At 58.4% G+C, this 46960-nt stretch carries 37 protein-coding genes and 1 pseudogene (1 of these 38 running past the window's edge); 20 read left to right on the top strand and 18 right to left on the bottom strand.

The features are described 5' to 3' along the window. On the top strand, positions 1-247 hold a 247-nt coding region (locus GOW09_RS20695), incomplete at its 5' end, for a glycosyltransferase (protein ID WP_171120572.1). 7 nt (positions 248-254) lie between these two features. Here GOW09_RS20695 and GOW09_RS20690 read toward each other — a convergent pair. Then, complete coding sequence (locus tag GOW09_RS20690) at positions 255-1523, bottom strand: glycosyltransferase (protein WP_171120570.1); 1269 nt, start codon at positions 1521-1523, stop codon at positions 255-257. Beyond that, positions 1524-2960 carry a lipopolysaccharide biosynthesis protein gene (locus tag GOW09_RS20685; RefSeq protein ID WP_171120568.1) on the bottom strand — a complete coding sequence of 479 codons (1437 nt, stop codon included), beginning with the start codon at positions 2958-2960 and terminating at the stop codon, positions 1524-1526. A 307-nt stretch (positions 2961-3267) separates the two neighbouring features. Between GOW09_RS20685 and GOW09_RS20680 the strand changes: the two genes are divergently transcribed. Genes GOW09_RS20680 through GOW09_RS20665 form a run of 4 tightly spaced genes read left to right on the top strand, consistent with a single transcriptional unit; the run spans position 3268 to position 7359 of the window. Next, positions 3268-4194 (top strand): glycosyltransferase family 2 protein, encoded by a 927-nt coding sequence (locus GOW09_RS20680; protein ID WP_171120566.1) that lies wholly within the window; start codon positions 3268-3270, stop codon positions 4192-4194. Between the two features lie 13 nt (positions 4195-4207). Next, positions 4208-5170, top strand: a complete 963-nt coding sequence (locus GOW09_RS20675; protein ID WP_171120564.1) for a lysylphosphatidylglycerol synthase transmembrane domain-containing protein — start codon at positions 4208-4210, stop codon at positions 5168-5170. Further along, on the top strand, positions 5167-6606 hold the full coding sequence (locus GOW09_RS20670) for an FAD-dependent oxidoreductase (RefSeq protein WP_171120562.1): 1440 nt from the start codon (positions 5167-5169) through the stop codon (positions 6604-6606). Before GOW09_RS20675 ends, GOW09_RS20670 begins: the two co-directional genes overlap by 4 nt. A gap of 3 nt (positions 6607-6609) precedes the next feature. After that, the gene (locus GOW09_RS20665; protein ID WP_171120560.1) at positions 6610-7359 is read left to right on the top strand and encodes a polysaccharide deacetylase family protein; all 750 of its coding nucleotides are present in this window, start codon (positions 6610-6612) and stop codon (positions 7357-7359) included. Between the two features lie 3 nt (positions 7360-7362). Here GOW09_RS20665 and GOW09_RS22895 read toward each other — a convergent pair whose 3' ends face one another. Genes GOW09_RS22895 through GOW09_RS20650 form a run of 3 tightly spaced genes read right to left on the bottom strand, consistent with a single transcriptional unit; the run spans position 7363 to position 10665 of the window. Continuing rightward, positions 7363-8904, bottom strand: coding sequence for a GMC oxidoreductase (locus GOW09_RS22895; protein WP_171120558.1), 1542 nt, complete (start codon positions 8902-8904; stop codon positions 7363-7365). Next, a complete protein-coding gene (locus GOW09_RS20655) occupies positions 8901-9680 on the bottom strand; it encodes a methyltransferase domain-containing protein (protein ID WP_171120556.1) in 780 nt (259 codons plus the stop codon). The genes GOW09_RS22895 and GOW09_RS20655 overlap by 4 nt, the downstream gene beginning before the upstream one ends. 13 nt (positions 9681-9693) lie before the next feature. Beyond that, a complete protein-coding gene (locus GOW09_RS20650) occupies positions 9694-10665 on the bottom strand; it encodes an NAD(P)-dependent oxidoreductase (RefSeq protein ID WP_171120554.1) in 972 nt (323 codons plus the stop codon). A gap of 171 nt (positions 10666-10836) precedes the next feature. Here GOW09_RS20650 and GOW09_RS20645 point away from each other — a divergent pair, with 171 nt between their 5' ends. The 3 genes from GOW09_RS20645 to GOW09_RS20635 all read left to right on the top strand — a co-directional run bounded on the left by GOW09_RS20645 (position 10837) and on the right by GOW09_RS20635 (position 14044). Beyond that, on the top strand, positions 10837-11928 hold the full coding sequence (locus GOW09_RS20645; protein WP_171120552.1) for an NAD(P)-dependent oxidoreductase: 1092 nt from the start codon (positions 10837-10839) through the stop codon (positions 11926-11928). 163 nt (positions 11929-12091) lie between these two features. Further along, the gene (locus tag GOW09_RS20640) at positions 12092-13462 is read left to right on the top strand and encodes a nucleotide sugar dehydrogenase (protein WP_171120550.1); all 1371 of its coding nucleotides are present in this window, start codon (positions 12092-12094) and stop codon (positions 13460-13462) included. A gap of 369 nt (positions 13463-13831) precedes the next feature. Then, positions 13832-14044: a hypothetical protein gene (locus GOW09_RS20635; RefSeq protein WP_171172364.1), complete on the top strand. Its 213-nt coding sequence runs from the start codon at positions 13832-13834 to the stop codon at positions 14042-14044. Between the two features lie 4 nt (positions 14045-14048). Here the strand turns inward: GOW09_RS20635 and GOW09_RS20630 are convergent, their stop codons facing one another. Further along, complete coding sequence (locus tag GOW09_RS20630) at positions 14049-15056, bottom strand: replication initiator protein A (protein ID WP_171120535.1); 1008 nt, start codon at positions 15054-15056, stop codon at positions 14049-14051. A gap of 386 nt (positions 15057-15442) precedes the next feature. Between GOW09_RS20630 and GOW09_RS20625 the strand changes: the two genes are divergently transcribed. Both GOW09_RS20625 and GOW09_RS20620 read left to right on the top strand, forming a co-directional pair. Further along, a complete protein-coding gene (locus GOW09_RS20625; protein WP_171120533.1) occupies positions 15443-16870 on the top strand; it encodes an AAA family ATPase in 1428 nt (475 codons plus the stop codon). Positions 16871-16947: 77 nt separating this feature from the next. Then, positions 16948-17964, top strand: a complete 1017-nt coding sequence (locus GOW09_RS20620) for a ParB N-terminal domain-containing protein (protein ID WP_171120530.1) — start codon at positions 16948-16950, stop codon at positions 17962-17964. Positions 17965-18082: 118 nt separating this feature from the next. Here GOW09_RS20620 and GOW09_RS20615 read toward each other — a convergent pair whose 3' ends face one another. After that, positions 18083-20002, bottom strand: a complete 1920-nt coding sequence (locus tag GOW09_RS20615; RefSeq protein WP_171120527.1) for a hypothetical protein — start codon at positions 20000-20002, stop codon at positions 18083-18085. A gap of 126 nt (positions 20003-20128) precedes the next feature. After that, complete coding sequence (locus tag GOW09_RS20610; RefSeq protein ID WP_171120525.1) at positions 20129-21184, bottom strand: tyrosine-type recombinase/integrase; 1056 nt, start codon at positions 21182-21184, stop codon at positions 20129-20131. A gap of 421 nt (positions 21185-21605) precedes the next feature. On the opposite strand from GOW09_RS20610, the gene GOW09_RS20605 reads away from it, so the two are divergent. Beyond that, complete coding sequence (locus tag GOW09_RS20605) at positions 21606-22652, top strand: FkbM family methyltransferase (RefSeq protein ID WP_171120523.1); 1047 nt, start codon at positions 21606-21608, stop codon at positions 22650-22652. A 192-nt stretch (positions 22653-22844) separates the two neighbouring features. Here GOW09_RS20605 and GOW09_RS20600 read toward each other — a convergent pair whose 3' ends face one another. From GOW09_RS20600 to GOW09_RS20590, 3 genes and pseudogenes are all read right to left on the bottom strand, one after another. After that, a complete protein-coding gene (locus GOW09_RS20600) occupies positions 22845-23987 on the bottom strand; it encodes a cyclopropane-fatty-acyl-phospholipid synthase family protein (RefSeq protein ID WP_171120520.1) in 1143 nt (380 codons plus the stop codon). 21 nt (positions 23988-24008) lie between these two features. Beyond that, positions 24009-25541, bottom strand: a complete 1533-nt coding sequence (locus GOW09_RS20595; RefSeq protein ID WP_171120518.1) for a glycosyltransferase — start codon at positions 25539-25541, stop codon at positions 24009-24011. A 234-nt stretch (positions 25542-25775) separates the two neighbouring features. Next, positions 25776-25908 (bottom strand): annotated as a pseudogene (locus GOW09_RS20590) (IS5/IS1182 family transposase); the annotation flags it as partial. 1042 nt (positions 25909-26950) lie between these two features. Here GOW09_RS20590 and GOW09_RS20585 point away from each other — a divergent pair. Beyond that, positions 26951-27517 (top strand): VPLPA-CTERM sorting domain-containing protein, encoded by a 567-nt coding sequence (locus GOW09_RS20585; protein WP_171120516.1) that lies wholly within the window; start codon positions 26951-26953, stop codon positions 27515-27517. 59 nt (positions 27518-27576) lie between these two features. On the opposite strand, the gene GOW09_RS20580 is transcribed toward GOW09_RS20585, so the two are convergent. From GOW09_RS20580 to GOW09_RS20565, 4 genes are read right to left on the bottom strand one after another with little or no spacing between them, the layout of a single operon-like run. Beyond that, complete coding sequence (locus GOW09_RS20580; protein WP_171120513.1) at positions 27577-28461, bottom strand: glycosyltransferase family 2 protein; 885 nt, start codon at positions 28459-28461, stop codon at positions 27577-27579. After that, entirely contained in the window at positions 28442-29269 is an 828-nt protein-coding gene (locus tag GOW09_RS20575; RefSeq protein ID WP_171120511.1) for a CpsD/CapB family tyrosine-protein kinase, read from the bottom strand. Before GOW09_RS20575 ends, GOW09_RS20580 begins: the two co-directional genes overlap by 20 nt. A gap of 31 nt (positions 29270-29300) precedes the next feature. Further along, positions 29301-30842: a lipopolysaccharide biosynthesis gene (locus GOW09_RS20570; protein WP_171120508.1), complete on the bottom strand. Its 1542-nt coding sequence runs from the start codon at positions 30840-30842 to the stop codon at positions 29301-29303. A 1-nt stretch (position 30843) separates the two neighbouring features. Further along, the gene (locus GOW09_RS20565) at positions 30844-31701 is read right to left on the bottom strand and encodes an ExeA family protein (protein ID WP_171120590.1); all 858 of its coding nucleotides are present in this window, start codon (positions 31699-31701) and stop codon (positions 30844-30846) included. A 655-nt stretch (positions 31702-32356) separates the two neighbouring features. Here GOW09_RS20565 and GOW09_RS20560 point away from each other — a divergent pair. From GOW09_RS20560 to GOW09_RS20530, 7 genes are all read left to right on the top strand, one after another. Continuing rightward, complete coding sequence (locus GOW09_RS20560) at positions 32357-33046, top strand: sugar transferase (protein ID WP_371807922.1); 690 nt, start codon at positions 32357-32359, stop codon at positions 33044-33046. A gap of 70 nt (positions 33047-33116) precedes the next feature. Next, positions 33117-35570, top strand: coding sequence for a tetratricopeptide repeat protein (locus tag GOW09_RS20555; protein WP_171120506.1), 2454 nt, complete (start codon positions 33117-33119; stop codon positions 35568-35570). A gap of 122 nt (positions 35571-35692) precedes the next feature. After that, entirely contained in the window at positions 35693-36304 is a 612-nt protein-coding gene (locus GOW09_RS20550) for a polysaccharide biosynthesis/export family protein (RefSeq protein ID WP_170346999.1), read from the top strand. A 156-nt stretch (positions 36305-36460) separates the two neighbouring features. Continuing rightward, positions 36461-37894 (top strand): hypothetical protein, encoded by a 1434-nt coding sequence (locus GOW09_RS20545; protein ID WP_171120503.1) that lies wholly within the window; start codon positions 36461-36463, stop codon positions 37892-37894. A 201-nt stretch (positions 37895-38095) separates the two neighbouring features. Beyond that, the gene (xrtD, locus tag GOW09_RS20540; protein ID WP_253284308.1) at positions 38096-39646 is read left to right on the top strand and encodes a VPLPA-CTERM-specific exosortase XrtD; all 1551 of its coding nucleotides are present in this window, start codon (positions 38096-38098) and stop codon (positions 39644-39646) included. Between the two features lie 168 nt (positions 39647-39814). Next, positions 39815-41362, top strand: coding sequence for a hypothetical protein (locus GOW09_RS20535; protein WP_171120497.1), 1548 nt, complete (start codon positions 39815-39817; stop codon positions 41360-41362). A gap of 42 nt (positions 41363-41404) precedes the next feature. Then, positions 41405-42505: an acyltransferase gene (locus GOW09_RS20530; protein ID WP_171120495.1), complete on the top strand. Its 1101-nt coding sequence runs from the start codon at positions 41405-41407 to the stop codon at positions 42503-42505. A 6-nt stretch (positions 42506-42511) separates the two neighbouring features. On the opposite strand, the gene GOW09_RS20525 is transcribed toward GOW09_RS20530, so the two are convergent. Further along, the gene (locus tag GOW09_RS20525) at positions 42512-43768 is read right to left on the bottom strand and encodes a glycosyltransferase family 4 protein (protein WP_253284307.1); all 1257 of its coding nucleotides are present in this window, start codon (positions 43766-43768) and stop codon (positions 42512-42514) included. Further along, entirely contained in the window at positions 43755-45017 is a 1263-nt protein-coding gene (locus GOW09_RS20520; protein ID WP_171120493.1) for a nucleotide sugar dehydrogenase, read from the bottom strand. The genes GOW09_RS20525 and GOW09_RS20520 overlap by 14 nt, the downstream gene beginning before the upstream one ends. 375 nt (positions 45018-45392) lie before the next feature. Between GOW09_RS20520 and GOW09_RS20515 the strand changes: the two genes are divergently transcribed. After that, on the top strand, positions 45393-46940 hold the full coding sequence (locus GOW09_RS20515) for an oligosaccharide flippase family protein (protein ID WP_171120482.1): 1548 nt from the start codon (positions 45393-45395) through the stop codon (positions 46938-46940). Between the two features lie 7 nt (positions 46941-46947). Here the strand turns inward: GOW09_RS20515 and GOW09_RS20510 are convergent, their stop codons facing one another. After that, positions 46948-46960 carry the 3' end of a DegT/DnrJ/EryC1/StrS family aminotransferase gene (locus GOW09_RS20510; protein ID WP_171120480.1) on the bottom strand. Its footprint extends 1151 nt past the window's final position, so only the last 13 of its 1164 coding nucleotides appear in the window; the start codon falls outside the window, past its right edge; its stop codon occupies positions 46948-46950.

Below are 46960 nucleotides of genomic sequence, written 5' to 3'. Positions count from 1 at the left end.
GCTGCCGGTGATCGCCACCGATTGCGGCGGTGTGCGTGAATTGGTGGATGGCGATGTCGGGCGCCTGTGTGCGGTCGATGATCTTGATGCCCTGTCTCAGGCGCTGCGCGATCTTTGCACCGACCGCGCCGAATATGACCGGCTAAGCGCCAATGCCACGGCGCGCGGTGCAGAAGACAGGTTCTCGCCAGCCCATGTGCATAGCGGGTTTGAAAAGCTGTATCGGCAACTGGCCGGGCGGGGATAACCCCCGGTCAGTCCGCCGCGCCGTTCTCGAAAGCACCAGCTTCCAAGGCATGGGCCAGATCGGCCCGCCCTGCACGATGCGCGGCCTGCGCAAAAGCCGCGCCGAACCGGCCCAATACCTGATCTTCACGCCAGAGCGTCTCAAACCCGTGCCGCGCCGCTGCGGCCATCTGATCCCGCGCGGCACCTCCGTTCTGAAAACGGCGCATGGCTGCGATCAGATCATCTTCGGTTTCGAACAGTTCCCCGCCCCCTGCCCGCTCGACGATCTCGGGGAACGGACCCAGCCGCCGGGCGATCACCGGCGTGCCCAGCCGGAAGCTTTCGATCAGGATGATGCCGAAGGTTTCATAACAGACCGAGGGCACGATCAGCCCCAGTGCGCCACGATAGTAAGCGTTCAACTCGTCCGGCGTCTTGCGGCCCAGGAATTTGATCCGGTCATTGCCTGCGGCCTGTGCCTTCAGCTCATCCGCATAATCGCCATCACCCAGGATCAGCAGATCCGCGTCGGGATAGCGGTCAAAGGCCGGGAACACATCCTGCAACCCCTTGATCTTTTCCAACCGCCCGACAAACAGGAAATAGGGGCGGTCATGCGCCGCCGGTTCCGGCAAGGCGCTCTGATCCAGGTCGGGCAGGAAATAGGGCAGCACCTGCATGTCCTGCCGCAGGCCGAATTCACGATGTTTGGCGCAGCTGAATTCGCTTTTGGCAATGATCAGATCCATGTGATCCAGCGCCCGGTCCAGCGCACCGGTATACCGCCACAGCTGCGGTGGCCGCTTGTGGTGCAACACGCAGCGCAGGCACTGGCGCTCATCGCACAGCTCGCGCCCATGCCGCCACAGAACATGGGTGGGGCAGACCAGCCAGTGTTCATGCGCTTCATAGATTTTCAACCCCTCGCCCATCGGCAACAGGCCCGGCCCGCCGATCAGGGATGTGTTGTTGTGCCAGATGATATCCGGCTTCCGCTCGGCCAGTATCTCGCGAATGCGGGCGGTGTGCACAACCGGGCGGCCCAGTTGCTGGGTCAGCAGGTTCGACATCATGCCGTTGCGGCTGCGCAGGCCGATCCGCCGCACCCCGTCGGGGTCGCCCTCGGGCTGGGGCTTGCCGCCCAGGATCAGATAGCTGTCTTCGTCATGCACCACCGTCACGTCATGCCCGCGCGCCACAAGCGCCCGCGCCATGCGCTGAATGCCGATGGCGTCACCGCCAAAGGAATAGGGGGGATAAAATGTGGTGAACATCAAAATGCGTAACGATTTCATCTATCTCTCAATTCCTTGAGTGTCAGCCGCAGGCAGGTGTCCGCCTTGCGGCCCAAGCATCGAAACCAGCAGGCGCAGCCTGTCCCGCTGGAGCAGAAAAGCCAGCAAACCATAGGCCAGAACACCCGTCACCGTACCGGCAAGTAAAAGCAAAGCCGGGGACAGGCCGCCCAGTTGCCACATGACCCCCTGCACTGCCGCCACCATCCCCCCTGACAGCAGAAGCGGCGCAAGATGCTGCCGCATCAAAGCCGGGCCGGACAGCCCGGCAATATACCCCAGATTGGCAAATTTGAGCGGCCAGACCAGCAGAAAGACAGCCACAAAACCGGCTGTGACGACCGGCAACCCATACGGGGCCAGCACCACAATCACCCCCGCCGCCAGCGCCACCTCGACCCAGGACAGAACCGCCAGACGACCGGGCTGACCGGCCGCCAGACAAAAGGTCTGCTGCACCTTTTCGGCACACAGATACATGCCAAACACCGACATCAGGCTCAGGACCGGAGCCGCCGGAGCCCATTTCTGACCGAACAGCAGCACCAGCGCCGGTTCCGACAGAACCGCCAGCCCGGCAAAGGCCGGAAAGGCCAGAAACCCGGTCAGGCGCATGACGTCGATCAGCAAATCCGTCGCCGGACCACCATCGCGCGCCGCCGCACCAAAGGCAGGCTGCGCCACGGTGCGCAGCGGTGTGATAATCAGGAACGAGGCGGTCTCGATCACGCGCCAGGCGATTGCGTAATACCCCGCCGGAACCGGCCCCAGCATCGCGCCGATGATCACCGCAGGCGATTGCACCGCAGCCAGTTCGGCCGCGCGCAGGCCCAGAATCCGGTGACTGAAATGCAAGACCCTGCGCATGTGATCCCGTGACGCATGGAATGCCGGGCGCCAGGAGACCGCCCCCCAGGCCATCACGATATTGGTGGCCGTCATCGCCAGCCGCTGGCCGACCAGGCTCCAGACCCCGTATCCCGCCAGCGCCATGCCAATGCCCACGACCCCTCCGACCGCCGCACCAAGCGCTGCACGGATGGCCAGAACACGGAACCGCATTTCCCGGCGCAGGATCGCAACCGGCACCGCCGTCAGGGAAATCATCAGCACCGTTGGGGACAATCCGATCAACAATTCACGCGCAACCGGCTCATTGTAGAAATATGAGACCGGCCCCGCGCCCAGATACAGCGCAACCGTCAACATACCCCCCAGCAGCGCCAACAACCAGAAAACCGAGTTCAACCGCTCTGGTGACAGCGCCTCATGGGTCAGCAGAATGTCGGAAATCGTTTCGCGCACCAGGAATTCGGAAAACAGCACAAAGGCTGCAACCATCGCCAGAAGACCAAAGGCCTCGACCCCTAAAATACGGGCAAGAATGGCAAAAATGATGAAATTGAACGCCTGCTCGACCCAGATACCGGCCGACATCCAGGCAACTCCGCTGCTGAAACTCTGCCGCCCTGACACCCGTTTCCTTCCTGTTGCCCGAACCCCGCCAAGTGCCGATGGACACATGGCTCAAACACTCACACCTGTTGCGCACAGTATGCGCAATTGCAAACTTGACGCCTTAACGGTCGAATTTGGTCAAATTTATTGTCTATGTTCAGTCTGTACGTGTTCGAATACTATACGCAATACAGGGAATTATGCCCGTCATGTTCCAGGCGCCACGCAATTCTTGCAGCGGGGGCTGGGGCAGGGAATATTGAGTGAATAAAAGGTTTTCATTTTCATGAACAAAGTCGCAGAGCCGATGGAGACGAACAGCACCACACCCGAAGAGCTGATCGCATCGGAAACCGCCGGCATGAGCCTGAGCGTGGTCATCCCCGCCTATAACGAGGAAAACGCCGTCCGCCACACGGTCGAGGATGTACGCACCCATCTCGAACCGCTGGGCATTCCCTACGAAATCATCGTGGTGGACGATGCCAGCCAGGACAACACCCGCGCCGAGGCCGAGGCCAGCGGTGCCACCGTCACCTTCAACGATGTCAATTCCGGCTATGGCGCCAGCCTCAAGCGCGGGGTGCGGATGGCGCAACATGAATATGTGGCCATTCTGGACGCCGACAGCACCTATCCCGCGCGCTACCTGCCCGGAATGCTGGCCATGTGCCGCGATCAGGACATGGTCGTGGGCGACCGGGGCGCGGCGATGAAGAACGTGCCGCTTCTGCGCCGTCCGGCCAAGAAATTCCTGTTCGCCTTTGCCTCGTTCCTGGCCGAGCGCAAGATCAACGATCTGAATTCCGGCCTGCGGGTGTTTCGCAAATCCGAGCTGATCCCGTTCCTGCCGCTCTTGCCACAGAATTTCTCGTTCACCACCACGATCACGCTGTGCATGACCTCGAACGGCAAGCGGATGATCTATACGCCGATTGAATACGGCAAGCGGGTGGGCAAATCGAAAATCCGGCCGATCGACTTTCTGAACTTCATCATCCTGATCCTGCGTATCAGCACTTTGTTCAACCCGCTGCGGGTGTTCATCCCACTGGGGCTGGCGTTTTTCACGCTGGGCACGGTGAAGTTCATTATCGATATGTTCTACTGGAACCTCAGCGAAACGGCGGTGTTCTCGTTCCTGGCCGCAATCATGATCTGGTCGCTGGGGCTGATCGCCGACATGATCTCGCGGCTGCATCTCAGACCGTGACATGAGCGGCGGTATGCTTTCCGACCCAAATCAACGGCGCTGGCTGGTCCGGGTGGCCGGGTCGGCTCTGGTGCTGGCAATCCTGTTCTGGATTCTGCCGGCCGACGCAATCGTAACAGCGCTGAGGGCGATCCCGATCTGGGTTTTCCTGTCCGTGTTCGTTCTGTTCCTGTTGGCCCATGTTGGCGCGGCCCTGAAATGGTGGCTGCTGCTGAACCGGGGGCTTTCGCCCCTGCTGGCCATCCGGGCGCATTTTGCCGGGCTGGCTGCCAACCTGTGCCTGCCCGGAGCTATTGGCGGCGATACGGTGCGGGCCGGTCTGGCGCAGGCGGCGATGAAAGACGGCGCGCAGGTTGTTGCGGGCGCAACCGTTGATCGGCTGATCGACATGGTGGCGCTGCTGACCCTGTCCTGTCTGGGCCTGGTCCTGACATGGGAAAGCGCGGCGGGCGGGCATATGATCTGGCCAGTGGCGCTGATCCTGCTGGCCGCGCTGGCGGGTATGGTCGCCTTGCCGCGCCTGCTGCCCCTGCCCTGGCGCTATGTCCCGTCCCTGCCCGGCAAGGGGTTTGCCCATCGTCTGGCCGATGCACTGGCCGGGATGGGCCGCAAACCCGGCACGCTGGCAGTCGCTTTCATCGCATCTGTGCTGATCCAGTTGCTGCTGGTCCTGCTGGCCTGGTGGCTGGCCCTGGCGGCGGGTGTCGATGTGGCCGCCGGGCCATGGATCTTCGCCTGGCCGCTGGCCAAGATCATCGCCGTGCTGCCCGTGTCTTTGAACGGGCTGGGCCTGCGCGAGGCCACATTGGCCGGTTTCCTGGCCCCCTTCGGCGCCAGCGCCCCGGCTGTCGTGGCCGCCGGGCTGGTCTGGCAGGTTGTGTTGTTTACAGCGGGCGGGTTTGGCGCGCTGGTTCTGACCATGTCCGGAATGCGGTTCAGCGCCCCGGCAAATTCCCAAAAGGAAGAGTGCAAGTGACGGATGTTTCCCGACCCAATGGCGGCGACACGCCTGAAATCATCATTCTGGGCGCCGGGCCGGCCGGTCTGGCCGCAGCCCATGCCCTGACCGGGCAGGCGAAAGTGACCGTGATCGAACGCGCGCCCAGTGCCGGGGGCAATTCGGCCTCATTCCCGATTGAGGGCGTGATCTGTGATTACGGCTCGCACAGGTTTCATCCGGCGGCAGAGCCCGAGGTTCTGGCCGATGTGAAAGCGCTGCTGGGCGACGATCTGCTGCTGCGCCCGCGCCACGGGCGCATCCGGCTGGGCGGCAAATGGATTCACTTTCCGCTGAAACTGACCGACGCGCTGATGCGCCTGCCCAAACCCTTTGCCGCGTCGCTGATCGGCGACATGGTGCTGAAACCCTTCCGCAAGAAAAGCGAAGGCCCCGAGACGTTCTCGACCGTGCTGTATGACGGGCTGGGGCCGACGATTTCGGACAATTTCTATTTCCCATACGTGCGCAAGCTGTGGGGTCTGGATCCGGACAAGCTGGCGGTGAAACTGGCCGAACGTCGGGTGGGCAGCGGCTCGGTCGGCAAGATCCTGATGAAGATGCTGCGCCTGCTGCCGGGGCTGCGCAGCGAAACGGCGGGTCGGTTCTTTTATCCGCGCAAGGGGTTCGGGCAGATCTCGGACGCGATGCGCAACAGTGCCGAGGCCAATGGCGCCACCTTCCTGTTCAACACCGAAATCACCGCCATCAAACGGGACGGCAATCGCATCACCGGGTTGACGATCCGCGACGAAGCGGGCGAGCGGCACCTGACCGGCGATCTGATCCTGTCGACCATCCCGCTAACCGGGCTGACGCGCCTGATCGGCGACCCTCCGGCAGAGGTGGTCGAGGCGGCCCGCGCCATCCGCTTCCGCGGCATGATCCTGCTGTATCTGGTGCTGGAGACCGACCAGTTCACCGAGTTCGATGCCCATTATTTCCCGGAACTGTCGATCCCGATCAGCCGCATGTCGGAGCCCAAGAACTATAACGCCAGTGGCGCGCCAAAGGGCGTCACCGTTCTGTGCGCCGAACTGCCCTGCGACCCGGATGAAAAATGGTGGTCCATGTCCGACGAGGACCTGGGGCAGGAATTCACCAAATGGCTGGGTCAGTTGGGCCTGCCCGTCACCGTGCCGGTGCGCCGCTGCGAAACCCGGCGGCTGAGCCATGCCTATCCGGTCTACGATGTGGGCTATGAAGAGCGGTTCGATACGGTTGATCAGTGGCTCTCAGATATGGACGGATTGCTCGTATTTGGACGGCAGGGCCTGTTCGCCCACGACAACACGCACCACGCCTTTGCCATGGCCTATGGCGCGGCGGATTGCATCGACGACAAGGGCAATGTCGACCGCGCGAAATGGAACAGCTATCGCGAGGTCTTTGCCACCCATGTGGTGGAAGACTGACCCATGCCCGCCTGGCAGGCCGATATCCTGATGTATCATTCGATCTCGGACGCGCCGGGACCAACCTCGATCGCGCCCAACATCTTTGCGGCACAGATGCGGGCGCTGGCGGCGTCCGGCCTGCCGGTGGTGACGCCGGACGCGCTCGCCAACCCGCCTGCCCCCCGTGTGGTCATCATCAGCTTCGATGACGGGTTTGAAGATTTCGCCGATACCGCCTGGCCGATCCTGCGCGAACATGGCTTCTGCCCGATCGTCTATCTGCCCTCGGGCCTGATGGGTGGCACCGACAGCTGGGCCGGGGGCAATATCCCGCCCCGCCCGCTGATGGATTGGGACAGGGTCAAGGCGCTGGCAGCGGAAGGGGTCAGCTTTGGCGCGCATAGTGTCAGCCATCCCGATCTGTCGACGCTGGATGCAGAGACCTTGGAGGAAGAAGTCACCGGATCCGGTCAGGATATTGCCGCCCGGCTTGGTCAACCCGTCCGGCATTTCGCCCCGCCCTATGGCGCGTCGAACCCGAGTGTACGCGCACAGATTGCCCGGCACTACGATACCTCGGTCGGCACCCGTCTGGGCGTAGCCGGGCCAGGGGATGACACCCACGACCTGCCGCGGCTCGAGATGTTCTATTTCACCGACATCGCCCGCTGGCAGGCGCATCTGGCCGGGCGGGGCGGCCCCTATTTGGCGGCCCGCAAACTGATGCGCGGCGTGCGAAGCGGGCTGAGCAGGGTGCTGCCCATCAACTGAATGTCAGGCTTCGGGTGCAAGCGTTCCGATCCGGTGGGCATTCGCCATCACACTGAATGTAATTGTCGTCGCCGGGATGGTCGGCAGGACAGAGGCATCAACGACGTGAATGCGCGTCGCACCATACGGGCGCCCCAGCACATCGCTTTCACCCGGGCCCGGGTCATCCGACATCGGCAGATCACCTCCGACATGAAAACTGGCCCCCGGCGCCCCGAACCGCGCTGCAAAAGACAGGCTGGTCAGACCAAGCCCCCGCAAGGTCCGGCCATAGCGCGCAAGCGCTGCCCGCATTGTCTCGGCGGTTGCGGGATTTTCGTTCAGTTCCGGGCGTAGCCGCCCATCCTCTGCCAGACGCAAGGCTATTTCATGCGAATGATCGGAATGCAGGAAAACCTGCGCCACGATCAGACGTCGGGCCAGCGCCTCAAGCAGCGGCCCGCTGCCGGGTATCCGGTTTCCATAGTTCTGTTTCAGATCGCGGGCATAGTATTCATTCCAGGTATAGATCTGCGCGTGAACCAGTTGCCGCGACACGGTCGGGTCATCCAGTTCGGCAAAAAGCTGCGGCAGCGTCTGATAGGGCAAAACATCGGGCCGCCTTGACGCCCGCCAGCGGTGCAGCATCGGCAGAAAGGCCTGCTGGCTGTCTTTCAACACCAGCTCCTTGCCCCGCAAGCCGGGTGACGCCAACAGGATACGCGCGCTTTCCAGCACCCCGGCGGCCAGAAACACCCGGTTTCCGCGGACATCGCTGCCATCTGCCAAAGTGACGGCAACCTCGTCGCCTTCCTCGCGGACCTGCCGCACCACGTGATCCGCGCGGTAGGCAAAGCCTGGCTCTGCCTGCAACGCCATGCGGGTTTGTCTTGCAGACCAGATCAGCGACCACGGGCACCCGTGCAGACACAGCCCGCAGGTCTGACAGCCCGGCCCAACCGCCTGCCGCGCCAGACCGACATGCATCCCAGCCCCCTGCAATGCCTTCGCCTTCTGCCTGGAACGGGCCAGCAGCATCTCGGCCTGTGCGGTTGGTGGAACGGGTGTTCGGCCTGTCATATCGCAGGCGGGAAAGAGGTCTTGCAGCCCGTCCTGTTGCCCGGACACAGGCATTATTTCCGCCACCGCCCTGTAATGTGGGGCAAGATCGCCGGTTGTTATAGGCCAGTCGTCGATATCCGCCTGCCGATACGGCAAGACCGCAGCGCCCCAGACATTGGACAGCCCGCCCGCCGCCCGCGACGCGCGCAAAGCAAACCAATCCGCCCCTTCCGCCAGTGTACGCGCAGGTGAGGCCAGCGCATAACCTGTTCCATAGCGCCACACCTCGCCTTCCGGGGCCTGAAACTGAGGCTCCATCCAGGCTGTACGCGCCTCGGCGCTCCAGTCTTCGGCGCGGGTTCGGGACATCTGCTGCACCCGATCCGTGACCTCGGGCTCCGGTTCCACCCCGACATCCAGCATCGTGACGTTTCGCCCCCGCGCCAGCAAGGCCCGGGCGACGGAAACCCCGGCAGGCCCGGACCCTATGACAAGATCGCTCACTGCGCCTTTACTGCCCGGACCAGAACCAGCATTTCATAGTTGGGATCATGGGTGGACAGTTCTTCGGGCGCAATTTCACTGGCCCCAAGGCCGTGCAGGTTGCAGATGCAGGTAAAGACATTGCCAACGGTCGACACCTCGACATTCTCTGCCGGGAAGACCGCCCGGAACAGGCGGCGCTTGGACTGGCTGGTGAAATGCCAGTATTCGCCCCAGTCATCCACGCCTTCGCGCCGCGCCACACGGGTCATCCCATGCGAGGTGCACAGCACCACGCCACCGGGTTTCAGAATGCGTTCCAGCGTTGCGATCGCCTTGTCGACCTCAAAGATCATCTGAAGGGTTTGGGTGATGATGATGCAGTCGAAACTGTTGTCGGGAATATGCGGCGCATCGGTGATATCCGCCACGATGGTCGCTTGTGGATTGCCCTCGACATAGCTCAGTACATCCGCCTGCGTGACCCGGTCACCGCCGAATTTCTTCGTATAGGCCGGATCGCCGAATTCCAGAACCCGGCCACGGATGTCGTCGCTGTGGTTTTGCAGGAACTCTTCCATGTAATAGCGCTCGATGGTCAGCAGATCGCGGTCCTGGCCGAACACGGCACTGATCGGCGACAGCCGCCGCAGCCCGCCGAAATCCACCGACCCCACGGGGGTCGATTGCAGATTGTGCAGCCGCTGCTGTTTGCGGATCCATTTCCGCAGCCTTTCGGGCAGCAGCACAGTCGCGGTGTCGCGCACCAGCTTTTCAACTCTTTGTCCCGGTGTCATCGTGATCAGCCCTTCATGCGTAGGCTTTGGCGCGTTTCTCGGCCATGATATCGGCGATGATATCATCCAGCGTGCGCGCCGGGCTGAACCCGGTATAGCGCCGCAGCTTGGACACATCCGGCAGACGGCGGGCCATGTCTTCGAACCCTTCGGGATAGACCTCTTCGTAAGGCACCAGCCGGATTTCCGAGGTTGAGCCCGTTGCGGCAATCACCTTTTCGGCCAGCCCCCGGATCGTCACTTCCTGTTCACCACCGATATTGAAGACCTGCCCCCGGGCTTCGGGGACATCGAGCAGACGCACAAGCGCCTCGATCACATCGGCCACATGGCTGAAACAGCGCGATTGCTCGCCGGTGCCATGAACCTGAATCGGCTGACCGGCCAGGGCCGCTTCGATGAAGTTCGGCACCACCATGCCATAGCGCCCGGTCTGGCGCGGGCCAGTCGTGTTGAAAAAGCGCAGCACGACCACCGGCAGATCCACCTCGCGCGCATAGGCCAGTGCCATGAACTCATCCAGCGTTTTGGCGCAGGCATAGGACCAGCGCAGCACGCTGGTTGCGCCGATCGTCAGGTCGTCATCTTCGTTGAACGGGAATTTCGAGGCCTTGCCGTAAACCTCGGAACTGGAGGCGATGAAGACCAGCGGCTTGTGGCGCAGCGCCGCCCGCAACACGTTCTGCGTGCCGTCGACATTGGTCGCAATCGACTGGCTGGGCTGATCCATGATCAGCTTGACCCCGACAGCGGCAGCCAGGTGAAACACCGCGTCAGCAGCCCCGACCAGTTCCTCGACCAATGTGGCATCCAGAACGCTGCCTTCGACAAAACGAAAGGCGGAATGATCCTGAACGGAAGACAGGTTTTGCAGCGATCCGGTGGACAGGTCATCCAGCACCGTCACCTCATGCCCATTGCCAATCAGACGCTCGGCCAGATGTGATCCGATAAAACCGGCCCCGCCCGTGATCAATATTTGCATGAAAAACCCTCGTACCAACAGAATCCACTCTAATGCCACAGGCTTAGCATAGGGATCGGTGGCCACCAAATGGTAGATACCGCTATGGTGCGCTGACAGGCCGGGCCTGCACAGTTTTGGAAAAAGGGCTGAATTGTTGCACAACGCATTAAGAATGTTGAACCTGCGGACATGACCGAAAAACACGTGGACCCCCGCCCCGGCGACGGCCTTGCAGGCCAGCGCGTGGTCGTGACCGGCGCCACCGGCTTTATCGGCCGGCGCCTGATCGATGCGCTGCTGAAACTGGGATGTGACGTGACCGCCTTGCTGCGCACGCGCCACGGGGCTGCCGCATTGGAACAGGCCGGAGCAAAGGCACTGGTTTGCCCGCTGCACCCCGGCCCGACCCTGACGCAGGCGCTGGACGGTGCGGCGGCTCTGTTTCATCTGGCTTACGATTTCCGGGCCTCCGGCGCGGACAACCTTGCAGCCTTCGACGCGCTTGCCAAAGCCGCCGAAGACGGGTCTTGCAACCGTATCGTGCATCTGAGTTCCGCCGTGGTCTATGACAGCTGGCCCAACGGGCCGATCACCGAACGCAACCCGATCACGCCGGAAGATGTGCAAAGCTATCGCGGTGCCAAAATCGCGATGGAACAGAGACTGTTGCAGGGGAAATGCGACGCCGCCATCTTGCAGCCGACCATCGTCTATGGGCCCGGCAGTGCGCTTTGGACCAACGGGCCATTGGCGATGATGCGCAGGGGCGGCATCATCCTGCCCGACCCGCCCGGACAATGCCCGGCCGTGCATGTCGATGACGTGGTGCAGGCCGCCCTGCGCGCGGCCTCATCACCCCGGACCGGGGTCGAGCGATACCTGATCAGCGGGCCGGACATGTTGGGATGGAAGACGTTTTTCGAAGGCTATGCCCACCTTGCCGGATGCGGAGAGGTTCGGATTGATCCGGCTGCGAACCCGACCCCGCCGCCGTCGCCCAATGGCAATGCGCCCTCAGGCCCCTCTCTGGCGGGGCAGCTCAGCGCGCATCTGCGCCGCCTTGTCGGGCGCCGCCGGGTCGAGGCCGCCGCAGACTGGGCACGGTCCGTTCAGGCCCGGCTGGCAAAACCCCGGCCCGTGATGCCTGACATGGCGGGACGCAGGCTTTTTGCCGGTCAGCCAGAGGTTTCAACCCGATATGCACAGGATCAGATCGGGTATGTGCCTCGTGTTTCCTTCGACGAATGGATCGAGCATATGCGAAAACAATCGGCACGCTGATTCAAGACTGCCTTGTTTTTGGAAACACCCATTCCGGGTCTTTGCCGGGAAAGACAAATTAGTTGGCTTCGTTCCCGATCTGTCCTATCCGATGAAGAGAGAAGGTTTCCAATCTGCTAAGCTAATTTTAATTCAGTGTGACTTTGTACGATCAGGATAGATTATGAACTACGAAACCTCGCACCATCAATCCCTCAAGCAGCTTATCGCGGCGCGCGATGCGCGGGTTGCCGTGGTCGGGCTGGGCTATGTCGGCCTGCCGCTGGCGCTGACGGCTTATGATGAAGGGTTTGATACCACCGGCGTTGATCTCAACCCCGACCGGGTGGCGCGGATCAATCAGGGGGGTCAGGTCATCTCCTATCTGGCACCGGATCGGATCGCACACGCGGTGGAGAGTGGGCGCTTTCGCGCAACGCAGGACGCCGCAGCACTGGCCGAGGCCGATATCATCCTGATCTGTGTGCCGACCCCGCTGACCGACGCACAAGATCCCGACATGCGTTTTGTCGCCGCCGCCGCGCAGACCATCGCACAGCATCTGCGCCCCGGTCAGATGGTGGTGCTGGAAAGCAGCGTCTGGCCCGGAGCCACGACCACGCTGGTTCAGCCGATCCTCGAAGCGGGCGGGTTGCGGGCAGGTTCCGATTTCTTCCTGGCCTTCTCGCCCGAGCGCGAAGACCCCGGCAATGACAAGTTCGACACGCACAGCATCCCGAAAGTGGTCGGTGCCGACGATCCGCAATCGCGGCAACTGGTCGAAGATTTCTATCGCGCCATCGTCACCAGCGCCGTACCGGTCAGCTCGGCCGCCACCGCCGAAGCGGTGAAGCTGGTCGAAAACAGCTTTCGCACCGTCAATATCGCGCTGGTCAACGAATTGAAGACCGCGCTTGAAGCAATGGACGTGGATGTCTGGGAAGTGATCGAGGCGGCGGCGACCAAGCCGTTTGGCTTCATGCCCTTCTATCCCGGTCCTGGAATTGGTGGGGCCTGCATCCCGGTGTCTCCGGCCTATCTGGCCTGGCGCGCCGCGGATGCAGGATCTGATACGCCGCTGATCAATCTGGCCCGCGCCAGCAATGACGCGGTGCCGGAAATGCTGGCGGCACGGATGGCGGCGGAACTGGCCGCGCGCAACGGGTCTGCACTGGCGGAAACCGGGCAACCCCTGACCGGACAGCGCATTCTGCTGATGGGCATCGCCTATAAGCGCGATGTCGAGGACACCCGCCGCAGCCCGGCGCTGGTGCTGCTGGACGAGCTGGAGAAGCTGGGGGCCGAGGTTGACTATCACGATCCGTATTTCCCCCGCCTGCCCGAAGGCGGCGAATACCCGCAGCTGGCGGGCCGGACCTCGCAGCCGCTGACGGCAGACACCCTGAAACGCTATGCGGCAGTGGCCGTAATCACCGATCACAGCGCCCCGGATTATGGTCTTGTCGCGCGCGAGGCCGCGCTGGTCTTCGACACGCGCAACGTCTTTGAAAAGCAGGGGATCAGGGTGGCAGACGGACGGCTGGTCAAGATGTGACCCCCCAAAACCTCTGATCATTCAATGGCCAAAGCGCGCGAGTCTGCCATTCCATCCAAATGATCGCGGATTGACAAAACTGTGTCATAGGCGGGCCTTTGCACATTTTCTGGGGTCGTCGGCATTCTATATTGCTGTCACAAAAGTTTTAAGGAACTATCTGTTCAGACATATTCATGTCTCAATAAATTATAAGCAGTGTCGCACGAGTAGTGGAGCAATGCTCCTTCCGGTAAAAATAACCAAATTTTAACCTCTGGTGGTTCAAAGTTTTGCCATGATTTCATCGCGGAATCATTTTGGGCATCTGCTCAATGGCATGACGGCGCCCACCTGGGTTTGACCAGACCAAGACCATAGCCGGAGGACTTGGAGAAGATGATTGGAATTATCGGGATAGCCATTCTAGTTGGCCTGTGCGCCGGCGGGTTTGCTTTGATTTCCGGTGCATCCATCCTGATGGCTCTGGGCAGCTACATCCTCTTCGGCTGGCTGTTCATCATTGCAGCCCTCATTGTTATAGGCGCCGTCAAAATCGTGAAGACACGCGTGCAGAAACAAAACCCCGCCTATTCCAGCTAAGCGCCTAGCCCCGTCCGGCGACCCTTTTGGCCACATAGCCCAGAAACGCGCGCTGCGGGTTTCTGATCTGTGGGCGGCCTGACGCGGCCCAATAAGCCAGCCAATCCGCTTCCAGCGCATAGACATCGTGGCCAGGCGCCATCGCCCTGGCCTCCTCCAGCGCCTGTGGCGGCAGGATCGGCTTGTCCGGCCCCTCGACCACCTGACCCCGGCGCGAGAACCGGATCAGGTCGCCCGGCTCTTCGGTCATCTCATAATCGGGCAGGTGGTCGGCTGCGATCATGTCACGGATCATCTTGCGGAACACCCGCCGGGGTGAGGCCGAGCCGGACTTTTTCAACAGCACCTCGACCGAGATCCGCCACTCGGGCTGACGCCCGCAATGTTTGCGTGCCAGCTCATAAATCCGCCGCTCGAGCGGTTTGCGCAGGCGGAAGTAATCGCGGCTGAGGGTCAGCACCGATTTCGCCAGCACCGCGCGGAACAGCCAGTCCGACAGTTTCACGCTGACGCTGGCCATCCGCCCCGCCCTTGTGTGACGCACGATTTCCCAGCTCTCGATCAGGCCGAACCCCGTGGTGGTTTCCGTTTCACCCGTCACAATGTTGGTGGTGATCCTTGTGCCGGCCAGCCGCTCGAACGCTTCGCGCAGACGCTTGTAACCGTCACCGCTGGTTTCGCGGTTGGTGGCCACCAGCAGATCATGCGCCTTCAGATGCAACACCCGGCTGACAGTCCGGCCCGCATTGATCGCCGCCATCAGCTGGCTGATGCAAAAGATCAGGATATCCTTGTCGTGGATCGTCGCCAGACCGCGCACCGAAGGCGTCACCGTGATCTCGACCCCGTTATGTTCGTAATTGAGGATGCGCCGGTCCGGCCGGGTCGAGAGCGAAAACATAGGATGCTCCATCGAACCCATATCCGTCTTGGGCAGCGCATCGAAGATATCGCATACAAAAAAATCGCCCGTTGGGTGCCGGTCAGGCAACAACGCCCCTGACCCGCTCATACTGCCCTGCCCATATGTCCTGCCCGAATCTTTGTTCGTGGTTTTATTGACGCTCACCGTAGAGTTATCCACAGGAGGCGTAAAGCCGCCGGAACGTGGGTTCAGAGTCACTGCAACGTGGGATCAGAGTCACCCTATCGTGGGATCAGATTCAGTATGATCCACAAGAAATACAAAAACCGCTTTTTTTTCTTATACTTAGTAGAATTCAAATTCAGCCGTAACTAATAAAATAACAGGATTCTAACTGAACATTTTTTTGCTATACGCCCAAAAGCAACGTCTCGAAGGCTTTCTACCCTTTAATTTTGCTTAGAAAATCCGGTTTTGTGCTCATAATGCTTTCGCATGCTTCCTTTTGTGGTATATTGGCAAAAACATAGCACATGGGCAGTATTTCAATGCGAGCAGCAACGTCCGAGGGGCTTCCCCCGTATTTCAATATCGACCCGGATCTGGCCTATGCTGAACTGGGCGACCCAACCGGAACACATGAGTTCTCGCAAATCGCGGATGCCTGTGCGCGGGGGCGTAGCGACCTGGCGAACCGGGGGCTGGAAGAAAACGGTCAGAAAAAGCTGCGCCTGTTTTCGACCTGGGAAATCACCAAATATCTGATCCCTGTCGCGCCCGCTCATTTTCGCCGGGTCCTGAAAGGCAATCCGGATTTGCCCCAAGGGCAGTCCGAAACCGAAGGCGGTGCCAAGTGGTTTACGCTGGATGAGGTTCTGCGGCTGCGAGCGCATTTCGCCTCGGAAGGATCCAAGGCAAAAGAATACCGCCCCTACCGCCCCGAGGGTCTGCCCGCCAAGATCGTGTCCGTGGCCAATTTCAAGGGCGGTGTTGGCAAAACCTCGACCTGCGCGCATCTGGCCATGTCGGCGGCTCTGGACGGTTACAAGGTACTGGTCATCGACCTGGACAGCCAGGGTTCGATGACGTCGATCTTTGGCGGCAAAGTCAGCGATGAATGGCAGACGGTGTTCCCCTTGCTCGCCCGCCACTACGCCACCCATCTGCGCCGCGACAATCAGGGGCGTCTTGACCGGGGTGAGGCCCCGCATCCGATCGATGATACCCTGTCCGAGGCGCTGAAGACCCGCAGCCGCGATCTGATCCAAACCACTCACTGGCCGAATATCGATCTGATCGGAGCGCAGCTGAACCTCTATTGGGCGGAATTCCAGATCCCGGTCTGGCGGATGCAGGGCCGCAGCTGGAAGCTGTGGGATGCGCTGACGGATACGCTGGACGAGGATGGGGTGCTGGACGATTATGATATCATTTTCATCGATACCCCCCCTGCCCTTGGCTATCTGACGATCAACGGGCTGGCGGCTTCGGATATCCTTCTGGTGCCCATGGGGGCCTCGTTCCTGGAGTTCGACTCCACGGGGCGCTTCTTTGACATGCTGCATTCCACCTTCCAGTCCATCGAGGATGGCGAGAACATGGCCGCTCGCGCCCTGGGGCGGCCCGAGATGGCGTTTCAGTGGGATGCGGTGCGCACGATCATCACCCGCTATGATGGCAGCCAGCAGGCGGAGCTGGCCGGGCTGATGCAGGCCTATCTGGGCCGGACCCTGTCGCCACACTGGCAGGGCTACACGGCGCTGATCGGTCAGGCGGGGGAACAGGTCAACGGTATCTACGAGGCCGATTACCGCGATTTCAACCGCGAGACCTATGTGCGCGGGCGGGAAACCTTTGATGCCACCTATGCCTCGTTCAAGAAGCTGCTGATCGGCGTCTGGCGGGGCGAAGAACGGGCCCGGCAGGCCGAAGAGGCGGGAACACCGGAATTGTCGCTCTGAGCGCGATGTTTCGCGCGCGAAACACGCCTGCCACGTCCCGAAACAGAGTCTGATCCGCGCAGGAAAAGGAGAAACCAATGGCAAAACGCAAACGACTGACCCCTGCCCGGCCGGATTATCTGGAAGACAACCGCCCTGCCCCCGGGCTGAACCCGATGTTCCCCACAGACACCCCCCGGACCACGCCGCCGGTTGCGCAGGTGGCCGGGGCCACGGCGGCGCAGGCGGCGCTGGAAGAGCTGTCCGGAGAATTGCGTGCCGCGCGGGCCGAAGGGCGCTTGGTGCAGGATCTGCCATTGGACGCTATCGAGGAAACCTATTTGGTGCGTGATCGCATGGCGGCAGATGATGCGGATATGGAGGCGCTGAAGGAAAGCCTGAAGACCCGCGGGCAGCAAACCCCGATCGAGGTCGTGGAACTGGAGGGCGGGCGTTACGGGTTGATCTCGGGCTGGCGGCGTCTGACAGCGCTGCGGGCTTTGGCGCAGCAGACGGGCGAGGCCCGCTTTGAGACCGTGCGTGCGTTCCTCAGGCAGCCGCAGAGCGCATCTGATGCCTATGTGGCCATGGTCGAGGAAAATGAAATCCGCGTCGGGCTGAGCTATTACGAGCGCGCCCGGATCGTGGCGCGCGCGGCAGAGCAGGGCGTTTACCCGGATGAGACTGCGGCCCTGCGTGGGCTGTTTGCCTCGGCCAGCCGGGCGAAGCGATCCAAGATCGGCTCGTTCATCGCGATCTATCACGCCCTGGATGACCATCTGCGCTTTGCGTCAGCTATTCCTGAACGGTTGGGGCTGTCGATTGCGAAAGTTCTGAAAGAGGAGGCAAAAGCAGCTTCCTTGATCACCACCGCTCTGCGGAAGGCCGCGCCTCAGAGCGGGGAAGCCGAGATTTCAGCTCTGACCCGTGCAGTGAGCGGCTTGGGGTCGAATGGGGAAAACCCACCTGCTGCCAAGACCCCCCAGAAAGAGACATTCGGTGGCATTCAGTTGAAACAGAGTCGAAACGGTGCACAGGTCACCCTGTCCGGCGAGGGAATGTCCGAGACATTTCTTGCGGAGCTGAAAGCCTGGCTGCACGCGCGCGGCACATGATGTTTCGCGCGCGAAACAGCGTGAACGGCTTGCAAGCTTTGCGCCGGGCCGACTTGAAATCTGGAGCATGCAAGCCGACGGAGTTGTGCCCGCCTCAGGCAGTTCCGTGCCACGCCTGTCATTCAAGATACCAAACTGAGTAACGCTGGCCGGCATGCAGAAGCTCAGCGCCGCGGCTGTCCATCCAAGACAGCAATGCAGGCTGATGAACATTGTCCGACAAAACCGTAAACGGTTCGCCCAGCTCGCTACGGATCAGACTGTAAGCCTGTTCCCGGTCCTGTGATACTTCGCTGTTGAAAAATGCGTCCAGACGGTTTTGCCTGGACGTCAGCAAAGCCGGATCAAATCCTTTGACATCTTGCAGCAGATAGCCAGTCTTCATTCCCAGGCCTGTCAAGTAGGTGTCGTCATCGTATAGGATGTAAACCGGACGGCGCGTGAACGGCGTGATGTGCAGGGGTGTGGCAGCGACCAATGTAGGTATGCCCGGTTCGGTTCGGTCACGTATGACGGCCAAAGCATCCCCCAGGCCCTCTGCATCTGTCAGCCTTTGATCTTCACCGGAAAAGGTTACCTGAAACGGCGGTTCATACATTTTGGTTCTGGGATAGGCGGTCGCAAAACCCCCGGCCACTATCAGAAGAAGAAGTGCGCCTAGCGCCCAGGGTCGTTTCGATTTCCGCCAAAGATACTCTGACCACAAGGCGACAAAAGGCAGGCCGCATAGGGAGGCGACCATCACATATTTGTATTCGTTGCGAAAGTTGGGAACATGCAGAAGCACCGCCATGGAACCTGCTGCGAATGCCGCGAGAGTCAGGAAAGTAAGCTGTTCACGCGGCATGATGCCCCGGTTCATCAGTGCGAACACCCATGCAGCAACAGGAATCAAAAGCCCGGTTGCCGCGGCCACGCCATGGCGCCAGATCTGACCGGGAACATGAAGCTCAATCCCGGCTCCTGCCACGCGATCGCTTGTCTGGGCCGTCACCAGGAAATAGGTGCAGGCCGTTCCCAGCAAGACGGAAGCGTATAAGAGCGAGACGTTTTTCAGGCGCGATTTCATAGTCTGTGTTTGATCCAGAACCCACATAATGCCAGCGGCCCCAAGAAATGTCGCTGCTGCCGGAAGATAAAGGGGGTAAACCAACCCGATACCCACCAGGAACAAAATCCAAAGCGGAATAGCCGTCTTGGGGCTGGAATTGGTTGCCGAGCGCAGGATAGTCAGCAGCATTGCCAGCATCAGGATCAACCCAAGCTGGTTTGTGTTCAGAAACAGGAATTTCAGGCCTGTAGCATCGTAGCGCGCGTCGCCGATGAAATGATGGTAACGCTCGGCCCCGTTCCAGAGAGACGAAGAAATTGCTCTGCCAAGCACGCCGATCGGGTTTGTGGATAAGGCTGCGAGGATCGGGGCGAGCAGCATTGCCACAGGGCCACCGCCGACAGACCTAACGACGAGAATGGACAAAACGCCAAAGCCAAATGCCATTGCCGGGTTTATCCACAAATATGCATTTATCGGCGATTGATCGAGAACCTGCCCAAGCAAGACCCTTTGCAGATGGCCAAACCATGGATATCCCGTGCCCAGCCCGGCCAATTGCCATTCTTCTGGTGCTGTTGGATTTTCTATCAGGGCATAGATTAAATCTGCGTGTAAAAATGTATGTGACCACTGATAAACGTAGGGCGCATTTGCATGTACGACGAGTACAATAAGCGGCAACACCAATGTCGATGGAATAATCAGGCGATAGTTCTGGAGCGGTACCCACTGCCAGGATCGCATGATGAACCAAATGGATCCCAAGTTTATTGTCAGGATGGCCCAGGGGATCGTGCCCGTTCCCATACCTGCATAGGCCAGCGCCAGGTATTGGGCGCAAGACATTGGGATCGAAAGAGCAAACGAAACACCAAAACGATCCCAGATGTCCACATTTCGAAGCAATCGGGAGAACGCAATCCAGGCACCTGGCAGAAAGAGCAGCAAGACAACTGAAATACCGCGCAACAAAATCTCAAACATAAACAGAACACCTGTACTTACCTGTGATCAGGGTTCCATTTGGCAGGGGTGTGATGCAATAAAAAAAATCTTGCAGAATCTCACGGTGCCAGCAGGGGATTGTGATAATCCGGGCTTGAAGCGGGCTCACCCCAACAGATCGGTTGCCGGGTTCTCAGAGATATCGACGTCGTCATAGTATTTCTGTGCCTGCGCCATGGAGCGGTGCAGGGACAGGCGCATTGCGGCCTGGATCGGTGCGCCGTCCAAGGCGGCTTGTGTCAGAAACCCTGATCGCAACCCGTGAGGCGAGGCGAAATCTTCGGGCAGCCCGGCCATTTTCAGCCGGTGTTTGACGATCTGCGCAATCGCATCTGGCGACAGGCGGCGGTTCAGCACCCGGTCCGCCTTGGAGATGGGGCGGAACAATGGCCCGTCCGATATCTCTCCTACCTCGATCCAGTGGATCAGCGCCTGCGCGGCCCGTCCCTTCAGGACCAGCCGGGGTGTCTCGCCCTTTGCCGTTGTTTTGGTTTCCAGCAATGAGATCCAGATCAGCCCTTTGTCTTCGAACTCTTTGCAGGACACATCCTCGCGTCGCAGGGCGGTGATCTCGGACCGGCGCCGACCGCCGCTGGCCCAGCCCAGCATCAGGATGGCGCGGTCGCGGCAGTCCCGACGGGTGCCGCGGCAGGTGGCGAGCAGCTGTTCCAGCACGCCCCGGGTGATGGGGTGGGCGGATTTTGGAGCCGGGGGGCGTGCCGCCGCGCGCCGCGCCTTGGACCGGGCCTGTTTCACCTGCGGCGCCTCAAACGGGCTGGCGAGGTTCTTCATCCGGTGAAACGCCAGCCAGGAGGCGATGCGCCGATCCAGCGTGGACGGGGCAGGGCAGGCCAGCGACTTGCGCACCCCTTGCGCAATGAGCGCCTCAGCTGTTTGACGCGCCGGATCGTCGGTGGGTGCATCCCCCAGGCTACGGGCATGATCGAGAATGAAGGCCAGCGCGGTGGCCTCGGATTCCGGCCAGTCCAGTGCAGTGCCAAAGCGGGCGGTTTTCCAGGCGGTCACATAGAGCAGGTCGCGCTCATAGGCGCGCAGGGTATTGGCGGGTGTGCCGCGCACATAAAGGTCTGTCAACGCGTCCTGATCCGCCTGCGACAGGGCAGGGGAGGTGGCCGGGAGATAGGGGGCAGGGGTGGTCATGGCCTCTAATCTGGGCCGGTTTTGCGCAGAAATCAAGTATACATGATAAGCGATACTTATCGGGTTTAATAATGAAAAACCAAAATAGGCAATATAGAATGCATAACACCAGAAAAATGAGTATTGTCCAAAACTCAGCTTGAAATCACTCCCTTAAAAATGACCTCGATCAGTGTTCTCTTGGGGCTCAGACCCCACTGTTTCCCGCTTCAAGAACGCGCGGTCGCATGTCTGTGCTTTGCGGTGAACGGATGCGCAAGAAGATGCCACCCGATACAATCTGCGTCGCGCCAAGCCAGCCCACCGTGCAGCATGGCAGAACAAGTTTTCTGTCCCTGTTCGAAAGTATCCAAACCATGTAAAGGATTCGAAACGGAAAACGTCCTCAAAACACTAGCAACAGACAGGCGGACTCAGTGACATGACAGAGATCATATCGTCCCATTCGCACGGCGCGGAAGACATCCTTTTGCATCGTACCCTGCAAGGAGTGGAGGCGGGATTCTACATCGACATTGGTGCCTTTGACCCCGTCGAAGAGTCCATAACGAAGATCTTCTATGATGCTGGTTGGAACGGTATCAACCTGGAACCCAACCCCGATGCTTTTGCGCGCCTGCAGGAACTGCGCCCCCGCGACATAAATCTCGATATCGCCGTGAGTGATACAGAAGGCACGCTGACGCTCAACCTGCTCCGCGATACGGGGCTGACGACGCTTGTCAAAGACATTGCCGAGACCCATGCCGACAAGGGTTGGGATGTCGAAGCGCTGGAGGTTCAGACCCGGCGACTGGCGGATATCTGGCATGCACATGTTCCCGCAGGGCAAGAGGTGCACTTCCTGAAGATCGATGTCGAAGGCGCTGAAGAGGCCGTGATCCGGAGTGCGGACTGGACTCGCCACCGCCCCTGGATCGTTGTGGCAGAGGCCGTTGTGCCGTTGAGCACGGAGCAGAACCACCATGCATGGGATCCTCTGCTTTTGGAGGCGGGATACCAATTCGCCTATTTCGACGGATTGAACCGCTACTATGTCGCGGAGGAAAAATCAGAGCTTGCGGAACGCTTCTTCCCGCCCCTGAATGTTGCCATCGACCAATACACGCCGAACAGCACGCGTCAGGCCTTGGCAGAAGTGGAACGGCACCGTCAGGTGCTGAACGACCTTTCGGCGCATTGCCGCGCTGTTGAGCAGCGCTATGAGGTCGTGTCCGACCTGATGAAACGGCGTCCGCGCCCTTGGTGGGAAATGCTGGTTTTTGACCGAACAGGCACACCGAAGAAGATCTTTCGGCGTATTCTGTTTCACACCAGTGGTGCGCCACGTGGCATGTTCCGCAACTGGGTCATGCAGGACGACGCAGTCCCACATTTGGTTTTCTACACATGGATGTGCAGCGAGGCTTATCAGGCGTTGCCAAAAGCCGTGCGCATCAAGGGCGCCCTGAACGGGGGCGCGGAATAGTGAACGGCAGTTGTGCCGGGTAGACGACCCCAAGCCCTGCGGCTGACAGATGGATGGCATGCGCAGACATCGTCATGGCGGCCGGGCTTTTATGGGGTGCAGAGTTGGGGTCAGGATTACGCAATCAATGCATCCTGACCCTGGTACTGCCCGCAGACACTCATGCGATGCCTGCGGGCCACAAGTTCAGGGCTATGCCTTCTTCTGTACGGCAAAGCCGAAGCAGGTTGACGGGAAACCATCAACGCTCGTTTTCAGGTGACCTTCGCGGTAACTGGAATCGTCGGGCTGGTAGTTCATGAATTTATCGAACTCGAAAGGCGGCAGGTCCACAAAGCAATCCAGCGGATCGTGACCTACGTCGAAGTTCAAAGGAGCAACCGTGTGCCCGGCTTCGTTCAGCCGTTTTGCCAGCGCTTCGAAGTCACGGCGGAGGAACAGGACGGTCTGCCAGTTATCCGTGGTGAGATCGATTTCGGTATAGTTGAATTCCGTCGTGTGCAGCGCGATCCCGCCCGGTTTGAGCGTGTTGAGCGATGCTTCGATGAAGTCGAGGCCGTTCTTGATCGAACCGAGGTGTTCCAGCGCGCAAATGGACCAGCAGAAATCGAACTGCCCGTCGTATTTTGCCGGGATGTCGTTCATGTCGACGTAATCAAGCGATACGTGACGGTCGAAGGCCTCGCGCGGGGCCAGTTTTGCCTCATAGATGGCATCCAGGCTCGCGGTGTGCTGGCCGGTTTCGGCCCAGCCGCGACCATGGACTTCCTCGGGGGCGAGATCGGTCGCAACAACGTCGATCCCCAGGTTGGCAAAGTAGGATGGAAATGGCTCTGTGCCACATCCGAACCCTAATGCGCGCTGTCCCGCAGTCAGTTTCCCGTGGCCGTGCAGATTCTGGAGAATCCAGGCGAATTCCCAAAGTTTGCGATGCGGCAGCGGGGCGGATTGCAACTGGTCCATCCAATAGAGGAACCAGGGTGATTGAACATCCGCCTGTGTGGAAGGCTTGCAGTCCAGCGTGAATGCCTCTGGCTTGTCGGGAACGGGCAGTGTCTTGGTATGCTCGAAAACCTGCCGTCCGATCGCGTAACCCTGCTGCTTGACCGACCACTTGATCGCGTTGAGCTCTTTGAGTTCGTGCCACAAGGCGTTGATGTTGGGCTGGCCGTCGGGCTTGACCATGGCCACCAGATCGTGAAGCACGGCATTCACCCTGTCCGGCTGTATGGCTTCGCTTGCAGCTTGTGTCGCCGCCTGCGAGGCTGCCGCGTCGATGGTCTTGTTGAAAGCAGCCTCAATGGCTGCGCGTTTTTTCTTCCGTGATTTAAACATGTCGATCTGCCTTTTTGAGGATTACTGTTGAGAGGGTTGCTGTTGAGGCAGGCGGGCTACCTGCACCTTGTCCGCTTCGACAAACCGCAGCAAGTCATCCGCAACATCGCTCCAACTGCGCAACGTTGCCTCAGAAATCCGCGCTTCGAGCGCTGCCCTATGATCGGCGTCCAGCAGGCGTCTGGCTGCATCGGCGATACTGTCTATGTCTTCGGTGTCGCAATATTCCACGAGATCCCCGCCGACCTCTGGCAAGGAAGAGGCACGCCCCACCAGCGCAGTGCGGCCATAGGCCAGGGATTCGCCCACAGGCAGCCCCCAGCCTTCGGCAAGGCTGACCTGAACGCTGAACAGGCAGTGCTGATACAGCAATTCGAGAAAATCGTCCGACGGTCCGGAAACAATGCGGATGTAGCCGTGGCACCCCCCGGTGCCTTCCATGAATTGCTTGAAATCCTTCGGCATGTGCGAGGTGTTTCCGACGAACACGAGAGTGGGTATTTCCCGTTTGCCGTCGCGCTCTCCTTCCTCGACCAATTGCTTCCAGGCCATGGCGATGCGCCAGATGTTCTTGCGCGCCTCGATGGTGCCGACGCAGATCACAAAGGGTCGGCAGAACAGCTCGGTTTCCTCGTGCCCCTTTCCGTGAAGCCGGCTGGCCAGAGGATACAATTCCGCCATCTGGCGAGAGACAGGATCGTCGTCTTCGTCTTTCGATGTGTTGGGCAAAGGCAGGCGGTCTTGCGCCAGGGGCAGGGTCGTGATGCGCCCGGGGCGTCCGGTCTTCTCCAGATATTCTTTCAACTTCGTATGCGAAAACTCGGAGATGACTAGGAAAGCGTCGACATGGTTCACCGCCTCGTCCAGCCAGGACAGGAAGTTGCGCGCCGCGTCCCCGCTGACCACTTGAGGGACGTCGAGCGGGATCAGATCGTAGATCAGCAGATGTTTCATCACCTCAAGCTGCCCCAGTTCGGCCAGGATTCGCATTTGCCAGTCCTGCACGGCCAGATCCAGTTGCAGCACATGATCGCCGGGGGCGTAGATATCGGCGAAAGGCTGGCCCGATTTGCGCAGATCCGCCGCCTGTTTCATTTTGGCGCGCAATTCTGCCCATTCCTTGAGGGTTGTGCCGCGCTTTTTAAAACTCCGTTCGTCCCCCCTGCGTGCAAGCAGGTCGAGACGCGCGATGTGATACCGCCGCTTGAGAGGGCGCTTGCTGTATTTTCCCAGCAGGGAGTCGAGGTCCTGGACCGCCAATTCCGGAAAGAAGTGCCTGCGCAGGATCGGGGCCGTCAGGATGCCGGTATCCTTCGACAGCGCATCATAACGGAGACAGTGGTACGTTTTCGTCTCTTTGTCGCACCAGGACAGATACAACTGCTCCGGAGGAAGCTTGGTTGCAAGCTGCGCTGCCACCGTCACCACCACTCGTTGAATGCCTGTCAGAAAATCGCTTCGTTTCGAATGTTCAAGGGTGCCGGAAATGTCCACAAAGTACTTTGGGCGCTGGACATTGACCACTTGGCTGTGGTGGGACGAAAGATGTTCCATGCAGCGGCTTCCATAACTTAAAAAACAAGATCGCTTCTACTCATTTGTGCCGGGGTTTGCCAGATGCGTTGAAGGAGGTTGTGTTGCAAACTTTTGACCATTGACGCTCGCGCCGCCAGCGGGTGACTGATCTTCTGTTTTTTCAAGTCGAAAGCCAGTTCATGACCTCATTCAAAGGTGCACAATATCCGAGTGGCGTGATCCTGTTCGCAGTCGTCTTCTATGTCCGGTACCAAGCAAGGCAAGCACACCGACATAATCACTGACCTGTCCGGCGGTGATGATGTGGGTTCAGCGGACGCCCTTGGCTGTTGCAGATGGCGTGCAGTTTCGTGTTCATGCCACCCTTGGTGCGGCCTATCAGGCGCGCCATCTTCTCGTTGTGCGGCCAGACATGTTCACCGCTTGTTTTGGACGTGATGAATCATAGACAGCGGCTGAAATCAATGGGTCCTGATCCTAGGACGGCGCAGCACTTTCCCGGATTCTCGGACACTTTGTTACAGTTGATAAGGGAGACGTATGCGCCGCACGTGGCGCGCTGTCCAAAAACCAGGCGTGAAATCGAGCGCGCTGAAACGCGCAGAAATTTCCATTATGAACTTTAGCGGGGCATGTGACGAACGCTATTCGGGCAACCCATGCGGCGCGTGATTGCCTTGCGCCGGTCCATCGGCACTTACGCCTGCTGGCTAAAAAAGGCGCGAGACCCTTTTTTCGGCCTCCTAGAGCAAAACTGTTCCGAGGACAATTTTAGAAAATACGGATTTCTAAAATCATCCCCGGCGTCCTATTGGAGAGTATGACAGGATAAGGTGGTTGTGTTACAAATTCGATCTACCGTGGGATGTTATAAATCCGTCAATGAGCCGCACCATCGAAACACCACTTTTTCCTTTCGCTCGCAAGTAGATGCGTTGGTGCATCTGGAGGTCGCTGCGACTCTGTTCGAGGCCTGTCGATGTTGCCGCGGATGATGCGAAGGCATTGACACCCAGCATCTGCGCAAGGAATTTCGTAACGGCAGGCTTGTTGCGGCACGCTCATAGCCGGCAGGTCCTGCAAGCGAAATGCCAAAGGGCCTGCGTGATATTATCAGGGCTCGCATTTCGCCATTTGTCAGTATGACCTAAGTGGGGCTATCAGAACATCTTGGACTCCTTGAATATCAGCGATGTCTTCAAGACGTAGATTCGCCTTATTCGGGTGACTCCGGTTCACGATTGAGAAACAAACTGAATTTCAGCCATTTATTGTGCCCCCGAAAGTGGTCTTTCGCCCAGAAAAAGCCACAATCCAGCGAAAAATCCTTCGCAATCAAATAGAAATGAATTATTAATGATTGCAGTAGGTGCCCTGCCGAGATTTCGAGCGGGTTGTGTGTATAAAAATCAAAGGTGGGACTTTGTATGTTTAGAACTTTTAAAATGATGGCGGCGGGGCTTGCTACTGCTGTGATGATGGCCGGATCGGCCAGCGCTCTGACCTCGGTGTCAGCGGGTGGTGGTCCTCTGCCGGGGGGTGGATATGACATCACCTCCGACACGCTCTTCTCCGGTACGGTTTCCACGATGGGTGGACCCGGGGCTTACATGATCAACTTCCAGTCGCCCATTGATCCTCTTTTTGGTGTTGCGAACGCTTCGATCACCATCAATCTGCTGAGCACGTTCACAGGTCTGACAGTGAGCTGGGTCGACGCCTTGAATCCGGCCAACGTGCTGGCATCGACGTCGGTTCTGGGTGGTGTTCAGACGACACTCAGCACGCTGTTCAGCAGCGTCAGTCCGAACACCTTGAGCCAGAATTTGGTGTTTAGCTGGGCCAACTCTACAGGGGCAACCGATGCCAGTGGCAAGCCGGTGCCGGTTACGTTTGATTTCGACGTCGCACCAGTTCCGCTGCCCGCCGGTGGTCTGCTGCTTCTGACCGCGCTTGGTGGTCTGGCTCTGACGCGTCGCCGCAAGGCCGCCTAAGCGACACACAAACCTGACAAACAGGACAAGGGGCCGTTTCGCGGTCCCTTTTCTTTTGATCAGATGTTGCCACCTGCCGCCTGGCGCAACATCCAGATCATCCGCTGACATCTGAGCCGGAACAATGTGATGACCGCCCGACTGGTTTCGCCCGCCGAGGACAGCTTGTCGCTTCTGAGGATTTTCGGGGTGTGCACAATTGCACTGGCTGGCATGGCCAACCCACGGATCGCCCACCGCATGCGCGCGGCGGCGTTGGTGCCATGCAGCAGATATGCCTCTTGTGTCGTGCGCCGCCACTTGGCCTTGAGCGCGGGCCAATTCTGCCGGGACGGATGGCTGACACGAAAGTTGTCCCGGTAGATCAGGCTATAACCGCGCGCGACCGCGCGCATGGTCCATTCCCGATCTTCCGAGACACCGTTGATGAACCCGCCGATTGCATCGAACACATCGCGTCGGGTCAGCAGGTTGCCGGCGCCGGAAAATCCCTGAACCTCGATATACCTGCGGAAGTTGAATGCAAAAACAGCCTCGAACGCTTCTGCGCCGCTGCGCGGGGGTGGGGTTTCGTCAAAGACATCTACCCGGCCACCAATCAGATCGGCCTGATCCGCGACCTGACGCCCGACGCTCAACCAGTCCGGCGCGGGTACGCAATCGGCGTCAATGAAAAACAGTCGGGGCGCTCTGGTTTCTGCAACTCCGCGATTGCGGGCATGGGCCGCGCCCTTTTGGGTTTCCACCACGAAATGCACCTCGGGAAAGGCCTGGCGCATCGTATCCAGCGACACCGGAGAGTTGTTGTCAACGACAACGATTTCAGTTGCCGTCAGATCATTCTCTCTCAGGGCAAGAAGACATCGTTCCAGCCGGGGCAAATCGTTGTAATGGGGAATGATCACTGCATCGGCCGGGGCCGTATCAGTAGGATCCGTACTCATTGCCAAACGTTCCGCTGATGTATCGGCATTTGTTCAACACGATCCCCATGACGCTGGTCAGTTCCGCCAGTTGCTGTTCGGAAACGTCGATATGGTCGATGCTGGTCTCTTCGGCGGCCGCCAGAAGCAGGGCACAATCGACATTCCTGAGAAACCCGTGGCTGTCATCGCTCATCATCAGGGGGGGCGTGTCGAACAGAATGACGTCGGGTTTGTAATCCGCCTCAAGCTGTTCGAGAAATTCGATTGCCCGTCGGCTTTGCAAGATCTCCGCCGGATTGCGCGTGGGCGTGTAATTCAGCCCGAAGATCACGTTCTTGCCATACCGCAGCGCATGTTCGTGAAACGGCACCGACCCCTGAATGACGTCGGCCATACTGTGGTTGCCGGTTTGCTTCAGAATCTCGGCCAGCCCCCTGCGCCGCATGTCGAAATCGATCACGATCGTCCGCAGATCTTCCTGCCGCCCCAGGCTGAACGCCAGGTTGGCCGTCGTCGTGCTTTTGCCGCACCCGCTGTACGGGGAGGTCAATGCCACCCTGCGCCATTTGTTGGACAAGATCTGTTGCAGCATCTTGGTCCGCAACATGTCATAGGGGGTGGCGTCTCCGCCGCCAGCAAGCGATGCAAGCCGGTTGCGCACTGCGAGCTTTGGGTCGATCTGTATCTCGGGTACGCTTTGCCACCGGGCGTCACAAGCGTCTTCTGACGGGGCGTGACGGGGCGGTTGTTCCATGACCGGCGGCGGGCGTTCGCGGCTCTGCCGTTCCTCGCGCGCCTTTTGAATCGCTTTCTGAAGACGGTCCATCACACATTCACCAAATCAATCGAAACAATACTCACCAGTATGTCTCCAGTTTATCCATCACTCTCTCGGTAATAAGATCGAGGGGTAGGTAATAGGTATGCACCGCCCAGACCCCGGCTGGCACTCCGATTAGAATAGCCAGTATGATCCCACCCCATACCGCGCGCTGCATCAACACTTCACCGCGTGATGGAGCATAGGGAATAGTGGCGATCGGCCAGACCTCAAGCTTGTTGATCAGGTCTTCGGGCCGACGCACGGACCGATTCAGGACCTCCAGCAAAACCACCAGCCCCAGCCCCAGCAGGATACCAAAGGCCGATCCCCCTCCGGCAATCATCAGGCGGTTGGGTTTCGAAGGCTCGCTTGGCGTAGAGGGATGCTCAATGACGGAAATACGTTGCCCTTGGGACGTGACCTCAATCCGTTCCCCGGTCGAGGCTGCGGCCAGACGGCTGACTGCGGCATTGTACTGGGTTTGGATGTTGTCATGTTCGCGCTGCAGTTCAGACAGTGTGATGGCATTGGCCGGCGTCTGATCGATGGTCAACGTCAGAGCGTTAAGACGGTCTTCCATAACCCGTTTCTGATCCTCTAACGCCGAAATCTGCGAGTCGACCTGGGCCAGTTGCAGATCAAGAGCCGAGTTGCCTGTTTGTACATCAACCGGGGCTGGGTTTGTTGCCTGTTCGGCGGCAACCACTTCCTCGAGCTTTTCGATCCGGGCTTGCAACAGCTTAATCTGAGGGTTGTTTTCGGAATAAATCACACGCTGATTATCCAGTTGATTCCGCAACTGGCTCAGCTGTTGTTGCGCAGGGGACAGGTTCTGCTGGGAGACCCCGACAACCTGACCGGTTGAACTGAAGATATTCACCAGCTTTTCGCGCTGCGCTTTGAGCGAAAAGATCTGTTGGTCTGTTTGTTCAAGATTGGTCTGCAATGCCCCCTGCTGCGCCAGCCGAAATTGCAGGCTGTCGGGCAAGGCGCTGGAGTTTTCATTCTTGAACTCAAGGATACGGGCACTGCGCCGGCTCAACTCGTCGCTCAGCCGTTCTACTTCGAGCTCGAAGAAAGCCAGGGTATCTGTGGCCCGTTCCTTGCGATAGGTGACATCCAGCTTCTGGATTTCCGTCAGGTATCTGTTCAACACACCTGCCGCAATCTGGCCACTGCGCGCCTCGAAGGTGATTGTCATCAGATTGGCCTGATTGAGACCCCCGGTGATCCAGATCGAGGTGCTCTTGCGCATGGCGTTGACGATCTGATCGGGGGTTGCCTCGTCCTGATCGGGCAGAACCTCAAATTCATGGGCGATATCAAGAAGGACCGGCCGGGTCAGCAGGCGCTGTTCGATGATCTGCAGTTGCTCTGCTGCAGGTGTGGTCACAGTACTCGCGGCCAGGCTGCCTGGAATCTGGGGCGATTCCACGATCAGGCGCATCTGAGACAGGTAGGTCGGGGGCAGCGCCCGTGCTATGATGATCGATGCCACAGAGACAATGAGCGCGACGATCAGAAAATACGGAAACCGCCTCAGGAAAATGGAAAAGTAATAGCGAACCGGGCCCATATCAGACTGTCAGCTCCTTCTCGAGTGAGTTTCCGCCAAAGAACACGCCATCTTTGACCACTTGCTCCACAACCTCTTCATCCACTTTCTCGGCCTCATTCGTCCAGGCATAAAGCAGGGCAAAGTCGCAGAACTGATTTACAAGTCGCGGAACACCGCGCGTTTGTGTGAAAATCTGCTTGCAGGCCTCTTCGGTGAACTCATCGCCTGAACCGCCAGCCGTTTTCATCCTATGTCTGATATAGGCTTTGACCGAAGACTCATCCATCCGTTCAAGATGAAAACTTGCGGCAACGCGCTGTGTCAGCTGGCGCATCTTGGGATCAAGAACCATGTCGCGCAATTCAGGCTGACCAACCAGAACAAGCTGGATCAGCTCATCCGTATTCGAGTTGATATTGGTCAGCATCCGGATTTCTTCCAACCCTTCGACGGTCAGGTTCTGCGCTTCGTCAAAGATCAGAACCACCCGCCGGCCCTCGGCATATTCCGCGACCAGGAAATCCTGCAGTGCCCGGAATATCTGTACATAGCTTGCATCCGCCTCGATCGGCAGACCCAGCGCGTGCAGGACCCATTGCAGCAGCTCTCCGCGACCGCCCTGCGCATTCGAAATCAGCCCAACCGTGATCGACTGCTCCATCTCGCTGAGGAGATGCTGTATCAGGGTGGTTTTCCCGGCCCCGATTTCCCCGGTCAGCACGGTGATGGGCGCACAGCTCATGATGCCGAATTGCAGGACCGAGTAACCGCGCTTGTGCAGCGGCGACCAGTACATGAATCCGGGATCCGGAAGCAGCGTGAAGGGCCGTCGGTCAAGCCCGAAATAATCTAGATAAAACCCGTCGCTGGACGCCATTGCACCTCGGTTGCCTTCTGCCTTGTCAAACCTCGTACTGGCCCCCCGGAGATTATCCAAACTCATACTCTGAACCACCAGAAATCCCTTACACAACGAACACATCACATAAACAAAAAGTACTTGGGTACTAGTTTGTCACAAAATCAAGATAGCAGGCATCACTAAACTGCACACGCGGTGAATTGACCTTCCCGCTTTCTCAATCTGAAGTGATCGGTGCGATTGTTTCCGTTGTGTCCTTATTAGGTTGACCAAAAAAGAGGCGACCAGAACCTGATGTGATCACACATTAAAAAAGATTCTAAGGGCGGAAATCAAACCTAAAGGGTGAAATTTTCGCTCATTGTGTCCCGCGGGGAAACGAAAGTTCATGAATTTGCGGCCAATCAGCTGATCGCATCTTCACGATACTGTAAAAAAGCACCTGTATTCAGCGACCAGAGAACACGTTCGCCAGCATTAATGTTTTGCAAGGCAGGTGGAATTTGTTAACAGTTAGATACGGGAAAGCGGCCTCGCAAGTGAGTAAGTGCAGGGTCGAAGTGGTATAAAAATATAAGATTTTAAATATATGTGGTTGAGGTCGAGCGTGTTCGGTTCGTAAGTTTGGTGAGTGGTTCGTGAGTAATTGTGTGTGTTGGGGGTTTAAATAGTGACAAGTCATTCGAAAGAAGTGGCCAACGCTGGCGCGGGCTACTCCGGTATTTCTGTTGTACCCACTCCGTTGCCGTGTCGAGGGGTGTACAGAAGTGTGGGCAAGCGTCTTTTTGACATTGCGTTCGCTTTGCTCGCAGCACCTTTCGTTGTGCCTTTTGTTCTTATGCTGGCCGCATTTTTGGCATTCCAGGGCGTGACTCCGTTTTATCGGCAGGAACGGCTGGGCAAGAACGGCAAGGCGTTCAAGATGATCAAGCTACGCACAATGGTGCATGACGCCGAAAATGTGCTGCAAGAACATCTGAAAGAAAACCCTGAAGCCCGTGAGGAATGGAATCGCGACCAGAAACTGCGGAATGATCCGCGCATCATCAAGTTCGGGACATTCCTGCGCAAATCCTCGATGGATGAGTTGCCGCAATTCTGGAATGTTTTCGTTGGCGAAATGTCCGTGGTTGGCCCCCGCCCCATGATGGTTTGCCAGAAAGAGCTTTATCCAAACAACATGTACTACAGAATGCGCCCTGGTATTACCGGCTCATGGCAGGTCTCCAACCGGAACAACTCGACATTCGCCGAGCGCGCGCAGCATGATGTGGAATACTGGAAGGATATGTCGCTCAAGACGGACATGCATATCCTGTTTCGGACAATTTTTGCGGTTCTGCGCGGGACCGGTTGCTGAAACGGTCATTTTGTAGCCTTTTTGGGATGGCTGTATCCTTGTTGCGCCCAGATCGTGTGGAAACCTACCCATGAACCAGTCCGTCTTTTCCCATCTCCCACGTCTTGCATCGCTTCTGTGTGCTGCGTTCCTGTTCCTGAGTGCCTGTGACACCGCTGAAGAGCGGGCCGAGAAACATTATCAGGCCGGGCTGGCCTTGCTGGAAGAGGGTGACGTCGAGCGCGCTCTGGTCGAATTCCGCAACGTCTTCAAACTGAACGGCCAGCACAAAGAGGCGCGCCTGACCTATGCCCGGCTTGAGCGTGATCGAGAGAACATCCCTGTCGCATTCGGCCAGTACCTGTTGTTGGTCGAACAATACCCGGACAATTTCGAAAGCCACTTCGCACTGGCCGAGATGGCGTTTGACTTGGGCAACTGGGACGCTGTCAGACGCCATGGTGCGATAGCCGCCGAACTGGAACCCGACAATATAGAGGTCGAGTCCATCAATAACAGCCTGGCCTATACCGACTCGATCCGTAACGGGGATGTGGCCAGAACGGATTCCATCATTCGGACCGCACGCGAAATGATCGACCAAAAACCCGATCTGATGAGCGCGCGGAAAATCGTGATCGACTGGCTTGTCCGCAACGAACTCTGGGATGATGCGGTCAACGAGATTGATGCCGCACTGGCCGTAGTGCCGAAGCAGGACAATTTGTACGCGATCCGACTGCGTGCCCTACAGGCTCAGAACAAACACGAAGAGATAGCGTTGCAGCTCAAAGGCATGCTTCAGCTTTACCCCGAGGATGAGGGCGTCGAGGCGATGCTGGTTCAGCATTACATCGACTGGAACGAGCTGGATGCGGCTGAGGATATTCTGCGCGGGAAGATCGACCCTCAGGCCGAAGATCACATGCCAACTCAACGCCTTATTGCATTCCTGAACGACCATCGCGGTCCCCAAGCCGCTATCAACGAAATTGATGCAATCATCGCGCAGGATAGTACAAACGCCGCAAAGCTCCGCGCATGGCGGGCCACTTTGAAATTTCACAGCGGGGACACGCAAACCGCGCTTTCTGAAATGCGCAATCTTCTGGCAGATGCAGAGCGAACCGCACAAACCCGGGAAAACGAAGTAGAATTTGCCCGGATGCTGTTCAGCGAGGGGGAATCTGAAGAAGCTCGTGCTTTGGTCGAAAAGATTCTTGAAGAAGATCCGAAACAGGTGGGGGCGCTCAAGTTCAAGGCTGCCTGGTTGATTGAGGATAATCAGACTGGTGATGCGATTATCCTGCTGCGCGAAGCCCTGAGCCAGACCCCCCGCGATCCGCAATTGATGACCCTTATGGCCAATGCTCACGAGCGCAACGGCGATCGCGAACTGATGGGCGAAATGCTTGCCCTGGCTGCGGAGATGTCCCAGAACGCAGGAACCGAGGCTGCGCGCTATGGTCAATATCTGCTGTCAAAAAATGACTTGGAAATTGCCCAGAGCGTGTTGCTGGATGCCTTGCGCAAAAGCCCGCAAAATCCGGACCTGCTGTCTCTGCTTGCCCAAACCTATATGCGTCAGCAGGATTGGGACCGCCTTGAAGCTGTTCTGAAGTCGCTCGAAGCGCTGACAGACCCCAACGCGCAACGCCTTTCGAACGAGCTCAGGGCATACATGCTGGCCTCCCAGAACCGCTCTGACGACCTGATGGAATTTCTCAACGAATTGGCCGCAGATCCCCAATTCGGCTTGCCCGCTGATATCGCGGTTATCCGACTGATGCTGGCTCAGGACAAACACGAAGAAGCCTTTGCCCGGATCGATCAGAAACTTACGGAAACCCCGGATTCCCTGCCATTGCGCTTTGTAAAGGCACGTGCGCTGGCGGAAGAAGGGGAACTTGACAAGGCCGAACAGATTTATCGCGCGATCATCGATGAGCGCCCTGACATAACACGGGCATGGGTCGCGCTTCACATGCTGGAAGCCGAGCGTGGCAATATCGAAAAAGCCCAGGATGTCCTGGCCGAGGCACTGATTGCCCTGCCCGAAAATCCCGATCTGCTATTTGTGCAGGCAGCGCTTCACGAACAGGCCGGCGATATGGAGCAGGCCATTGCCGTTTACGAAAAGCTCTACCCCCTCAGTGGCCAGTCGATTTTGGTTGCCAACAACCTTGCCAGCCTGCTGACAACCCAGCGCAACGATGCCGAAAGCCTGCAACGAGCGCATGTTTTGGCGCAGCGTCTGCGGGGCACGCAAGAGCCCGCCTTTCAAGATACCTATGGCTGGGTGGCGTATCAGGTCGGCAATTATGAAGAGGCCGTCCAGTACCTGGAATCTGCGGCACAGGTTTTCTCTGGGCATCCTCTGGTCTTGTACCATCTGGGCAAAACATACGCCGCTCTGGACCGGCACGAAGAAGCTTTGCGCAGTTTTCGTGCAGCTGAAGCGACCGGGGCAGCCTCGGCTGAGATTGCCTCATCCATAGAGGCCGAGATCGAACGGCTGGTCACGATGAGCAACGCAGGTCAGTAAGCGCACAGAGTGCACGCGCGCCGCCGCTGCATTTCTGCCGCATCTTGTATGTATCAGACTCCCTGCTGATTGTTTTGCAGCTTGTGGGAAGGCATAAGTAGGAAAAAGTGAGAGATTTGAATATGCGTACAGTCATCGGGTCCTTGACCGCACTTGTCATTACCATGATCGTGGCCACCGCATCATGGGCGCAATCCTATCAAATCCAACCGGGTGATGCGCTGCAGGTTGAAGTTCTCGAAGACCCCACCCTGAATCGGACCATTCTGGTTCTGCCGGACGGGTCCATCAACTTTCCGCTTGCCGGCTCGATCCGTGCGGCCGGTCAGTCGACCAGCGGATTAAGCGCGTCGCTCTCATCGGCGTTGGCCTCGAATTTCAATACGCCGCCGACAGTCTTTATTTCAGTGGCGTCGCTGGCTCCGCCGCCGCTTCTGGGCGGACAGGCCGCATCCGGACCAACCATCGATGTTTTCATCATGGGTGAGGTCAATGTGCCCGGCAAGCATCTGGCAACCGAAGGCACAACAATTCTCCAGGTTTTGGCTCAGGCCGGTGGCCTGACCAATTTCGCGGCTCGCAAGCGCATCGAATTGCGCCGGGCTGACAGTAAAACAGGCGTGATGAGAAAATACACCTATAACTACAAAGGCTCGGGCGGTGGCATCCAAGGCAATACAGTGCTTAGACCCGGAGACGTTGTTGTCGTACCAGCACGCCGCTTGTTCGAATAGGGGCTGATACAGGTGGGGAAATCCAGGAGCAGGCTGTCCACCATTCTGGGGGGCGGGATCGCTGTCATAAGTTCGTTTACACCAGCTGTCGGGCAGCAGGCCTCGACACAGCAAACGACTGCGCAGCAAACACAAACCTCGACACAGCAAACATCCGTGCAGCAGACAACCGTCGCACCGACGGTTGTGCAGCAGACACCCAGCCAGCAACTGATCGCACAACGGGCACAACGAAACCCGGCCCGAAGGGTCGGCCTGCCGACCGGTCAGCAGATTGGGACCGGGACCGGCCTGAGTGTGACCCTGGATTATCTCTCGTCGCTCAGACATGACAGCAATCTTCGCCTGACCGATCCTTCGCTTGGGTCCACGACCTGGTGGGAGAATACGCTGGCATTGGGTATTCTGAAGCAGACCTCGGATTCGAGATTGGCTCTTGACCTTTCCGGACTGTACCGGATCGCCAATGAGCCGATTATCGGGACGGATTCCAGCTTTGCGGACCCGTCTGCCCGCCTGTCGTATCAGCGGTCGCGCCAGAACAGCCAGCTTGACCTGCTATTGGATTACCGCGAACAGGATCTGGCTTTTAATCGTTCACTGACCGACACCAATCTGGATGGCAGAATTGATGCCGCCGATGTGATCGGAACCATCGGGGATCAGGTCAACTCCTTGGGCAACCTGAATTGGCAAACCGGCCTGAATGATCCAATCGGGTTCCAATTCATCTACAGCTATAGCGAACGCACTTATACAAACACAATCGATCCGAACCTGTTCGACAACAAGTCAAGCAATTACACGGCGATCACGACATTGCGGGTGTCACCGGTTTTTCAGGCCAACTTGCGTCTCGGCTACACTGATTTCTCGGCAGAGGACAACGTGCGAACCGATGAGCAAACGACGGTTGTGACAGTTGGCGGGACCTATGACGTATCCCCTGTCACTACCGTCAGTGCGAATATCGGTTACAGTCAGGTGGATGACACGCAGCGCACAACCAATACAAACACCGTAACCGAGGATTTCGTCTGGGATTTCGCATGGAGCAAAACCCTGCCAGACGGCTCGGCGGATTTTCAGATTGACCAGACATTCGGGGTCAATGGGTCACGGATAAACGCAACGGCCGGCCGCAGTTTTCAGCGCGCCAACGGCGTGTTGAGCTTCAACGTGGGCCTGACCAGAGGACCATTCGACGAAGTCACACCGATCGGGCAGCTCGACTACAGCTATCAGCTGGCCAGTTCCCGGATCGGGGCAACGGTGCAACGCCGGGTCGGCACCAGTACGCAGAGCATAGAAACACGCGAAACACTGGTGTTTCTGACATATGACTATTTCATCAACCCGGTATCGGGGCTGTCTTTCAGTATCGATTACATCGACCAGGAAGACGAGGGAACCGGTCAACCCAACCCGCGCCAGCGCGGTACGTTCAGTGCGTCCTATACACGGGCGGTCACGAAAGACTGGGCTGTAAACGTGGGGTACCAATATGAAATGGACGATCAGAACGGCTTTAAGGCAACTTCAAACTCGGTCTTTCTGACTTTGGGCCGGCGCTTTTCTCTCAAACCCTGACGTTCATTCACGCGGTTCATGATATCGACAATCAGGACATCCCGCGCCCAATGTCCCGAAAACGGATCAAAATAGCGGGAGCTTGAGCCGTCATAATTTCAGGCCGCACCTTATTGTGCATGATGGACCGTGATGCATCACCTCGATTCGAAAAACAGCCGCAGTAGTATCCTTGAAGCGGCCAGAAGAGGCTTGCCGGTCATGAACACCGTCGGGCTGTTCTGGTTTGTCCTGCTGCTGCTTGGATCGGTACCCGTCTTCTGGATCGGGATCGTGTCTCTGGGCGCCGCCTGGAGCACCCCCGAATACAGCCATGGCCCGCTGATCCCGATCATCTCGCTGTATCTGTTCCTGCGTGAATTGCGGGATATGCCGCCCCCCAACCCGGTTGTGCATGATCGCTGGCCGGGCGTGCTTGTGATTGCCGCGGCCCTGCTCATTGCCATTCTGGGCAACCTGGCCCGTATTCCCGATATCGTCACCTATGCCATGATCATCTGGGTGGGCGGCGTCATGCTGACCGTGTTCGGCTGGCAGCGGGGCAAATACCACCAGCTTCCCGTGCTGCATCTGGTGTTTATGCTGCCACTGCCGCAGTTCGTCTATTGGAAGCTCACGATCTTCCTGCAATGGATTTCGTCCGAGCTGGGCGTCTGGTTCGTGCAGATGGCCGGTGTTTCGGTTTTCATCGAAGGCAACATCATCGATCTGGGGGTCTACAAACTGCAGGTGGCCGAGGCCTGTTCCGGGCTGCGCTATCTGTTCCCGATCCTGAGCTTCTCGTATCTCTTTGCCCTGCTTTACCGTGGCCCGATCTGGCACAAGGTGGTTTTGCTGGTTTCGGCCGCCCCTCTGACCGTGCTGATGAACTCGATCCGCATTGGCGTGATCGGCGTGCTGGTCAATCAGCACGGCATAGAGCAGGCTGAAGGCTTCATGCATTTCTTTGAAGGCTGGATCATCTTCCTGCTCTGCGTCGCCATTCTGTTCCTGATGGCCATCGGCTTGCAGCGCCTGGCGCCGAATCCGCAACCCTTTGCCGAGACCATTGATCTGGATACCCAGGGGCTGGGTTCTGTTGCCTTGCGTATCTTTGGCATTCGCGCATCGGTGGCGCTGGCGGTTGCGGCCCTTCTGACGCTTGCGGTTTCAACCGCCTGGACCCTGCGGCCCGCTTCCGAAGTGCGGCCTGTGGAACGTGACCCGTTTGTTCTCTATCCACGGCAGCTTGGCCCCTGGTCCGGGTCGCCCACCACGTTGGATCCACAGGTTGAACAGGTTCTGGGGGCCAGCGATTACCTCAATGCCACCTATATCAATACCGGATCGGGCGACTTCGTGAACATGTTCGTGGCCTTTTACGACAAGCAGACCGACGGCGACGGCATCCATTCGCCCGAAGTGTGCCTGCCGGTGGGCGGCTGGGAAATCTTCAGCCTTGAACCTTATGAGATCAACCCGGGCAACACGCCTTATGGCAGCTTTACGGTCAACCGCGCCGTGATCCAGAAAGAGCTGTCAAAACAGCTGGTCTATTACTGGTTCGAGCAGCGCGGCAAGCGTATGGTCAATGATTTCCGCGCCAAGATGAGCGTCATTCAGGACGGCTTCACCATGGGGCGCACCGATGGCGCTCTGGTCCGGTTTGTGACCCCCATCCTGCCCGGTGAAACCGAAGCGGATGCGGATGCAAGGTTGCAGAGGTTCATGGAACCAAGCCTGAACCGTCTGCCGCGTTTTGTACCATTTTAAGAAGGGAGGTCAGTGTTTGGGCTTCCAAGCCTTTGACGCCAGATCGTCGTGGACGGGTTTCGAGGGACTGCGGCAAGAAAAATAGATTGCATAATGATGTGTTATTGATACCTGATGAAACAGTTTTTTAGTTTTTAGTGTATGGTTGGAAAAGTGCCTGCGGCAGAAATGATTACGACATCCCAAAGCCGTTCTCTGCGACCAGTTCTGGCACTGACTCTGCTTGCCAGCCTCATTCCTCTATGCGTGACACCCGTTCTGCCATTGACGGATTTCTACGCCCATATCGCCCGCTATTACATTCTGGCCAATCTTCCGGACTCGGCCATACTGCAACAGAACTATGAGGCCGCCTGGCAATTGCTGCCCAATCTCGGGCTGGATGTTCTGGGTACAGGTGTCATGAAAGTGCTGCCCCCGCTTTTGGGTGCTAAGCTGATCGCCGGTCTGATCATTGCGGCCCCGTTTGCGGGTATCCTGTATTTGTCACGTGTTCTGCATGGGCATCTCTCGGTGCTGACCGTGTTTCTGGCCGGTCTGGTCGCGTATAACCACATCCTGATCTGGGGGTTTTCGAATTTTCTGCTTGGATTGGGGGTTCTGCTGGGCGCAACCGGCTATTGGATTGCGGCACAGGACCGGCCCCTCCGGCAACTGACCATTACAGCCTGTCTGGGGCTGCTTCTTTTCTTTATTCACGGTCTGGCCTTTGCGCTGTGGGGGCTGCTGCTGGGCATGGTCGAACTGTCGCTTGCGCTCAGATCAGGCTATCCGGGGCTGTCGGTTTTGATGCGCAAAGCCGCAAGGCTTGCATTGATCGCCGTCGCACCGGCCGTGATCTTCCTGCAAACGAAAACCGCAAGTGGAGGCGTCGCCACGCCTGTCTCGAACCTACTGGCTCATGCCGAGCAAGGAACATTATGGGCGCGTCTGAGCACCGAGGCCTATCTGCGCGTCGACGGGTTCCTGCGCGTGGCTGAATCCACATGGCGCACATTCGACTGGGGTTTTGGCCTCCTGTTATGGGGTGTGCTGATCGGTGGCCTTATCACCGGGATATGGCGGATCGACCGGCGTATGAAGCTTGCCGTGGCGCTGTGCGGTTTGCTGATCTTGATAATCCCTCCGAACTTGTTCGGCGTCGGACATCTGAGTGAACGGATCCCGCTTCTGATGCTGGCCCTTCTGGCCGCCAGCTTGTCGCTGAATCCCAGTGCCAGGCTTCGATCACAACAAACAGCTGTTGCGGTGATCGCCGGACTGTTTCTGTTGCGCAATCTAATGTTGACCGTCGGGTGGTATCAGGATGGCAAAATTTACGCCTCTTATCTTGAGGCGTTGAATCTCCACGACACGCGCAGCCTGGGCGCCGGGGCTTATGTGGAAGATGCCAAGGACTCGTGGGTTTTCAAGCCCAGTTGCAGACCCTTGTCCTTTCTTATGATCTTCAACGGTACGGCAGTTCCGACCTTTGCCAACCCCACACAGCAACCGCTGCGCATAGTTGGTTCGTTAGCCGGCGTGCAAGGCGCAGTTCAACAGATTGCACTGGAAACCAATCATACATTACCATCCGCTGCGGCCGTGCTATCAAAGGCCAAAGCCGATACAATCGTCGTTTGTTCGAAGGAATCGTTTCCACCCGAAATTCAAGGTTTCAATATACTTGCGTCAACTGCGCCGTGGGCCTTGTATCAAAGATCAGCCTCTAAATAATTGCGTGTAGTATGAATATGCCATCAGCCCAGGGACCCGCAGATGAAAGAACATGATGCGCGTGCAACCTCGGGGAAGCCTGCGCCGCTTATCGCGGACCGGTCAGACGGGCGCGACAACAATTTCAACCTGATCCGCATCCTGGCTGCTGGTGGGGTGCTGGTATCACATGCCTATCCGCTGAGCTGGGGCGGCGCGGTCGGCCAGCCATTCGAATCCACGCTGCACGGATTGTCGCTTGGCATGGTCTGCGTCTGGATATTCTTTGCGATCTCGGGCTTTTTCATCACGCGCAGCTTCGATCGGAAACGATCCGCGACCTCGTTTTTGACCGCACGCGCGCTGCGCCTGTTTCCCGCCCTTGCGATGGTTACCGTGATTACCCTTCTGGTTGCCGGTTTTCTGCTGACACAGGCGCCACCTGCCGTTTTCTGGTCGCAGGCGGGGGAGTTCTTCGTTCGCAACATGCTGCTGTTCAGAATCCAGTACGTGCTGCCTGGTGTTTTTGAATCCAACCCCTACGGACCCGCAGTCAACGGTTCACTCTGGTCGCTGTCTTACGAGGTCACCTGCTATACCGGCGTCCTGATCTGCGGGGTTCTTGGCCTGCTGGGCCGGAAGAAGATATTCGCCACAATGGCGCTGCTGTTCCTGGTTGTCTATGCGGTGGCGATGGTTGTCGAGCTGAACCCGCGCATCGAGCAGCTCACACGGCTTGGACTGCCGTTCCTGACAGGGATGGTGTTCTATATCTGGCGCCAGTACATCCCGCTGTCCTGGACCCTGCTGACCGCCTCTGCAGCGCTGGCCGTTATGGCCTGGTTCACGCCGCTGTTTCTGCCGGTCTTCGCCGTCAGCTTGTCTTATGCAACGTTCTTTGCAGGCTACGCCGAAACCCCGCTGCTTTTGCGCTATAACAAACTGGGCGACTATTCCTATGGCGTCTACATCTACGCCTTTCCGATCCAGCAGCTGGTGGCGCAGGCGGGGGTCACGACACCTGTTGTCAACATGGCGATATCGCTTCCTTTCACGCTGATTTGCGCTGTGCTGTCATGGCATTTCATTGAAGCTCCGGCCATGCGCTTGCGCCGCCGGACCAAAGTGCCAAAACCCATCGAAACCAAGCAAGCTGCCGAATAACGAACCTCAGCCCTTCCAGATCCGCTTATAAGCCGCGATCAGTGCAGGCACCTGATGGGGCCAGGCCATTTCCGCCTCGACCCGGGCGCGGCCATAGCGGCCCATGGCGGCACGACGTTCGTCATCGGCCAGCAAGTCGGTGATCTTGTCGGCCATATCCACCGGATCGTTGGCCTTGGCGTAAAGCGAGGCCTCCTGCGCCGAGAACCGCCCTTCGGTCACGTCGAACTGAACGATGGGTTTTTCGAAGGCCATGTATTCGAGGATCTTGTTCATGGTGGATTTGTCGTTCATCTCGTTCACCCGGTCCGGGTTCACGCAGACATCGGCGGTTGACAGGATCTCGAACAGATCCCGATCCGGGGCACGGCCGGTGAAGGTGACATAGTCCGACAGGCCCATTTCAGCAGATTGTTCGCGCAGCTTGTCCAGGCTGGGACCCCCGCCCACAAGGCAGAACTGGATATCGTCGCGGCCCTGAACCTTGACCAGATGCGCCACGGATTCCAGCAGCAGGTCGATCCCTTCCTGATCACCCATGACGCCGACATAACCCACCATGTATTTCCGCCCGTTGCGCCAGGCCGGGTTCGGCGGCAGGTGCTGCAGCCGACTCAGATCAGGGCCGGACCGGACGATAAACACATCCTCGGGCGCCATGCCGCCGCGTTCGATGGCGATCTTGCGATAGCTTTCATTGGTGGCAATCGACACCCGGGCCGAGGCGAAGGTCAGCCGCTCGAACGTCTTCATCAGCTTCCAGAAAAAGCCGCGCTTGTCGAACTTGGCCTCGTAAAGCTCGGGGTTGATGTCGTGGTGATCGAACAGATAGCGCACGCCAAACAGCTTGAAGGGCAGCGCCACCAGAAAGATCAGATCGGGCGGGTTGCAGCCATGGATGACGTGAAAGCCGCGGGTGAATTTGATCTTCAGCGACAGCCAGCTTTCCCAGAACAGCGCCGCGCCATATTCCAGCAGATACCCCAGCGCCCCGCTGGCATCCAGCGGCAGCGGGTGGCGATAGACCTTGATGCCCTCGTCTTCCCACACGCGTTCCTCATGGCCCTTGCCGGTGGGGCAGATGACCGAGACCAGCGCGCCGGCCGCGGCCAGCGTGCGCGCCTCCATCCAGACGCGGCGGTCAAAGGGGACGGGCAGGTTTTCCACCACGATCAGAACCTTGAGGCCCTTCAGGGGCTGGCTCTGGCGCAGCTCTTCGAACGAAATCGGCTGAACGGCGGGCACAGGGCTAGTCATATTCATAGGTTCTTACCACCTCTGCATCACCCAGGTTCAGATCATTCACGATCCGGTTTGAACCGACCACCAGATCCCAGGGCCCGGCCTCGGCCGTGGCGCGGTCCACCAGCAGGCTGCCCACGTTGGGCAGGTGGGTAAAGGCATAACCAAGGTTCTGCCCCCGCAGATCGGCCGGTTTGATCGCAGGATCATAGACCGACAGCTGATAGCCCGCCTGCAACAGCCGCCGGGCGATATCGACATTGGGGCTTTCCCGCAGATCATCGGTTCCGGCCTTGAAGGCCAGCCCGGCCATCAGCACCCGGCCCCCTTCGGGCAGCCGCGCCATGATATCCTGCGCCTGATAGGTTTTATGCGCCTGATTGGTCTGCAACAGGCTGTCGATCAGATGGGTATGCGCCCCCACCTCACCGGCAATATGCTGCAACGCACGCACATCCTTGGGCAGGCACGAGCCCCCGAACGCGCCCCCCGGACGGGTGTAATAGGCCGAGATGTTCAGCTTGGTGTCCGAGACGAAAATCTCGTGCATGGTTTTGGCCGACACGCCCATGCTGTGACAGATGCGGCCTACCTCATTGGCAAAGGCCACCTTGGTCGCGTGCCATGTGTTGTCGACGAATTTGGTGATCTCGGCCTCTTCAAAGGCGGTGTAGAACACCGGCGCATCCAGCCCTTCGTGCATTTCGTCCATCACCGCCGAGCGATCTCCGTCTGCCGTGCCGACAACGATCTTGGGCGGGTTGAAGAAATCATCCACCGCCGAAGCCTCGCGCAGGAATTCGGGGTTATAGACGATCTCGACTGCCTGACCCGTCCGATCGCCCAGATAGCTTTGAAAGATCGGCTCGATCAGCTGCCGCACCGTGCCCGGCCGGAAGGTGGATCGGTACGCCACGGTCAGCGGTCGCGCGCGGTCGGGCGAAATGGCCTTGGCAATCTGCCGCGTCACCTCGGCCACAAAATTCATGTTGTGCGAGCCGTCAGTGGAACTGGGCGTGCCGACGCAAACGATGGCCAGATCCACATCCGACAGGTCGGGGATTTCAACCGTTGCGCGGATCAGGTTCTTTGCAAGTGCCTCGGTCAGCAGCTCGGCCACCTTGGGTTCCTTGATCGGAGGCTGCCCGGCATTGATTTCCGAGACCTTGTCGGCATTCACATCGACGCCGATCACCTCATGCCCCTCACGGGTCAGACAGCATGCTGCCGTGAACCCCACATAACCCAGACCAAAAATCGCAATCTTCATACCATTACACCGTTTTGAACCCCGGCTTCCGGGCACTGGCCGCCACCGGACACATATCAGGCATCACATACTTGACGCGCTTGCCCATGAGGAGCCTGATCTGAGACACTGGGCCAGAAATTCTCCTTGAAACAGCAGATAACTTTCAGACACTAGACCCGCGGGTATCACCGAGTATGAAACAACCTTCTGACATTGAAAGAAAATCATGTGATTTCGACATAAAAAAGTGCGGTTTTCCTTGAGTAACAGCGACCCCGCCCAATTGCCAGAACGGCACTTCTCTATCCGATTGGAATACTTGATAGAGGAGATAAAAAGGAAACACTAACCCGGTATTCTGTTGTTTGTTTTGAATGTGGAAAGACAAAGCTGTTGAAGCCTTCGCCTAAATCCGAACCGACCGGTGCCGCAGTCCCGCGCGGCTCACCCCTTGTCGTCGGGGCCGCAGCACTGTTTGCGTCGGGTGTTTTCAGCCAGATTCTTGGCCTGCTGACACTTATCGTCACTGCCCGCCTGCTGACCCCGACGGATTTCGGTGTAATCGCCTATTTCGTCATCGCAGTGGCCTTGCTTGAAATCGCGCAGCGGGCGATTTCCATGACCCTGATCCGGCAACCCGAGGTAACCGAAGCGCACCTCAATACAGTTTTCACGATGCAGCTGCTGCTGGGTACTTCCGCCGCTGGTCTGATCTGGATCAGTGCACCCCTGATGGGGTTTCTGGGCTTGCCTGCCCTGACCGAGCTGATACCCGCCTTATGTCTGATCGCCATCGTCAGTTCACTCAAAAGCACACGGTTTCCCTTGCTGGAAAGGGATCTCAGGTTTGGATTCGTGGCTGGTGAAGAAGCCATCAGCCGCATCACATATACGTTGTTCGCAGTATGCCTTGCCTGGTTCTGGCGAGATTTCTGGGCCATTGTGGCAGCCAATTTCCTGACTCAGGTCGCACGCGTCATCTGGTCCTTTTCCGTCGCACCGATGCGGCCCCGGCTGACGCTCAGATGCTGGCATGACTGTATCGACGTATCATCATGGTCACTGGGCGCACAGATCACGCAATTCCTGACGACCAACATGCCGCAAATCATTATCGGAGCCACGTTGGGGCTGGCGGATGCGGGTATTTTCAGAATCGGCTTTCGCCTTGTGTCACTGTTCACCAGCCAGGTCATCGGGCCACTTGAGCGGGTGATCTATCCCGGGCTTGCCAGCATCTCCAGAACTCAGGGCAACGACCGCGAAGCCTTTGAACAGGCCAATGCCATTCTGCTGGGCATCATCATTCCCGTCAGTGTCGGAATGGCGCTGGTTGCAAATCACCTGATCGTCGTAGTGGCCGGATATGAATGGCTGGCAGCCTCTCAGGTCATCTGGGTGCTCGCCCCGCTCAAGGCCATTGAAACGCTACAGGCCAATGTCCGTTCGGCAAGCTATGTGCAGGGCGACACGAAACGGCTGTTCCTGCGCAACAGTATCCTGCTGGTCGTAACAACCATACTGGTGCTGCTGGGATCCAACTATGGATTTGTGGGCGCGATCCTCGGATCCGGCGCTGCCAGCCTGTTCGCGATTGGGCTGGCGCTGGTCATGGCCAAGGATTTTGGAACCGGGGGGCTTCTTACACCCATTCTCATGGCCTGGCGCACCTTCGCCGCGGCCATCGCAATGGTCACCGCGGTTCTCATCGTCAGCAGCGCCTATGGCAGTGGCGACGCAATCGGCTGGGCTTACGATTCAGCCGAAGACCTGCCCCTGCTGCGCATCCGCTTTGCCGTCAAGGTCATCGTCGGCGTGTTCACCTATATCGCGACCCACCTGTTGCTTTGGCAGCTGTCGGGGCGCCCAAAAGGATTTGAAAGCCTGACGCTCGAACTCGCATCGAAACTGCGCAACAGGATTGTCGCCAGGGTGTCCTGAGTCACACTCACCCCTGCAAT

The sequence above is a fragment of the Ruegeria sp. HKCCA5463 genome, from assembly GCF_013034175.1.
Lineage (GTDB): Bacteria > Pseudomonadota > Alphaproteobacteria > Rhodobacterales > Rhodobacteraceae > Ruegeria.
The sequence above is the reverse complement of the archived record's forward strand: the minus strand, read 5'-3'. Positions and strand labels throughout refer to the sequence as shown.

Excerpts from the sequence above, each read along its gene's own strand:
- GOW09_RS20645 (WP_171120552.1), top strand. The coding sequence starts at position 10,837 with ATGACCGAAAAACACGTGGACCCCCGCCCCGGCGACGGCCTTGCAGGC.
- GOW09_RS20675 (WP_171120564.1), top strand. The coding sequence starts at position 4,208 with ATGCTTTCCGACCCAAATCAACGGCGCTGGCTGGTCCGGGTGGCCGGG.
- GOW09_RS20680 (WP_171120566.1), top strand. The coding sequence starts at position 3,268 with ATGAACAAAGTCGCAGAGCCGATGGAGACGAACAGCACCACACCCGAA.
- GOW09_RS20595 (WP_171120518.1), bottom strand. The coding sequence starts at position 25,541 with ATGGAACATCTTTCGTCCCACCACAGCCAAGTGGTCAATGTCCAGCGC.
- GOW09_RS20630 (WP_171120535.1), bottom strand. The coding sequence starts at position 15,056 with ATGAGCGGGTCAGGGGCGTTGTTGCCTGACCGGCACCCAACGGGCGAT.
- GOW09_RS20610 (WP_171120525.1), bottom strand. The coding sequence starts at position 21,184 with ATGACCACCCCTGCCCCCTATCTCCCGGCCACCTCCCCTGCCCTGTCG.
- GOW09_RS20650 (WP_171120554.1), bottom strand. The coding sequence starts at position 10,665 with ATGCAAATATTGATCACGGGCGGGGCCGGTTTTATCGGATCACATCTG.
- GOW09_RS20665 (WP_171120560.1), top strand. The coding sequence starts at position 6,610 with ATGCCCGCCTGGCAGGCCGATATCCTGATGTATCATTCGATCTCGGAC.
- GOW09_RS20585 (WP_171120516.1), top strand. The coding sequence starts at position 26,951 with ATGTTTAGAACTTTTAAAATGATGGCGGCGGGGCTTGCTACTGCTGTG.
- GOW09_RS20570 (WP_171120508.1), bottom strand. The coding sequence starts at position 30,842 with ATGGGCCCGGTTCGCTATTACTTTTCCATTTTCCTGAGGCGGTTTCCG.
- GOW09_RS20625 (WP_171120533.1), top strand. The coding sequence starts at position 15,443 with ATGGGCAGTATTTCAATGCGAGCAGCAACGTCCGAGGGGCTTCCCCCG.
- GOW09_RS20555 (WP_171120506.1), top strand. The coding sequence starts at position 33,117 with ATGAACCAGTCCGTCTTTTCCCATCTCCCACGTCTTGCATCGCTTCTG.
- GOW09_RS20550 (WP_170346999.1), top strand. The coding sequence starts at position 35,693 with ATGCGTACAGTCATCGGGTCCTTGACCGCACTTGTCATTACCATGATC.
- GOW09_RS20640 (WP_171120550.1), top strand. The coding sequence starts at position 12,092 with ATGAACTACGAAACCTCGCACCATCAATCCCTCAAGCAGCTTATCGCG.
- GOW09_RS20565 (WP_171120590.1), bottom strand. The coding sequence starts at position 31,701 with ATGGCGTCCAGCGACGGGTTTTATCTAGATTATTTCGGGCTTGACCGA.
- GOW09_RS20580 (WP_171120513.1), bottom strand. The coding sequence starts at position 28,461 with ATGAGTACGGATCCTACTGATACGGCCCCGGCCGATGCAGTGATCATT.
- GOW09_RS20655 (WP_171120556.1), bottom strand. The coding sequence starts at position 9,680 with ATGACACCGGGACAAAGAGTTGAAAAGCTGGTGCGCGACACCGCGACT.
- GOW09_RS20620 (WP_171120530.1), top strand. The coding sequence starts at position 16,948 with ATGGCAAAACGCAAACGACTGACCCCTGCCCGGCCGGATTATCTGGAA.
- GOW09_RS20605 (WP_171120523.1), top strand. The coding sequence starts at position 21,606 with ATGACAGAGATCATATCGTCCCATTCGCACGGCGCGGAAGACATCCTT.
- xrtD (WP_253284308.1), top strand. The coding sequence starts at position 38,096 with ATGAACACCGTCGGGCTGTTCTGGTTTGTCCTGCTGCTGCTTGGATCG.
- GOW09_RS20520 (WP_171120493.1), bottom strand. The coding sequence starts at position 45,017 with ATGAAGATTGCGATTTTTGGTCTGGGTTATGTGGGGTTCACGGCAGCA.
- GOW09_RS20600 (WP_171120520.1), bottom strand. The coding sequence starts at position 23,987 with ATGTTTAAATCACGGAAGAAAAAACGCGCAGCCATTGAGGCTGCTTTC.
- GOW09_RS20615 (WP_171120527.1), bottom strand. The coding sequence starts at position 20,002 with ATGTTTGAGATTTTGTTGCGCGGTATTTCAGTTGTCTTGCTGCTCTTT.
- GOW09_RS20530 (WP_171120495.1), top strand. The coding sequence starts at position 41,405 with ATGAAAGAACATGATGCGCGTGCAACCTCGGGGAAGCCTGCGCCGCTT.
- GOW09_RS20535 (WP_171120497.1), top strand. The coding sequence starts at position 39,815 with ATGATTACGACATCCCAAAGCCGTTCTCTGCGACCAGTTCTGGCACTG.
- GOW09_RS20525 (WP_253284307.1), bottom strand. The coding sequence starts at position 43,768 with ATGAATATGACTAGCCCTGTGCCCGCCGTTCAGCCGATTTCGTTCGAA.
- GOW09_RS20575 (WP_171120511.1), bottom strand. The coding sequence starts at position 29,269 with ATGGACCGTCTTCAGAAAGCGATTCAAAAGGCGCGCGAGGAACGGCAG.
- GOW09_RS20685 (WP_171120568.1), bottom strand. The coding sequence starts at position 2,960 with ATGTCGGCCGGTATCTGGGTCGAGCAGGCGTTCAATTTCATCATTTTT.
- GOW09_RS20690 (WP_171120570.1), bottom strand. The coding sequence starts at position 1,523 with ATGAAATCGTTACGCATTTTGATGTTCACCACATTTTATCCCCCCTAT.